This is a genomic window from Streptomyces monomycini, from assembly GCF_022271435.1.
Classification (GTDB): domain Bacteria; phylum Actinomycetota; class Actinomycetes; order Streptomycetales; family Streptomycetaceae; genus Streptomyces; species Streptomyces monomycini.
Genome location: NZ_JAFIQY010000019.1, coordinates 1 through 57,671, shown reverse-complemented (window position 1 = coordinate 57,671; position 57,671 = coordinate 1). Strand labels below are relative to the sequence as shown.

Sequence of the window (57,671 nt, the reverse complement as noted above, 5' to 3'; positions counted from 1 at the left end):
GGCCGTACTCGCGGAATTTGGCACTGAAGCGGATCAGCGCGTCCGGGCAGGCGAAAGGATCGTCGTGCCGGTCGCAGATGGCATCCGCCTGGTCCCGCATGGTCTCGCAGCAGTGGTCGGTCATGGCCTCGGTGTTTCGTCGGATCTGTCGTGCGCCCGACAGTAGATCACACACGGTGATGATCAGCGATGCCCGGTAAGGCCCGGGGGTCAGGTACGTCCCTCGCGTTCCTGCGCGTCCTTCAGGTCCGTGGAGGGGACGGCCCAGCAGGCCCGTACGACCGGGTAGCCGGCCTGCTCGCAGGCGTCGCAGACCAGCTCGTCGTCGTCCACGACATGGCGTACCTCGCGCCCGCCCGCCAGGCGGCGCAGGAGTTCCAGTTTGGTGTACCGGGCGGGCCGCCGGTCCTCGTTCGGACGCATGTACAGCCGCCCCTCGGGCAGGCCGTGCTGTCCGAGCCAGGCCAGGGTGTCCCGGCGGCAGCGCTCGGGGCGGCCGGTCAGATAGACGACTTCGCACTCCCCGGCGCTCCGCCGGGCCAGTTCCACGCCCTCCGCGAGCGGCGGGTCGTCCGGGGCCGCGGCGAAGAAGCCCTGCCAGTCGCGCGGTCGGCGCTCCAGGAAGTGCTGGCGGTGCCCGGTGTCGGCGAGCGTGCCGTCCAGGTCGAAGACCGCCAGGGGCCGCGCGGCCTTGCCGCGGGCGCCGCTCCTCGTGCTCGTCATCGCGTCCCCTCGTCCCGTGTGGCGCCCGGCCACCGCCCGCGCGTACGGCGATGCCCGCGAGACCGCCGGAAGCAGCGCTGCCGGCGGCCGGAAGCAGCGTACGTGAGCCGCGGGCGGGGCGCCTGTGCCGCACGCGGGCGGGCGGGCCGACCGGCCCGCCCGGTCACAGCACGCTCACCGGATCGACGTCAGCCGGCCCCGTGCAGCGCCCCCTCGACGAGGTCACGCAGCTGGGAGCGGGCGGTGATGCCCAGTTTGGGGAAGCTGCGGTAGAGGTGCGAGCCGACCGTGCGCGGGGAGAGGAACAGTTTCTCGCCGATCTCGCGGTTGGTCAGTCCGCGGGCCGCCAGCCCGACGATCTGTTGCTGCTGCGGGGACAGTTCGGCGAGCGCGTCGGGAGCCGGTGCCGTGACGTCGAGACCGGCGGCACGCGATTCGGCCCGGGCGCGCTCGGCCCACGGGCGGGCCCCCAGGCGCCGGAACGTCTCCAGTGCCTCGGCGAGCAGCGGCCGTGCCTCGGCGATACGCCGTCGGCGCCGCAGCCATTCGGCGAGGTCCAGCAGGGCCTGGGCGCGCTCGAAAGGCCAGTGGGCGAGGACCGGTTCCGCCAGCGCCGCCCGGAAGTGCGGCTCGGCGTCCTCGGGCGCCGCCAGCAGGGCACGGGCTCGGCTGAGCAGTGCGCGCAGCCGGGGCGAGGCGTGCTCCCCGAGCGTGTCCGCACTGCGCTCGACGATCACGGTGGCCTCCGCGCGCCGGCCGCTGCGCACCGCGGCGGCGGCCAGGTCCGCGAGGGCCGGCCAGGAGGCGTGGTAGTGCAGCGGCGCGCCGTCCGCCGTGAAGGCCGCGCGGAGTTGGTCGTACGCGGTGTCGTACGCGCCTTCCGCGGCTGCCGCGGCGCCGAGCGCGCGACGGGCGTGGACGAGGACCGATCGGCTCTCCAGCGGATCGACCAGCGCCAGCGCCTCGTCGGCGCGGGCGCGGGCCGCCGCCGCGTCGCCCTGGTGGGCCAGTACGACGGCGTCCACCGCCGCCGCGCACGCCACCGCGTGGTCGAGGCCGGCCGTGGCGCCGACCGCCGCCATCCGTGCGCAGACCTCGCGGGCCTGCCCCCACCTGCCCAGTTCCACATACGTCCAGGCGGCAGCACCGCCCAGGCCGTCCGGCAGCGCCCCGTGCGCACCCCCGCGGTCGAAGGCCGCGTCGAAGGCGCGCGCTGCCTGCGGCGTCTCGTCCAGGAGCCATGCCATGACCGCGAGCGCGGTGAGCCGGCCGGGCCGGTGTTCCGCCTCGGCCATCGAAGCGGTGAGGGCACGGAGGAGCTGCGGCCGCCCGTCGTCGGGGGCCGACACGGCCTGCACCCAGGAGCGCAGCCAGTCCTCCGAGGCGTTCTCGGGAATGCGCCGCAGGATGTCTTGGACGCGGCGGCGCGCGCGTTCCTCTCCTGAGTAGAAGCAGGCGACGGCGGCTCCGGCCAGCAGGTCCAGTGCGACGGCGGGCTGGGCGGCCGCCCGTTCCTCGGCGGCACCGGCCAGGCGGGAGAAGACCACGCTGTGGCGTACGGTCAGCGTCGCCAGCCGCCCCACGTGGGCCGCGGCGGAGGCCAGCAGCGCCGGGTCGTCGGTACGGGCACGTGCCGCGGCGGCCAGTTCCTCGACCCAGGCGAGGTCCCCGGTGAACACGGCCGCACCGGCGGCTTCGACCAGCAGCCGGGCACTGTCCGCGCGCAGCGGGGCCAGCTCCGCGGCACGTTGCAGCGCTTTGGCGGCTGCCGCGTGGCCGCCGCGGCGGCGGGCCCGGTCGGCGGTCCGCTCCAGCTCGGCCGACACGTCCGCGTCCGGGCGTTCGGACGCGGCGGCGAGGTGCCAGGCGCGCCGGTCCGGTGCGTCCGGCAGCATTCCGGCGAGCGTGCGGTGGGCGGCGCGCCGGGCGTCGAAGGGTGCGGCGTGGTAGACGGCGGACCGGATCAGCGGGTGGCGGAAGCGGGTGTCCCGGCCGGTACGGCGGATGAGCCCGGCCTGCTCGGCGGGCGGCCAGGCGTCGTCCTCGGTGTGCGGCAGCCCGGCCGGTACGGCGGCGTGATCGGCGGTGTCCATGGCGGCCAGGAGCAGCAACGCCCGCGTCGTACGGGCCGGGAGGCCGTGCAGGCGGGCGGCGAACAGCCGTTCCAGGCGGTCGGTGAGCGGGAGCGGACCGGCGGCCGGCGGCTCCCCTGCGGCGCCGGTCTCCAGGTCGGCGGCGGCCCGCGCCAGTTCGGCCAGCGCCAAGGGGTTGCCGTCTGCCTGGTCGAGGATGCGGGTCCTGGTCCGGCCGGTGGGGCGGTGCGGCTGGAGGTCCAGCAGGCGGTGCGCCGCCGCGTCGTCGAGCGGGCCGAGGGTGAGCGCCGGAACGCGGCGGTCGAAGCCCGGCAGGCGGTCGCCGGTACGGGCGCCGACCAGCACCGTGACCGGTTCTTCCGCCAGCCGTCGGGCGGCGAACGCCAGGGCGTCCAGGGAGGCGCGGTCGCACCACTGGGCGTCGTCCAGTACGGCCAGTACGGGGCCCTGCTCGCCCAGCGCCGACAGCAGGCTCAGGACGGCGAGCCCGGTCAGCAGGGGGTCGGGGGACGCTGCGGCCTGTCCGGTACCGAGGGCGTCGCGCAGCGCAGCGCGCTGCCTCGGCGGCAGCGCGTCCGCCTCGGCCCGTACCGGCCGCAGCAGTTGGTGCAACGCGGAGAAGGCGAGGTCCGACTCGGACTCGGACCCGCAGGCGCGCAGGACGCGGGTGCCCCGCGCCGCCGCCCGGCGCGCCGCGGAGTCCAGCAGCGCGCTCTTGCCCGTGCCCGCGTCGCCGGTGAGGACGAGCACCGGACCGGCCTCGCCCTCCGGGCCCGCCGTACGGGAATCCGCTCCCCGGAAGCCCACCGCCCGGGAGTCCGCCGTACGGAAGAGACGGGCGAGTTCCGCGTCCCGGCCGACGATGCGGTCCTCCGGGGCCGGGGCCGGTTCCGTGACCGTGCCGGGGGCCGCTCGGTGCTCGTCCACGCGGTCTCCAGGAGTGCGGGCTCCCGGGCCGGAGCCGTCGTGCTTCGTCGCATCCAGGCTACAAGCGGCGGAACCGGTGCCCGTGGGCGTCCGCGGAGGTGCAGTCACCTGACGGATACCCCGCGCTCCGGGCCCGCCCGTACGGTTCCGGAAAACCCACGGATTCGCGAAGGCACCCCATGGAAAAGCGCACGGAACCACGCACGGAGACCATCGAACTCGGAAACGTCACCGTCACCCGCGTCCGGGAGTATTTCGGCCCGGTCGACATGACGCCGGACACCTTCTTCCCCGACGTCCCGGAGGAGGTGTGGGAACGGAATTCCTCCTGGGTTTCCCCCGATTTCCTGGACCCCGGCACCCGCATCGTGAACTCCGCGATCCAGACCTGGCTGCTGCGCAGTGAGGGCAGGACGATCCTGGTCGACACCGGCGTGGGCAATCACAAGGAGCGCCCGTACTCCCCGGTCTGGAGCCGCCTGGACACCGGCTTCCTGGGCGCTCTGGCCCGGGCCGGTGTCGCGCCCGAGGACGTCGATGTCGTCATCAACACGCATCTGCACGTCGACCACGTCGGCTGGAACACGTATCTGGACGGCAGGAACTGGATTCCCACCTTTCCGAACGCCACGTATGTGATGCCGAAGGACGACTTCGACTTCTGGAATCCCGCCAACGGCCACCAGCCGAGACTCGGCCGCGGAAATCAGAACGTGTTCGAGGACAGTGTGGCTCCGGTGCACGCGGCCGGGCTGACGCACTTGTGGGAGGACAGCCACCGTGTCGACGCGAATCTGCGTCTGGACGCGGCCCCCGGGCACACCCCCGGCTCGTCCGTACTGACCCTCACGTCCGGCACCGACCGCGCGGTGTTCGTCGGCGACCTGCTGCACAGTCCCGCGCAGATCCTCGCGCCGGACGCCAACAGCTGCTTCTGCGAGGACCCCGCGGGCGCCCGCGCCACCCGGCGCGAGGTGCTGGGCCGGGCCGCCGACACCAACGCCCTCGTCATCCCCGCACATCTGGGCGGCCACGGCGCCGCGGAGGTGGTGCGCGAGGGGAGCGCGTTCGCCATCAAGGGGTGGGCCCCGTTCACGCCGTACACCGAGCGGGACTGAACGCCCGGAGAGACCAGAGGAACCACAGAGGCCGGAGAGGCCAAAAAAATCGCAGGGGCCGAAGAGGCCCGAGCGAACAGCGACCGAAGAAACCCGAGAGCCATGTCTGTGCACCACAACCACCACCCGGACCCCGTCGTGACCACCGCCCAGGGAGCGGTCCGCGGCCTCCGCCAGGACGGCAGTGCCGTCTTCCTGAACATCCCCTACGCCGCCCCGCCGGTGGGCGCCGGCCGGTTCGCGCCGCCGCGGCCGCACGCACCCTGGGACGGCGTACGGGACGCCACCACGCCGGGGCCCACCGCGCCGCAGTCCCCGCGCGACCTGGGCAGCCTGGACATGACGCCCTACTTCGGCGCCGGCTGGAGCCGCGGGGAGGACTACCTGACCGTCACCGTCCGGACCCCGGCGGACGCGGGCGGCGGCCTGCCCGTCATGGTGTTCGTGCACGGCGGCGGGTTCGTCGCCGGATCGACCCGGTCCGCCCTGTACGACGGCGCCGGCTTCGCCCGTGACGGCGTCGTCCTCGTCACCCTGAACTACCGGCTCGGCATCGCGGGCTTCCTGGACCTCCCCGGGGCGCCCGCCAACCGCGGCCTCCTCGACGTGGTCGCCGCGCTGCGCTGGGTACGGGAGAACATCGCCGCCTTCGGCGGTGACCCCGACCGGGTCACCCTCTTCGGCCAGTCGGCCGGGGCCACCATCGTCGGGGGCGTGCTCGCCGCCCCGGAAGCCGCGGGCCTCGTCCGCCGGGCGATCGTCCAGAGCGGCAGCGGACTGGGGGCCTTCACCACCGAGCAGGCCGCCCGCGTCACCCGGGCGGCCGCCGCCGACCTGGGCGTCGAGCCGCACGCCCGCGCCTTCGCAGACCTCGACGATGTCCGACTGGTCGAGACCGCCGCCCGGCTCGCAGGCATCTGCCTGCGGACCGCCACCCACCACGACCCGCTGCTCGGCCTCAGCCCGTTCAGCCTGGTCCTGGACACCCAGCCCGCCGCGTCGGTCGCCGCCGGAGCCGCATCCGGCGTGGACCTGCTCATCGGGACCAACACCGAGGAGGGGAACCTCTATCTGGCCCCGGTGGGCCGGTACGCCACCTCGACCGACGCGGACATCGACGCGACGGCGGCCGACGCGCACCCGGACCCGGCGAGGCTCGTCGAGACGTACCGGACGACGCGTCCGGGAGCGTCCGCCGGGGCGCTGCGGTCCGCCGTCATGGGCGACGCGCTGTTCGGCGCGGGCAGCTGGGCCCTGGCGTCCGCACATGCCGCGCACCCGGGGTCCGCCACCTTCGGGTACGAGTTCGCGTGGCGCTCCGGTGCCTTGGACGGAACGCTGGGCGCCGCTCACGCCGTGGAACTCCCCTTCGTCTTCGACCGCACGGATCTGCCCGGCCTGCGCGGGCCCCACGGCCTGCTCGGCCCCGACGCGCCGCCCGTCGAGCTCGCCGGCCTCGCCGCCCGGATGCACGGCAGCTGGGTCCGGTTCGCCGCGACCGGCAGCCCCGGCTGGAGTCCGTACGAGACCGGGCGCCGGACGACGATGCGCATCGGCGCCGAGTGGACGCCGACCGACGACCCGCGCGGCCCGGAACGGCGGGCCTGGGCAGCCTGACCCGGCGTCCGGCCTGCCTCCGGGCAGACCTCGGCGACCCGCGCGGCCCACCTCCCGCCTTCCCCCAAATTCGCACAAAGAAACGAACCCTCCGTATCGCGCGTCACCGCCGGGAAACCGCAGGCAGGCGCGGGTGCACCGGCCCCGGGCCCCGGCCGCCCCGGGCCGGTGCCCTCGCGCGCCGGCACCGCGGCGACGAGAATGTGCCCTTGAGTGCACCGCCCGCACCCGCTTAGGTGGAGGGCGGCAATTCCGCCGTCGGACGGCAGCCGTCGTCCCGATCCGAGGGAGTTGGAGCCCATGCCCGCACGGCCGGCGGTCACGGAGGCGGAGCTGGAGGCCCACCTGCGTGGCATCTGCTTCAAGACCGGACCACCCCGCCGCATCGGCGTCGAGATCGAGTGGCTCGTCCACGACGCCCGCAACCCCCGATGTCCCGTCGACCCCGTACGACACCGCGAAGCGGCCACCGCACTGCGCGCCCTCCCCCTGCGGTCGGCCCTCACCTTCGAACCCGGCGGACAGCTGGAGCTCAGCTCGCTGCCCGCCACCTCCCTCACCGCGTGCGTCGAAGCCGTCTCGGCCGACCTGGCCCTGGTCCGCCCCGCGATGCGGGAGCTGGGCCTCGGAATGGCGGGGCACGGCCACAACCCCTGGCACCCCCCGCGGCGGGTGCTCACCGAACCCCGCTACGACGCCATGGAGGCGTACTTCGACCGCTGGGGCCACGCGGGCCGGTCCATGATGTGCGGCACCGCGTCCGTACAGGTCTGCCTGGACGCGGGCCAGGAGGAGCCGGGCCCCCTCGGACTCGGCCGCCGCTGGCGGCTGGCCCACCTGCTGGGCGCGGTCCTGCTCGCCGCCTTCGCCAACTCGCCCGTCAGCGAGGGCTGCCCGACCGGCTACCGCTCCACCCGCCAGGTGGTGTGGTCCCAGATGGACCCGGCCCGCACCCTCGCCCCGCCCGAGGACCCCGACCCGCGTACCGCCTGGGCCGGTTACGTCCTGGACGCGCCCGTGATGTGCGTCCGCGGCGACGACGGCCCGTGGGACGCTCCCGAGGGGCTGACGTTCCGCGACTGGGTCCGTACGGGTGCGCCGCGTCCGCCGACCGAGGAGGACCTCGACTACCACGTCACCACGCTCTTCCCGCCCGTACGGCCGCGCGGGCACCTGGAACTGCGCATGATCGACGCGCAGCCGGGGGACGGCGGCTGGATCGTGCCGCTGGCCGTCACGGCCGCGCTGTTCGACGACCCGGAGGCCGCCGAGAGCGCCTACCGCGTGGTCAAGCCCCTCGCCGAGACGGCCGGCACCCGCCCGGCGCCGCGCAACCCGCTGTGGCGGCACGCCGCCCGGAGCGCGCTGACCGACCCCGAGCTGCGGGCCGCCGCGCTGGCCTGCTTCACCATCGCGCAGGAGGCGCTGCCCCGGCTGGGCGCCCCGGCCGGGGTGAGCGAAGCGGTCGCCCGCTTCACCGCACGCTACGTGGCACAGGGCCGCTGCCCGGCGGACGACCTGCTGGACGGGGCGTACGCGGAGGAGCCCGCGCCGGTGGCGAAACCTCCCTGGCCGGTCGCCACCGCGCCGCCGCCGGAGCCTGCCATCGCGTACGAGGACGAGCTCACCCCCGGGAAGGACAGTCTGTGACCAACGATCCCGAGTCGCTCCGGGAACGCGCGGCGCGCGCCCTGCTCGCCGCGCGTGACCGCACCCGCGCACTGACCACCTGCGTCGACGACCACGACCTCACCGCCCAGCACTCCCCGCTGATGTCGCCGCTGGTCTGGGACCTGGCGCACATCGGCAACCAGGAGGAGCAGTGGCTGCTGCGCGCCGTCGGCAAGCGGGACGCGCTGCGCCCGGACATCGATTCCGTGTACGACGCCTTCGAGCACCCACGGGCCGAACGCCCGTCCCTGCCCCTGCTGCCGCCCGCCGAGGCACACGGCTACGTGGCGGACGTCCGCAGCCGGGTCCTGGACGTACTGGAGAGCAGCCCGCTGCACGGCGCACCGCTGCTCGACTCCGGCTTCGCCTTCGGCATGATCGCGCAGCACGAGCAGCAGCACGACGAGACCATGCTCATCACCCACCAGCTGCGGCGCGGCCCGGCTGCGCTGACGGCCCCCGAACCCCCGCGGACCGCCGACGGCCCCCTGCCCGCCGAAGTGCTGGTGCCCGCCGGCCCGTTCACGATGGGCACCTCCACCGAACCGTGGGCCCTGGACAACGAACGCCCCGCACACCGCCGCCTCCTGCCGGCCTTCCTCATCGACACCACTCCGGTGAGCAACGGCGCGTACCTCGACTTCATCGGGGACGGCGGCTACGACGAACCGCGCTGGTGGTCCCCCGAAGGCTGGGACCACATACGCGAACACCGCCTGCAGGCCCCGCTGTTCTGGTGCCACGAAGGCGGCCAGTGGCTGCGGCGGCGCTTCGGTGTCACCGAGCCGGTGCCGCCGGACGAACCGGTTCTGCACGTGAGCTGGTACGAGGCCGACGCGTACGCGCGGTGGGCGGGCCGGCGGCTGCCCACCGAGGAGGAGTGGGAGAAGGCCGCCCGGCACGACCCGGTCAGCGGCCGCTCCCGCCGTTACCCGTGGGGCGACGAGGACCCCGGCCCCGCCCACGCCAACCTGGGCCAGCGGCACCTGCGCCCCGCCCCCGTCGGCAGCTACCCGGACGGTGCGTCCGCCCTCGGCATACGCCAGCTGATCGGCGACGTGTGGGAGTGGACGGCGAGCGACTTCCTCCCCTACCCCGGCTTCGCCGCCTTCCCCTACCGCGAGTACTCGGAGGTGTTCTTCGGCGGCCCGTACAAGGTGCTGCGCGGCGGGTCCTTCGCCGTCGACCCGGTGGCCTGCCGGGGCACCTTCCGCAACTGGGACCTGCCGGTACGGCGCCAGATCTTCGCCGGCTTCCGCACCGCCCGCGACGCGGACACGGCGGGCGCATGAGGGCCCCGAATCCGCCGGACCCCCGAAAGACGCAGCTCACCCCCTGGAGGCGACCCTGATGTGCCGCCACCTCGCCTACCTCGGCCCGGAACTCCCCCTCGGCTCCCTGATCACCGCCCCCGCCCACGGCCTGTACCGCCAGTCCTGGCAGCCACGCCACCAGATCCACGGCACCGTCAACGCCGACGGCTTCGGCATCGGCTGGTACGCACCCGGCGACCCGGCACCCGCCCGCTACCGCAAAGGCGGACCCATCTGGGCCGACCCCGGCATCCTCGACCTGCTGCGGGTGGTGCGCACCACCGCACTGCTCGCCGCCGTCCGGGACGCCACCTTCGCCGGCGCGGACCCCGAGGCGGCCGCCGCGCCGTTCGCCGACGGACCGTGGCTTTTCAGCCACAACGGCGCCGTACCCGGCTGGCCCGGCTCCCTGGCGCACCTGGCCGCCGACCTCCCCCCGGACCGGCTCCTCTCCCTCCAGGCCCGCTGCGACTCGGCCTTCGTCTGGGCGCTGGTGCACCACCGGCTCAGCGCCGGCATGGACCCCGCCGAGGCGCTGGCCGACACCGTCACGGCGGTGTCCGCCGCCGCGCCCGGCGCCCGGCTGAACCTGCTCCTCACCGACGGCGCCACCATCGCCGCGACCGCCTGGGGCGACTCCCTCTTCTACCTCGCCGAGCCCGGACGCAGCACCACCGTCGCCTCCGAGCCGTACGACACCTCCCCCCACTGGACCGAAGTCCCCGCGTACACCCTGCTCGCGGCCACGCCCACCGACGTCCTCCTCACCCCGCTCAAGGAGCCCGCCGCGTGAGTTCTCTCACCGTCACCCGCACCCTGCCCGCCGACGCCACCACCGCCGCGCTCCGCGCCGACGTCGCCCACGGCCTGACCCGCACCCCCAAACAGCTCCCGCCCAAATGGTTCTACGACGCCCGAGGCAGCGAACTCTTCGACGAGATCACCACGCTGCCGGACTACTACCCCACCCGCGCCGAACGCGAAATCCTCATCAACCGTTCCCCCGAGATCGCCGCCGCCACCGGCGCCCGCACCCTCATCGAATTGGGCTCCGGCTCCTCCGACAAAACCCGCCACCTCATCGCGGCCCTACCCGACCTCCACACCTACGTCCCCGTAGACGTAAGCGAATCCGCCCTGACCGCCGCCGCCGAAACCCTCCTCACCCTCCACCCCTCCCTCACCGTCCACGCCCTCGTAGCCGACTTCCAACAGGGCTTCGCCCTCCCCGGCACCCCCGGCCCCCGCCTCCTCGCCTTCCTGGGCGGCACCATCGGCAACCTCCTCCCAGAAGAACGCACCACCTTCCTCCGCGCCACCCACGACCTCCTCTCCCCCGGCGACGCCCTCCTCCTGGGCACGGACCTGGTCAAGTCCGAACCCACCCTCGTAGCCGCCTACGACGACTCCCGAGGCGTCACCGCCGAGTTCAACAAGAACGTCCTCCACGTCATCAACCGAGAGTTGGAGGCCGACTTCGACCCGGCCGACTTCCAGCACGTGGCGCTGTGGGACGCGAAGCGGGAATGGATCGAAATGCGGCTGCGGGCGACGAAGGAACTGACCGTGAAGGTTCCGGCGCTGGACTTGGCCGTGCCGTTCGCGGAGGGCGAGGAGATCAGGACGGAGGTCTCGGCGAAGTTCCGGGAGGAGGGGGTCCGTGACGAGCTGAAGGCCACCGGGTTCGAGATGAGCCGGTGGTGGACGGACGAGGCGAGCAGGTTCGGAGTTTCCCTTTCCGTAAGGACCTGACCTCCGTTCGCCCCCGGTTGCCCCGCCGAGCAAATCGGCGGGGCAACTGGCGCACCAAGGCCCTAATTACTCCCCGAGCGGTCTGCCACTTCGCCCAGTAGATCATTCTCCCATAAGAACCGAGCATTCTGGAATCCGGTTCTCCCACGTTGATCCTGGATTCGATAGGAGGATGCCGGATGTCAAGTTTTCCATGCTCGCTCCCATCTACCTCCAGCTCCCCCACACCAGACGCGCTACGGAAGCTTCAGCGCGCTTGCGCTCCCGACTCAGGGCCTATATAGATTTCCGTTCCGTCCGAGCGCCAGGCTCTGGTGTGACCACCACTCGGTGCGGCCACTACGAAATCCCCTGCCTCCATGGACACCAATCCGTCGCCTTTGCCTCCATACCACTCCACGACAACGGTATGCCCAGGCTCCAGGACAAACTCCGCCGCAGTCGGCTCGAAAGCCACGACCACCGATCTTGAGCAGAGCAGACCACACGAGCGCTTGATCGTCGGTCAACTCGATATGCACGGACACCTCCTTTTGTCGCGGCTCTGACAATTCGCCCTACAACGCACGACTTCTTCACGTTTCATGGACTTCAGCCCATAGGCCGGTTCGAGAAGTCTTCAAGCAGATCAAGCATGACCTCGGTCAGCCCGCCCTCCAACTCGCGAGGGATTCGATCGATGGACATCTGACCATCAACCATTTCGGGCACTTGAGTCGATGCAAGTACATGAGCCCAATGACGAGAGGAGCGCCCACCGATAATCCGCGTGCACACCCATTCCTGGAATCCACTCAACGGATATCCGTCATGGGCTGCACTGAAGCCTTCGACAAATGCGACCGCAGTCGAGAATCGATCGTCCAGCAGATACATTCGGCGTCGATTTCTCAGATGAAAGCAGAGTTCCTGCAATTCCATTGCCCACCCCAAATCCGATCGCTTTTCGATCTTAACACATTCCCAACACACATTCCTATTGACGGCGATAGGCATCCGGCTGCTTTTAACTCGTCGGGCTGTACGCCGTCGGCCTTGAGCCCTCCCTCTTCGGCCGGGGGCGAGCTGTTCAGCGGAGTCGGCCAGCTTGTTCGCGGCGACTACGTTGCCGTCAGCGCTGCCGTCCACGATGTTTACCGAGCGACGGAGCTCCTTACCGATCGGTAATTCTCATTGCGTCCAGGAAGTCGAGCACCAGCCGGCTTGCCGCCCCGCGGAACTCCTCGAAGTAGGCGTGCCGGGCGCCGGGCAGCAAGGTCATGCGGGCGTTCGGGATGCGGCGAGCGAGTAAGGGGGCGTTGGCGGTGGGGTTGAGGAGGTCGTCGGTGCCGTGGAGGATCAGGGTGCGGGCGCGGATGCCGGGGAGTTCCTGCCACGCGTCGTGAGTGCGGCTGGCGGTCAGGTGGCGGCGTCGGGCGTGGGTAGGCATGGTGGGGTCACCCATGGTCTGGTGAGGACCCGGGTGGGTGGCCAGCCAGGAGGGCGTGTACATCAGGGCGGCCAGGGCGCGTTGGGCGGCGGCCGGGTCCGTGGTGGCCAGGGAGCGGCGTACGTCGTCACTCCGCTCGACGCCGTGCCGGCCACCGGGGGACGTGCAGCCCAGGATCAGGGAACGGACCCGCTCGGGGTGGTGGGCGGCGAGTTTTTGGGCCACCCGTCCGCCCATGGAGGTGCCGTAGACGTCGGCGCGGTCGATCTCCAGGGCGTCGAGGACGGTGATGACGTCCTGGGCGAACAGGTCGGTGCTGTACGGCACATCGGGCGCGTCGCTGTCGCCGGTGCCCCGGTAGTCGAGGGTCAGGGTGCTCCGGGCGGCGTGGAAGTCCTCTCGAACGCCGTCCCACCAGTGGTGACTGTTGGCCTGGCCGGCGAGGAGGACGAGTACGGGGCCCGTACCGCGGAGCTGACAGGAGATACGGGTCCCGTCTGGGGCCGTGACGAGCGGCACGGCGGGCCTCCCTTACGGTTCGGAGCAGGTCACAGTACAGGTCAGGAGAAAGACGCGGCTCAGCGGTCGGCTACCAGCAGTGTCTGCAGGATGCGACCGCAGTCCCCTGCCCCGTCGAAGAGTTGGCCGGCCGCCAGTCCGGAGCCGGCGGGGCTGGCGGCTGTCGACGCGCGGAGGCAGAGCCATTCGCCGACCGGCTCGCGGTGCAGCGCCAGGGTGATGTCGGTGTTGATGACGAACTGGCGGACGTGGTCGAGTTGGAAGGCGACCGCCCAGTTGCTGTCGGCCAGGGTGAGCGCGCGAGTCAGCGGGGTGTCCGGTTCCCCGGCCACCAGGGGGATGCGCTGGCGCGCCCAGGCCGTACCCGGGCCGGTGGTGTCGAAGCCCTTTCCGGGCTCGAAGCGCCATTCCATGGCGGCGATGTAGCCGTACGGCCGTGCTCCGGCCATGGTGTGCGGTGTCTGCGGGCCGGGGAGGGGTGGTGGTTCGGCTTCGGGGCGCAGGGGTGGGGTGTCGGGCGGGGCGGCGGCGATGCGCCATGCGCGGGCCAGCATCACCGTCTCGCCGTCCGCGGCCAGTTCGCCCTCGACCAGTTCCGTACGTCCGCCGGAACGGACGGTGCGCACCTGGACGTGCAGTTCCGCGACGGGTACTGGGCGGGGCAGTTCGACAGTGACGCGCGCGACACGGAATCCCTCGCGGGCCCCGTGTTCCTCCATCGCCCGGCCCAGCAGGGCCGAGGGCGGGCCCGCGTGCTGGGACTTGGCGCTCCACGGCCCCGCGGTGGCGGAACTGCTTTCGTAGCGGCCGTCACCGAGGCTCCGGTAGAACGCCTGGTCCCCCGCTTCCGGGCCGGTCGGCCAAAGATCAGTCATGGAGACTGCCTACTGCACGCCTGCCGCTCCGGGCAATGTCCGTTCAGGAGTTGTGCACGCACGTCGCCGTGGCATGCGGCCACCGGCTACCGGGTTCCGCCCACCGGCTCCCGGCATCAGCCGACGTATGCCACCTTCACCACCGCGGTGTTGTTCCCCTGATCGGGGTCGACCGCCGGGTCCGAGTCGGCGGAGATGCTGCCCTGTGCGCCCGGGACACGCTTGTCGATGCGGGCCCGCAGGTAGGTGTTGCGGTCGAGGGTTCCGAAGCAGTGCACCAGGCCGTTCCCTTGCGCGGCGTACCCGCAGTAGGAGTCCTCGCTCGGGTGGCCCCCCGGCTCGATCGGCACCAGGCTGACGCCGGCGGGCAGCTTTACCCGCATCAGCCCGCCCTTGAAGTTCCGCGGGAAGGGCACCTGTGTGTCGACCACCTGGCCGATCTTGCCCTTGATGGTGAATCCGACGGCCTGAAGGTCGTTGATCTGGTTCGTGCTGAAGTCCAGGGTGCCGCCGGCCATCTCGGCCTTCCAGTACGCGGTCGGGGTGAAGTCGTCCCCGCTGCCGTCGACGGGACGCAGGCCCAGCGGTCCTCCGGTGCCGCGCGGTGACGAGGCGGGCAGGAGGGTGTTGTCGAGGGGCTCGTGCGCCCGGAGCACGGTGTAGTGGACCTTGCCGTACATCGTCGTCTTGTCGACCACGGCCGTCAACGGCCCGTCGGTCTCGTAGGCCGTCCCGGCGGGCAGCGGGCCGGGCAGTTCGCACAGGGCCTTGGTGGGGGCCACGGCCTTGTCGTAGCGGCAGTTGCCGTACTGCTTGCGCAGCGTCGCTTCCTCCGCCGTCAGGAGGACGAGGAAACTGTCGTCGATCGCGGTGTCACCCTTGTTGCCGAAGGCGGGCGTCATCCGCAGCTCGGAACCGGGCCGCACCTCGGTCAGCGGCTCGCTCTGCCGGGCGGTCAGGACCGGCGCCCCCATGACGACGTGCGTGGTGTGCCGGACGGTGGGGGCGTTGGCACTGGTCACGGTGATGTTCATGTTCCCGGCAGGGCCCAGCGCCGCACCCGGCTCCGGCAGCAGGCGGAACGGGGTGAACAGCGCGCCCTCGATGTCCCCCAGCGCGCAGGTCATGAGGGAGCCCGAGAGCTTGCAGTGGGAGCCGGTGTTCTCCCAGGCGACGCGCACCTTGCCCTTGAGGGCGGTCAGGTCGATGTTCACCTTGACGTTCTTGACCGTCAGCGGCTGCCCGTTGGCGGCACGTCCGGTCGCCTTCAGACTGATCCGGTACTCGGTCGGTCCCTCGTCGGGGGCCGACGCCCGGTACTTCGGTATGTAGTACGTGTTCATGAGGTGCTCGGCCGTCAGCTGCGCCCCCGTGGCCTGCCGGCCGCCGGCCGCGGCCACCGGTGCCGCGCCGCCGAACGTCACCACCGTGCCGAGTGCCGTCAGCAGGGCTGCCGCCCCCGACCTGGCCAGGCGCTGCCCCCGTGTACGTGCCATAGATCTTTCCATACGCGGTCAGACGTGCCGGGAGGTCGGATGGTTGTAGAAGTCGCGGGCCGCCCCCGGTGTCGTGGTACGGCGACGAGGACGACGTACGACCGCGGTGCGAACACCTCGGCTGTTCTCCCGCAGGCGACCGGGCAGTATTCCATCGTTCGGGGGAATCACAGCCATTCGGCGGCTTACGGCGGCCGACGTTGCGCAACATCACGGGCGTGAAGGGATCGCAACGTTTCCGCAGTGCCCAACCTGCGCTTTTGATACCTCTGTTGGTGGCTCTCGCCGTGCTTCTCGCGCCGCGCGCCGCGCAGGCCCGGCCGCCCGCTGCCGTGGCGCGGCCCGCCGACGCGTGCGCGACCGCCGGGGGGCACGCGCCGGTGCACGGGCCGACCGGCTGGCCGATGCCGCCGGACTGGCACTGGCCCTGCACCACGCCCACTCCGACTGCCCCCCCGGGGCCCCCCCCCCCCCCGCCCCCCCCGGGCCCCCCCCCCCCCCCCGCGGCGCCCCCCCCGTCGCCCACCCCCACGTACACCCCTCCCCCGAAGCCCCGGCCCACGCCCACCCCCACGCCGTCACGCCCGCGGCCCCGGCCGCCCGCTCCCGCCGTGCCCGGGCCGACGCAGGCCGCGCCCCGCCCCACGCCCAGCGCGTCCGCGGCCGTGGTGCCACCGCCGCCGTCCAGCCGCCCCGCGTCGCCGCGTCCCACCCCGACGCCGAGCCCGTCGGATGTCCTGCCGCGGTCGTACGTCCCATCGGCCGGCAAGCAGCACAGCGGCCATTCGGTGGTCACCACGATGCTGCTGATCACCGCGCCCGCCGTGCTGGCGGCCGCCGCGCTGCGTCCCCGTTCGTCCAGCTCGTCCGGTGCGTCCGGGCGCCGTTCCTCGTAGGAGGCCACCTTGTCGGAATGGCTGGTACTGACCATCGCGATGGCCGCCGTCTGCGCCGTCGTCCTGACCATCACGGTCCTCAAACAGCGCCGCATCGGCGAGGACGACGACCCCTCCGAGACGCCCGACGTCATCGAGTACATGACGATGATGGTGGGGGTGGTGTACGCGATCGTCCTGGGCCTCGCGATCGCCGGGGTCTGGGAGGCCCGCGGCGCCGCCGAGGACACCGTACGGACCGAGGCGCAGGCCCTGCACGAGGTCAGCGAGCGGGTACGGGCCTACCCGGAAGCCACCCGGGACCGTATCCGCGCGGACGTCGACGCCTATGTCTCCCACCTCGTCCACCAGGAGTGGCCGGCCATGGCCGAGCGCGGGCAGGTCACCGACCGGGGCGCCGAACTGCTGGCCAAGGTGCGGGCCGACGTGACCGACTACCGGCCGCGCGACGATTACGAGGGGCAGAACTACCAGCCCCTGCTCGACCAGGTCTCGGCGGCGGACGACGCCCGCAACGCGCGGGCGGACAGCATCGAGCCGACGCTGCCGCCGGTGGTCTGGTTCGGGCTGATCACCGGTGCCGTGATCACCATCGGACTGATCTTCACCTTGCAGATCCGCAGGTCGGGGCGGGAGTTGCTGATGGCCGCCGTCTTCAGCGCGCTGATCGCCTTCCTGCTCTTCCTGGTGTGGGACTTCGACGCCCCGTTCAGCCGGGGCATCACGACGTCCGCCGAGCCGTTCACGGATCTCTTCCCACGGCTGTGAGGAGGGGGGCCGGGGACGCGGCCCGCGTGCGCGGCGTAAATCCGGCGACGGCGGTGATCACCCCGTGCGACCATGCGCGCATGGCCACAGAACTGCCGTTCACGGACGTCCTGCGGGACCGGCTCGGCCCGGCCCGCCACGCGGTACGGCTGGGCAGCAGCCCGCGTTCCCGGGTGTGGCGGGTCGAACTGGGCGGCGCGCCCGCGGTGGTCAAACAGGCCGTGGAGAGCGCGGACGCCGATGAGCGGTACGCCCGTGAGGTGGCCGCGCTGCGGCTGGCCTCGCGGGTGACGCCCCCGGTGGTGCCGCGGCTGCTCGGCACGGACCCCGGCGCGCGCGTCCTGGTGCTGGAGCACGTGGAACACCGGCGGCCGTCGCCGGACTGGGTGGTCGAGTACGCGTCGGCCCTGGCCCGCCTGCACGCGGCCACCGCATCCGACCCCGCGGACCAGGACCAAGGGGCCCTGCCCGCCTGGCAAGGACCGGTCCGCGCGGACGCCGAGGCCTTCCTCGCCCTCGCCGGCCGGCTCGCGGTGCCGGTGCCGGACGGGACGGGCGCCGAACTGACGGCCCTGCTACGGCGGCTCGGCACCGTGCCCGGTGGGGCCCTGCTGCACGGTGACCCGTGCCCCGGCAACGACCTGCACACCCCGGACGGCATCCGGTTCATCGACTTCGAGCAGTCCGCCTTGGGCAACGGCCTCACCGAACTCGTCTACCTGCGCATGGGGTTCCCGACGTGCTGGTGCGTCACGGACACGCCCGAGCCGCTGCTGCGCGAGGCGGAAGCCGCGTACGGGGCGGCCTGGGAGGCGGCGACCGGCGGCGCGCCGCCCGGTGATCTCGTCGACGCGTGCGCGGGCTGGCTGATCCGTGGGGACGCGCTGGTGCAGCGCGCCCACCGCGGGGCCGTCGACCACCTCGCGCGGCTCCCCGAGGAGGACTGGGCGTGGGGCACGGTCACCGCGCGGCAGCGGCTGGCGTACCGGCTGGGGGTCGTCGCCCGGCTCACCGCCGACCGCGACGACCTGCACGGCCTCGGCCGCCTCGCCGGTGCGCTGCGCGAGCGGATGCTCGGCCGCTGGCCCGGCCTGGCGTCGCCGCCCCGCGAACGCCCCGAGGACGGCTGACCGCCGTACGGGGACCGATCGACGGCCGTACGGGCGACGGCTGACAGCCGGACGGGGAAAAGGCGTCGCAGCCTTCTCCGCGCGTTCGTGCGGCCGCCTGTTCAGCGTTCCGTTCCTGTGCTTCGATGCTGCCGATCATCTGTTCGCGCAGGGGCGGCAGAGCGGCGGAGAGACCGGGGTGGACGGATGGACCGGCGGGGTTTCCTGAAGGGGACGGCAGCGATGTCGGCCGCAGGCGTACTGGTGGGGGCCGGGAGCGGGCTGTCCGCCGCGGCACCGGCCGTCGGACGTACGGCCGGGCGGTCGCGGCGCGCCGCCTCCGTACAGGACTGGATGTCGGCCCTCCCGGACAGTACGGCGATGCAGCGGCTCTCCATCCCGGGCACGCACGACTCCGGAGCGCGGTACGGCGGTCCGTGGGTCGCCTGCCAGAACACCACCATCGCGCAGCAGTTGGACAGCGGCATCCGCTTCCTGGACGTACGCTGCCGGGCCATCGACTCGGCCTTCGCGATCCACCACGGCGCGTTCTTCCAGAAGCTGATGTTCGGCGATGTGCTGGTGGCGTGCCGGGCGTTCCTCCAGGCGCATCCGTCGGAGACCGTGCTGATGCGCGTCAAGCAGGAGTACTCCGAGGAGAGTGCGGCGGAGTTCCGGCGGATCTTCGACATCTATCTGGACGGCAAGGGCTGGCGGTCGCTGTTCCGGCTGGACGGCACGCTGCCCTCCCTCGGGCAGGCCCGCGGCAAGGTCGTGCTGCTGGGCGACTCCGGCGGGCTGCCGGGAGTGCGGTACGCCGATCCGCGCGTCTTCGACATCCAGGACGACTACATGGCCGAGCCGCTGCGCAAGTACCCGCTGATCGAGGGGCAGTTCCGGAAGGCCGCCAGGGAACCCGGCAAGCTGTTCATGAATTACGTGAGCACCGCCGCGTTGCTGCCCCCGCGTTCCAACGCCGACCGCCTCAATCCGCAGGTGAAGAACTTCCTGAACAGCGCGGAGGCGCGCGGGTGGACGGGGCTGGGCATCGTCCCGATGGACTTCCCCAACGAAGTGGGCCTGGCCGAGACGCTGATCCGGCACAACACGGGGGTGTGACCATGCGGCCGCGGCGACTCCCCCGCGTTCGCCGGCCGTGGGGCGTGGGCTCCGCGGGCCTGGTGCTGGCTCTGCTGCTGCCGTTCCTCTCGGTCTCGGCGACGGGGCAGCCCGCGTACGCAGCGGACGGCCCCGCGAGCGACCCGGCGCGCGACCAGACCCGCAACCCGGCCCGCGTCGTCGCCGAGGTACCGGTCGGCGACCGTATGCTCGACCTCGGGATCTCGTCCCCCACGACCGACGCACCGGTCAAGTGGGTCCGGCTGCTGCTGCCGAAGGGCTGGTCGAAGAACGCCTCCCGTACGTGGCCGGTGCTGTGGCTGCTGCACGGCGGTGGCGGCAACCACCAGGACTGGACCGCCAACACCCACGTCGAGCAGCTGGCCGCCGACCGCGACGTCCTGGTCGTCATGCCGGAGACCAGCGGATGCAGCAGTTACAGCAACTGGTACAACGGCGGGAAGTGGGGCTCCCCGGCCTGGGAGACCTACCTCCTCGACGAGCTGCGCCCGCTGCTGGAACGTGACTACCGGGCCGGGACGACGCGGGCCGTCGCCGGTCTGTCGATGGGCGGGCTCGGAGCGCTGAAGTTCACCGCGGCGCGCCCCGGCATGTTCCGTGCCGCCGCCTCGTACAGCGGTGCCGTCCATCCGCTGTACCGGTCGCCCGACGGCGGCTTCTCCGGGCCCGACGCCGTCAAGCTGGGCGCGCTGACCTGCCTCGTCGACTGGAAGCGCGTCTGGGGCGAGCCGGGATACCCGTTCGATACGAACGACCCGGCCGACCTGCGCCAGCAGTGGCTGTGGAAGCGCAACAGCCCGCTGGAACAGGCGGCCTCGCTGCGCGGCACCCCGCTGTACCTCTCGTACGGGGACGGGACGACCGACGGCGGTCCGGGCTGGTCGTGGGGCGACGGCGACCGCCCACCCACGCCGTCGCCCGCACGCTGCACCGACCCGCCCGTGCACGGCACTCAGGACCCGGTCGAGCGGACCGTGTACGGGATGAACCAGGAGCTGCGCGGGAAGCTGGCCCAGCTGGGCATTCCGGCGACCGTGTGCGCATCCGAGGGCGGGCACAGCTGGCCGTACTGGGAGCGTGAGCTGGTGGCGTCGTTCCCGATGCTGATGCGCGCGCTCGGCGCCTGAGTGGCCGGAGGGTTCCAGCGCCCTGCGCAGTGCGGGAAGATCGCCCCGGAACCGCATGACCCGCGTGAACCGTATGATCTGCTGGTGAATACCACCGAGCGCGGCCCGTCCGCACGGCCCCCGGCCCCGGAGGGGCCGTACCGGCGCCGCCGGACCGCCGCCGCTCTCGGCCTCTGCGCCGCGCTCACCCTGGCCTGCGCCGGAACGGCCCTGGCCGTACGGTCCTACACGCACGGCGGGTATCTGGCGTCCGGCGACCCGGCCACGGGCTCGTACGCCGAGGAATCGGCCGACGGGGACGCGGCCGCCGACACGCTGCTCTCCGGCCCGTACACCGAACGCCCCGCTCCGCCCCGCGTCACCACCCGCGCGGCGGCGGGCGGGGCGGCGGAGTCCGTCGGGGCCGCGGCACCGGCGACGCCACGGAAGCAGAAGACAGCCGACCTGCCGGTCTCCCGGCCCCTCGAAGCCGCCCCGGCCGCCGTCTCCCCCGCCGTCGGCCCGCTGTTCTCGCCAGGCGGCGACGGCGACGCCGACCACCACTGCACCGCGAGCGTGGTGCACTCCCCGGCGGGCGACCTGCTCGTCACCGCGGCGCACTGCGTCTACGACCGCGGCTTCCGTACGAACCTCGTCTTCGCGCCCGGTTACCACGACGGCGTCCTGCCGTACGGCGTGTGGGTGCCGTCCCGTATCGACGTCGATCCGCGCTGGGCGGACGACCGCGACGACGCGCACGACGTGGCGTTCGTGCGGGTGCGCCGACCGCACGGCGGCGGGCCCGGCGCGCAGCGCGTCGAGGAGCTGACCGGCGCCGAGCGGATCCGCTTCGACCCGCCCGCCGGCCTGCCGACCCGGACCGTCGGCTATCCCGACGACCGCGAGACGCCCGTCGGCTGCCAGAACACCACCACCGCGGTCCCCGGCCAGCTGCGTTTCGACTGCGCGGGTTTCCCCAACGGGACCAGCGGCGGGCCGATGCTCACCGGCATCGACCCGGACACCGGCCTCGGTACGGTGACCGGGGTCGTCGGCGGCCTGGACGAGGGCGGCGACGACGCGACCTCGTACAGCAGCCGGTTCGGCCCGGACACCGCCGCCCTGTACCGGCGCGCCACCACGGAGCGTGTCTGAGGCCGCGCGCCCGTACGCGCTACTTCCCGCGCGGCACCACGGTCTTGAGGACCTTCGGCAGCGGGTACCAGTCGGCGGTCACGATGCTGCCGTGGGCGGCGGCGAGCTGGTTCAGCCGGGCCTGTGCCTGGGCCTCGGTGGGCTTGGTGCCGTCGATGACCGGGGGCACCTGGTGCGCGTCCGTCATGATCAGGAGGTAGTGGCGGCTGTCGTACCAGGCGGTGTCGACGCCGTCCTTCAGGTACGTCGCGGCGTCGCCGTCGAAGACCACGAACCAGGGGCGCAGCGCCGCGTCGGCGTACCGGGTGCGCGGGTCGCCCTTGGCCGCGCCGTGCACCGCGGGGAAGGCGGTGGACTGCGCGAGCTTGCCCTGGGCGGCGAGGTTCTTCAGGTGGGTGGCGTACTCGCGGTCGGTCCACAGCTTGTCGAGCGGGTTGCTCTCCTCGACCGTGCCGGGTATCAGCTCGAAGAGGAACTTGCCGTTCAGCGCGGAGCGGGTGGGCCAGCCGTCCGCCCGTACGGCCTCGTCGAGGTCGCGGTGGCCGGCGGCCAGGTCGCCGGGCCCGTACACCGCGTCACCCAGCTTGGCGCGGACCAGCGCGTCGAAGGCGGCCGGGCCACGGCCGCCCCTGTCGTTGAAGCCGTCCTTCATCTCGACCTTGACCATGACCGGCCGGTGGCCGGGGTGGGCGTCGTGCCACGCCTTCATGTCGGCGAGGCAGCCGCCGAGGTCCTGGTCGCGCTTCTTGGTGCGCAGCTCGCCCGCGGTGGCGGCGTTGACGCAGTTGCTGTTGTTGCCGAACGGGTTGCTGTGCGAGACCCGCCAGGACTTGCCGAGCGCGTTGGTCCACACGTCCAGTTCGACGAGGCCCGCGCCGGAGTCCAACGCGTCGGCGAAGTACGGGTACTTGGACTTCTCGTAGGCGTTGTGGACGCCGACGGACGTGGTGGCGCCGTACGATCCGGCGGGCTGTGCCGCACCGGCCGGGGCCCCCACCGCCAGCACCACCGCGGCCGCTACCGCCGCCGTACCCACGCTCCGTGTTCTGTTCATGGTCCCCCGCATTTCACTCCACTGGTCCCCCGGCAGCCCCTGCGGCTCCGGAATCACCAGCCCCTCCGGTCGAAGGAGCAGCGTACGGGAGTTGACGGATGGTCCGGCCACCGGGTGGGTACGCGGGCCGGGAAACGCCGTGCCAGTCGAGCAAACCAGGACGTGAGGAAGATGTACGGCATCGTGGACACCGTGGACACACCCCTGCACGACACGACGTCCGGGAGGCGGTCATGAGCAGCGAGCGCGCCAGGGTCCGGGCCCTTCTGGACACCTACGGCCGGACCTACGCCGACGAGGCCGGTATCCGCCTGAAGGACACGCCGCAGCCGCTGTACCAGCTGCTGGTGCTCTCCTGCCTGCTCAGCGCCCGTATCCAGGCGAACATCGCGGTGGCGGCGAGCCGCGCGCTGTCCAAGGCGGGACTGCGGTCCGCGCGGCGGATGAAGGACGCTGCCTGGCAGCAGCGGGTGGACGCCCTCGGCGAGGGCGGGTACCGGCGCTACGACGAGCGCACCGCGACCCAACTGGGCGACGGCGCCGAGCTGTTGCTCGACACGTACGGCGGCGACCTGCGCCGGATACGGGACGCGGCGGACGGCGACACGGACCGGCTGCGCAAGCTGTTGCGCGAGGTCCCCGGCCTCGGGCCGGCCGGCGTCGACATCTTCCTGCGGGAGGCCCAGGCCGTGTGGCCCGAGCTGGCGCCGCGCCTGGACGTCAAGGCGTGGCAGGGAGCGGAGCGCGTCGGGCTGCCGACCACGCCCGACGCGTTGCTCAAGGCCGCCGGGAAGACGACGGAGCCCGCCGTGCTGGCGGCGGCGCTGGTGCGCGCGGCCCTCGACAAGAAGGGCGCGGAGGAGATCCGTAAGGCGAAGTGAGCGACCGGGAGCGGACGGCGTACGGCGGCCCCGGCCCCCGAGGGGGACAGGGCCGCCGGCCGCGGGCGCTCACGGTGTCTCACGGTGTCGAGGTGAGCAGCCCCCTGGCCGTCGCCGCGATCGCCTGGGCGTCGATGCCCGCCGCGCGCAGCTGCTCCTCCGGGGACGCCGACCCGGGCATGGTGCGGACCGCGAGCCGGGCCAGGCGCGGCACCGGTCGGCCGTCGGTGAAGGCGTCCAGCACCGCGTCGCCGAGGCCGCCCTCGGGGTGGTGGTCCTCCACGGTGATGATCCGCCCGGTGACGTCGGCGGCCTCCCGCAGCGTCGCCAGGTCCACCGGCTTGAGGGAGTACAGGTCGATGACGCGGGCGGCCACGCCCTCCTCGGCCAGGGTGTCGGCGGCGGCCAGCGCCTCGTGGACGGTCACCCCGGCGGCCACGAGGGTGACCCGGTCCTCGGGCGTGGCGCGCAGCGTCTTGCTGCCGCCGATCGGGAAGTCCTCCCCGGGCCCGTAGATGACCGGGCTCTCGCCGCGGGAGGTCCGCAGGTAGCGAATGCCGCTCGCGTCGGCCATGGCGGCGGTCAGGCGGGCCGCCTGGTTGGCGTCGCACGGGTACAGCACGGTGCTGCCGTGCACGGCGCGGAACGCGGCCAGGTCCTCCAGGCCCATCTGCGAGGGGCCGTCCTCGCCGATGGCGACGCCCGCGTGCGACCCGACGAGGTTGAGGTCGGCCCGGCTGACGGCGGCCATCCGGACGAAGTCGTAGGCGCGGGCGAGGAAGGCGGCGAAGGTGGTGGCGTACGGGACCCAGCCGCGCACCTGCATGCCGACCGCCGCGGCCACCATCTGCTGCTCGGCGATGTAGCACTGGAAGTACCGGTCGGGGTGGGCGTCGCCGAACATCTGGGCGCGGGTGGAATCGCCGACCTCGCCGTCCAGCGCCACCACGTCCTCCCGGACGGCGCCCAGCGCGGCGAGCGCCTCGCCGAACGCGTTGCGGGTGGCGACGGAGTCACCGACCTTGTAGTCCGGCAGCTCCGGCGCGCCGCCGCCGGCCCGCGGGCGTGGCGCGGCGTCGCGCGGCCGGTGCACCTCCACATGCAGGTCACGGGCGCCGCCCAGCTCCTCGATGGCCTCCCCCGCGTCCTTCAGCGGCTTGCCGTGCTTGCCTTCCTGGTCGGCGACCTCGCGCACGCCCTGGCCCTTGCGGGTCTTCGCGATGATCGCGGTGGGCCGGTCCGTGGTGGCGGCCGCCTCGGCATACGCGCGGTCCACGGCCGCCACGTCGTGGCCGTCCACCTCGACCGTGTGCCAGTCGAAGGACCGGATGCGGCGCGCGTAGGCGTCCAGGTCCCAGCCGTGCCGGGTGGCGCCGCGCTGGCCGAGCCGGTTCACGTCGATGATCGCGGTGAGGTTGGCCAGCTTCTCGTACCCGGCGTGCTCGAACGCCTCCCACATCGAGCCCTCGGCCATCTCGCTGTCGCCGCACACCACCCACACGCGGTACGGGACGCGGTCCAGGTCGCGGCCTGCCAGCGCGAGGCCGACTCCGAAGGGCAGCCCCTGGCCGAGCGAACCGGTGGCCACGTCCACCCACGGGATGCGCGGAGTGGGGTGCCCTTCCAGCAGGCTGCCGTTCTTGCGGAAGGTCAGCAGCTGCTCGTCGGTGAGGGCCCCGGCCGCCTTGCCCATGGCGTACACCAGGGGCGAGGCGTGTCCCTTGGAGAAGATCAGGTGGTCGTTGCCGGGGTTCTCGGGGGCGTCGAAGTCGTAGCGCAGATGCGCGTCGAGCAGGACCGCGGCCAGGTCGGCCGCGGACATCGAGGAGGTCGGGTGGCCGGAGCCGGCGGCGTCGGCGGCACGTACGGAGTCGACGCGCAGCTGCTGTCCCAGCTCGCGCAGCCGGTCGTAGCGGGCGTCCTCGTCCGGGGTGTTCTCCGTGGTCATCAGGTTCCTTCCGCTTTTCGGGGCCCGTCGGACTGCTTTCCGGCCGCCTCGGGCCGGTCCTTCGGGCCGGTCCTTCGGGCCGGTGGTCTCCCCCGGTACGTCCGCTCCCCCCGATGCCCCCGAGCCCTCCGGTTCCCCGGATTTTCCGGATTTACCCGGTGCCGGCCGCCGGTCCGGCGCGTCGTCCTCAGCTGCCTTCGCCGCAGGCCCGTCCGCCTTCGCCGCGTCCCCGTCCCGCTTCCCCGTGTGTCCGTCCGCCGGTATCCGGGCCAGCTCCGGCGCCGCCGTGTCCAGCGGCACCGACCAGGAGCGCACCAGGCCCAGCTGGACGCCCTGGCGCGGCAGGGCCGCGTCCAGCAGCCAGTCGGCGGCGACCCTGACCCGGTTGCCGGGCATCGCCATCAGGTGGTAACCGCGGGTCACGGCGTTGGCGACGGGGCCGGACAGCGGGACGTGCAGCGGGTTGGCGGCGGCCTGCACCCCGCCGAGGTCGACCATGAAGCCCAGGTCGTGGTGCTTGTAGGCGCGCGGCTCGCCCTGCCCGTAGGAGGCGGCCACGTTGTGGGCCGCGACCTTGCCCTGGCGCTGCGCGTGCTGGGCGGTCATCGGCGTCGTCTCGCCCGGCCGGGTCAGGTCCGGTACGGCGGCGGCGTCACCGCAGGCGAGCACCTCGGGGTGACCGGGCACGGCGAGGAACTCGTCCACGCACAGCCGGCCGCGTTCGGTGGGCAGCCCCAGCGACTCGACCAGCGGGTCCGGGCGGACGCCGACGCACCAGATCAGCGACCGGGTGTCGACGGACGTGCCGTCGTCCAGGAGGACCCCCTCGGAGGTGGCCTCCTTGACGGAGGTCTTGGTGCGGATCTCGACGCCGCGTTTGCTGAGCACCCGGTGCGCGGTGCGCGACAGCCGGTGGTCCAGTTCGGGCAGTACCCGGTCGGCGAGGTCCAGCAGGATCCAGCGGGGCTGCGGTGCGCCGCGCAGCCCGGCGTTGTGGCGGGCCAGCGACCGGGTGAAGGTCACACCGTGCGCGGCGACTTCGGTCCCGGTGTAGCCCGCGCCGACCACCACGAAGGTCATCCGGGCGGCCCGCTCGGCCGGGTCCTCGGCGGCGCCCGCCAGCTCGATCTGGCGGGTCATGTGGTCCCGCAGGTACAGCGCCTCGGGCATGCCGCGGAAGCCGTGCGCGTGCTCGGCGACGCCCGGGATGGGCAGCAGCTTGTTGACGCTGCCGACGGTCAGCACGAGCCGGTCGTAGCCGAGCGAGCCGGTGCGGCCTTCCGGGTCGGTGTACTCCACCCGGCGGCGGTCCAGGTCGACGCCGCCGACCTGGCCGAGCACCAGCCGGACGCCCGGCAGGGTGCCGGTCAGCGACACCGACACCCGGCGCGGCTCCAGGATCCCGGCGGACACCTCGGGCAGCAACGGCAGGTAGAGGAAGTAGTCGTTGGGGTTGATCAGCACGATCTCCGCGGCGCCGCGGGACTTCTTGGCGAGCGTGCGGGCGCATTCGTACCCGGCGAAGCCCGCCCCCACGATCACCACGCGCGGCCGCCTCCCGTTACGGGCCTCCGCCACCATCTGCGTCTCCTCTCACCTCGGGGTCCTGCCCTGATCGGCCCGGGTGCCCGCATTCCGCGCGGGTATGTACGCCGTACGGCCCAGTCCGGCCGTACCGGGCGGCGTTCGGCCACCTGCCCCGGCGCGGAGGCCGCCCTGAGCCGTCCCGGCCCTCCGGCCCCTCAGTCCGGCAGCGCGAGCAGTACCCGCCCCGGCGTCCCCGGATGTTCGACCGCTTCGTGCGCGGCGGCGATGTCGTCGAGCGGGTGCACGGCCGCGACCGGATAGCGCAGCGCGGACGCGGCGGCCGCCGCGGTGATGTCGGGCAGGGCCAGGCGTACCGCTTCCCGGGGGAAGTCGTCGTAACCGAGCAGCCGCACGGTCGCGTTCTTGAAGGCCAGTGGCCAGAAGGGCAGCGCGGGGGCGGGTTCGTGGGTGGCGTAGGCGGCGACGGTGCCGCCCGGGGCGAGCAGGCGCGCGTCGAGCGCGGCGTTGGCGTCGAAGGCGACCTCGACGACCCGGTCGGCGCCGCGTCCGCCGGTCAGGGCCAGCACCGCGTCCACCACGTCGTCCCCGGCGCACACCGCGCGGTCCACGCCCAGCTCCCGTAGCGCGGCGATCTGGCCGGGACGGCTGACCGTGCCGATGACCTGCGCGCCCGCCCGCCGCGCCAGGACGGCCGCCGCGCGGCCGACACTGCCCAGCGCGCCCGCCACGACCACCGTCCGCCCGGCCACCGGGCCGTCCGCGAAGACCGCGCGGTGGGCGGTGATGCCGGGGATGCCCAGGCAGGCGCCCTGTTGGGCGGAGACGGTGTCGGGCAGGGCGCCGACGCAGCCCTCGGGGACGACGGTGTACTGGGCGGCGGTCCCGTAGGGGCGGTAGCTCTGGGCGTACGAGCACCAGGCGCGGCGGCCGGTCCAGGCGGCCGACACCCCGTCACCGACCGCGTCCACCACCCCCGCGCCGTCGCTGTGCGGCACGGTACGCGGAAAGGCGGGGCCGGCGGATCCCAGCCACACCTGCCGCTTCTTCACGTCCCCGGGATTGATCCCGGAGTATGCCAGCCGGATGCGCAGTTCTCCGGGGCCGGGCTCGGGAGTGGGCAGCTCCCCCACCTGGAACACCTTTCGGGCCGGGCCCCTGTTCTCGTACCAAGCGGCGCGCATACCGGCACGATACGGCGTCCGCCGACGGCGTGGACAACCCCCGCCGCGCGCAATACTTTCGATGGCACCTCAAGCCGTCCCGGAGGTGCGCGGTGAAGATCGAGGTCATCGAGAAGGACGATCAGTACATTCTCAATCACTGCACCAAATACCTCGCCAGGGAAAGCCGGGACGCGCGCCATGATTTCGGGCAGTACGCGCCGGGCGACGAACGGGCGGCGATCTGCGAGGCGTGGCGCTTCCCGGTCGTGGACGCGCACTGGGACGGGTCGTCGGCGGCCGGTTCGTATCCGTACAACGACGTGACGTTCGTCTACGACGGCCGCCGCACCGCGCCTGCCTCGGTGGCCGTACTGGGCACCTTCGGGCCGCTGCACTCGCCGGTGCCGCTGCGTCCGCTGGTGTTCGCGGGCGAGCCGACCGGCTTCTTCGCCACCACCGTGCGCGTCCCGAAAGGGCAGGTCCACACGTACAAGTTCGCGGTGGACGGGGACTACACGCTCGACCCGGTCAACCCGCAGCGCACCGTGCTGGACAACGGCGAGCCGTGGTCCCGCTTCTTCACCGACGCCTGCACCGTGCCGCTGTCGCTCAGCCGTACCGAGCGCGACCTGCTGGGCCGGCTGGTGTGCCATCTGCTGCCCTTCCGGCTCGACGAGAACCGGCGGCTGATCCGCGGGGTGTACGAGTCGCTGGACCGCGCGAGCCGGGACGAGGAATTCCCGCTGGCCTATCTGCTGGACGACGAGGTGGGCACGGTCAACTACATCGACAAACTGATCGCCCGCCAGGAACAGCACCACGCCGATGATTACCACACCTGCCTCAAAATCATCGGGGAAATCATCCGCTCCCGGTTCGGCGGACTCGATCCGGCGGCCGCGCCCGCGGAGCTGTACGCGGATCTCTACCGGCAGATGGAGACCGAAAAGGTCGACGGCTGGGACTACTCCCGTTACGGAAGTCCGCGGTTCTTCCTGCTGCTCCTGCGCCGGCACGCGATGACCGGTGCCTTCGTCCATCCCAAGCACGGCGGGAATTCCGGCGCGGCGGGCTGGATGTACCTGGAGAGCCGGTTCCGGGACGCGCGGGACGGCACGCTCTTCGACTGGCGGCGGGCGCTGGAGTCGCCGCTGGGCCACAACACCGACTACCGCGGCTGACTGGAGGACGGCATGGACGGGGAGAGCGCCGAAGTCGTCGTCATCGGCAGCGGCGCGGGCGGCGCACCGCTCACCCATACGCTCGTACGGGCCGGCCACCGGGTGGTCGTGCTGGAGAAAGGGCCGCTGCTGCGCACCCAGGCGCAGAGCCCCACCGGCCTGTCGGACTTCAAGCGCGACGAGTGCTTCGCCACCGGGTCGGAGAAGCGGATCACCGTGCAGGGCGTGGCCAACACCGGCGAGTCGTACTTCTCCAGCCATGTGGAGCCGGACCTGAACGACGAGCCGCACGTCTACCGCGACAGCGACGGCCGGGACCGGGTCACCATCGAGGGCTACACCGCCCAGGTGGTCGGGGGCGGCACCCAGTTGTACGGCGGTGTCTCTCCCCGCTTCACCCCGGAGGACCTGCGGCTGGCCACCCTCAACGCGTCGCGCGGCGACCTGCGCGACGACCCGGGCGGCGAGGTGCGCCGGGAGGCCCGCGACTGGCCGCTGGACTACGCCGCGCTGGAGCCGTACTACACCAAGGCCGAGGAGCTCGTCGGCATCAACGGTACCTGGGACGGGCAGGCCAAGGTACCGTCCCGGGACCGCTACCAGCCGCCGCTGGAGCCCAATCCCATCAGCGCGTACGCGGCCGCCGGCATGGACGCGCTCGGCATGCGCCGCTACCGCACCCCACTCGCGGTCATCACCCGCGACCACGCGCCCAGCGGCCGTACGGTGCCCGCCGACACCGACACCGTCAAGACGGCGTTCGTCAACCGCTACGGCGATCCGCTGGGCCTGAAGTCCAACGCCTGGGTGTCGCTGCTGGCGCCGCTGCGCGACGTCAACGGCAGCGGCGGCCTGGACCTGCGGGCCAACTGCACCGTCACCCACCTGGAGGCGGACGGCCCGCGCGTGACCAAGGTGCACTACCGCGACCCCGGCGGCCGCCCGCGCACCCTCGCCGCCGGCACCGTCGTCGTGGCCTGCTCGGCCATCGAGTCCGTCCGGCTGCTCCAGCTCTCCGGGCTGCTCGACCCGGCCTTCGACAAGCGCGTCAACGCCAACGGCCTGCTGGGGCGCTACTTCCTGACGCACTGCTTCGGCGGCGCGCAGTGCATCGTGCCGGAGCGCTCGGACAAGTCCAAGACGCTGGACTCGGACTGGGCCACCGACCACTGCGCGCGCCCCGAGTGGTTCCGCGCCCAGGGTCTGTGGGCGGGCGGCGTGATCTACAACAACACCTCCGACGGCGCCCTGCCCCTCTCCCTCGCCCGCACCTGGCACGCGATGGACATGGACACCATGTGGAAGGGTTACCTCTACGACACGAGCCTGGTCGGCAACGGCTTCGAGGACTACCTGGAGGAGAGCTTCGGGCGGCGCCTGTCCGTGGCGTTCATGGCCAACCAGGTACCGCAGCGGGAGAACCGCATCGAGCTGCACCCCAGCGTCAAGGACAAGTGGGGCCGCCCGGTCGCGTACATCATCAAGACCTGGCACCCGCACGACCGGGCGCTGATGGACGCCCTCGCCGAGCAGTGCCGGCAGATCCTGGTGCGCGGCGGTGACGTCCGCGACGTCAGCTCGGGGTCGGTGGGCGGCTCGGTGGTACGGATCGCCAACCACGTACTGGGCGGCGCCCGGTTCGGCACGAACGCCGGGGACTCCGTCCTGGACCCGGACTGCCGGGCCTGGAACTTCGACAACCTCTACGTCACCGACGGGGCGTTCATGCCGACCTCGGGCAGCGCCAACCCGACGCTGACCATCGAGGCCAACTCCTTCCGCGTCGGCGACGTGCTGCTGGACAGGGTCGGGAGGCCGTGAGATGGACAGCCGCTTCGACGAGGTCTACACCCACCCCGAGAACGAGATCTTCCGCGTCGTCTTCTACCCGGACCGGATCTACCACGCCCGCTACCTCAACGCGACCCGCTCCTCCCGCTACCGCTACTACGTCGCCGAGGTGCGCGGCTCGGCGGACGGCACCGCCATCAAGGGTGACGTCTTCCTCGGCGGCACCAAGCTGTGCCCGATGCTGCGCATCGAGTACTCCGGTATCCGGCTCGTGGAGCAGGCCAGGGAGTTCAACCGGCGGCTCGGACCCCGTACGAAGGCCTGGCTGAAGGTCACCGGCGAGGACCCGGCGGACTCCGCCGAGGCCATCGTCACGCTGCACTGGGACCCGGTGATCGGCGCGTACGCGACGGAGATCTGGGAGACGCTGGAGCCGCCGGACGGCACCGCGCACGACCACCGCGTCCTGCCGCTGATGGGCTGCAACGCGCCGATCACGCGGGTGCCGCAGCTGTCCCCGCTGCTCGGCTCGGTCTCCGAGGTGGCGATGGCCTTCCGCGAGGACGGTGTGCTGTACCCGACCGGCCAGCGGCTCGGCAACCCGCAGTGGGACAACGCCTACCTCCGCTCCCACCAGGAACCGCGCACCCAGGAGCCCAGCGACCCCCTCAACACCGTCGCCGACAGCAACTACCTCCTCGACTTCCAGCGCGGCTTCTTCATCCCGGACGCCGCGCAGATCCCGCCGGTCAACTACCGCAACGCCATGACCGACGAGGGCAACCCGGAGCGCCGGGCTGACAACATCGTGCAGATGCGCTGGCTGTTCCAGCGCGAACTCGGCAGCGACCTGGTGTTCTTCCACGAGGTGACGGTGCCGCCGGGCGCGGTGGAGGGCACCCACCGGCACATCGGCTCGGAGGAGCTGTACTACGTCGTCTCCGGCACCGGCACCGCGTACCTGAGCGACGGCGACGACCCGACGACCGCGAACTATCCGCTGGTGGAGCGGCCCGTCTTCGGCATCGGCCCGGTCAAGTGCCGTGAGCTGCCGGTCAAACCGGGCAGCGTGCTCTACACCAAGAGCGGCGGTGTGCACGGCATCCGCAACCCGGGCACCGAGCCGCTGAAGTTCGTCGCGTTCCTCTACCACACCACCTGAGGCGGTCCCGCGATGCCCAAGATCGTGCACACCGACTCGGTCTTCCGCGTCGACCCGGTCAAGCCCCCGGACTACGCGGAGGCCAACCCGCTGCTGAAGCTGCTGGGCCTGGTCGAGCGCACCCGGTTCGCCGCCGAACGCGAGCTGTACGAACCCGCCTCGCTCCAGCACCTGTTCCCGCTGCGCACACTCCAGTTGTACGGGCCCGCCTCCCCCGACCAGGACCAGCTCGACCCTGAGCAGCAGGACGACAAGACCGACTTCCAGAAGCAGAACGTCCGCGACTTCACCCTCGCCGACACCCGGGCGGTACGGGGCTGGGCCGAGATCGGCGACTGGCGCGGCCCGTTCCTCCAGCTCTCCTACCGGGGCGGCCCGGACTCCGCGCTGTGGCGCGAGGCCGGTCAGCTCGGCGACGCCATCGGCTGTGTACTGTCCGTCCAGGGCAGCCGTCCGGTGCCGGTCCGCGTGCCGTACGACGAGGAGACCGACTTCTACACGATCGAACTGTGGGGCCGGGTCGGCGACGGCCTCCGCGACCTCCTCGGCCCGCGCGGCCGTACGGCGCTCGACTCCGGACTCCTGCAACCGCGCCCGGACCTCGTCACCGGCCTCGGCCAGGACTTCCACCGCGACCAGATGACCAACCAGGACCTGCGGCTCGTCGCCCCGCGGCACGCCATGCACCCCGTGCTCCCCTGCTACATCGACGTGCGCTGGACCGCGAGCCCGGACGGCGCGGGCTCGGCCGACCCACCCGCCGGATCGGTACGCCTGGGCTTCGAGATGAAGATCCGCGGCTGGGACAACTACCTCGGCGTCGGCACCAGTCCCACCCCGCACGGCGGCGTCGGCTTCCTCGAATACCGCACCCTGTTCAGCGAGTACGGCCGCTGGGCGGGCACCGACGACCTGCGGCGCACCCTGGAGCCGTACAACCTCGACGCGTTCGGCGACAAGGGGCACGCGAGCGGCGACGTCGAACCCTTCCTCGCCGTCACCTACATGGACCTGCACGTCCTCGACCCGGCCTGCGGCATCGGCCTGCACCGGCACCGCGACAACCAGGAGGTCTTCCTGATGCTGGAGGGCGACGGGCTGATGGTGATCGGCGACTGGGCCGACTCCGGCAGCCGGGTGCGCTCCTTCGAGGTGCGCCGGCTGCCCGCCGGGCACCTCGCCCTCCTCAAGGGCGGCAATCTGCACGGGCTGATGAACCCGGCGGACCAGCGGGCGTCCCTCTTCATGTTCGGCGGATACGACTGATGACCACCTCCCTCCTGCCCGGCGATCCGTACCGGCTCGGCGCCCACTGGGACGGCTGCGGCACCTCCTTCGCCGTGTACTCCTCGGCGGGCGCGTACGGCGGCTCCGTCGAGCTGTGCCTGCTGGGCGAGGGCGGTGAGCGGCGGCTTCCGATGGCGGTGGACTGCGACATCTGGCACGCCTACGTCCCGGACGCGGGCCCAGGCCAGGGCTACGGCTACCGCGCGCACGGCCCGTTCGCGCCGGAGCGGGGGCTGCGCTTCGACCCGTCCCGGCTGCTGCTCGACCCGTACGCGAAGGTCCTGAAGCCGACGGGGACGCGCACGCTGCTGCCGCTGGTCGCCGACACGGCGTTCGACTGGGGCGACGACCGGGCGCCGCGCCACCCGTGGTCGCGGACGTTCCTGTACGAGACGCACGTCAAGGGCCTGACCGCGCAGCACCCCGAGGTGCCCGCGCCCCTGCGTGGCACGTACGCCGGGCTGGCGCACCCGGCCGTCACCGGGCACCTGAACCGCCTCGGCGTGACAGCCGTGGAACTGATGCCGGTGCACCAGTTCCTCCCCGAGCCGTTCCTCCTCGACCGCGGCCTGACCAACTACTGGGGCTACTCCACCATCGGCTTCTTCGCGCCGCACGCCGCCTACAGCTCGACGGGCCACGAAGGCGGCCAGATCACCGAGTTCAAGGCGATGGTCAAGGCCCTGCACGCCGCCGGCCTCGAAGTGATCCTCGACGTCGTCTACAACCACACCGCCGAAGGCCCGCCCGACGACCCCACCCTGAGCTTCCGCGGCCTGGCCAACGAGATCTACTACCGCCTGGACCCGGCCGACCCGTCCCGCTACGTCGACACGACCGGCACCCGCAACACCCTGAACGCGGGCCGCCCCGAAGTCCTGCGCCTGATCATGGACTCGCTGCGCTACTGGATCACCGAGACGCACATCGACGGCTTCCGGTTCGACCTGGCCGCGACCCTGGCCCGGCAGTACGGCTACGTCGACCGGCTGGCCGCCTTCTTCGGCCTGCTCTACCAGGACCCGGTCGTCGGCCGCGTCAAACTCATCGCCGAGCCCTGGGACGTCGGCGCGCCCGACAGCTACCAGGTGGGCCGTTTCCCGCCCGGCTGGAACGAGTGGAACGACCGTTACCGCAACACCGTGCGCGACTTCTGGCGGGGCCGCCCGGCCGTCGGCGACCTGGCGAGCCGGATCGCCGGCTCCTCCGACCTGTACGCCCCGGAACGGCGCGGCCCGGACGCCTCCATCAACTTCGTCACCTGCCACGACGGCATGCCCCTGACCGACCTGGTCACCTACGCGCAGAAACACAACGAGGCCAACGGCGAGAACAACCGCGACGGCACCGACGACAACCGCTCCGCCAACTACGGCGTCGAAGGCCCGACCAGGGACCCGGCCATCGTCTCCGTACGCGAACGCCAGCGCCGCAACATGCTCGCCACCCTGCTCCTCTCCCAGGGCTGCACGATGCTCCACGGCGGCGACGAACTCGGCCGTACGCAAGGCGGCAACAACAACGCGTACTGCCAGGACAATCCCACGAGTTGGTACGACTGGTCGGCACCCACCCCCCTCACCGACTTCGTGCACCGGGTGGTCTCCCTGCAACGCGACCACCCGGTACTCCGACGCACCAGCTTCCTGACGGGTTCCGGCAGCCCCCCGGACATCGCCTGGTACGACCGCGAAGGCCGCCCGATGACCCCGGCCCGCTGGGACGACCCGGCCACCCGCTTCCTCGCCTTCCTCCTCGCCGGAGACCGCGCGGCGGCACCGGACACCGACCTCCTGGCACTCCTCAACTCCGGTGCGGACGCGGTCGGCTTCGCCGTACCCGGACGGACCGGCGCGGTGTACGAAGTGGTGCTGGACACCACCACGCCGGACGGCGCCCCGGCGGCCTCGGCCACACTCAGGACGGGCGACGTGTGCACCGTCCCGGCCCGCACGGTGCTGGTGGCGACAGCTCAGCTGCCGACCGGACGACAGCACCCGTAAGGTGCCCGGGACAGCACGCCCCCTCACCGCACGCCAGGGAGAACCGCGATGCCGATACGCGCCACCAGACCGTTCCAGGCCCTGCCCCTCGCCGCGACCGTGCTCACCGGCACGGTCGCGCTCTACATGGCGCTCGTCGCGTTCGGCAACATCACCGACTTCGGCACCAACCAGGCGTTCGTCCAACACGTCCTGGCCATGGACACCACCTTCAAGGACCCGGACCTGATGTGGCGGGCCGTGGAGTCCACCACGCTCCAGAACATCGCGTACGTCCTGATCATCGCCTGGGAGACGGTCGCGGCACTGGTCCTCGTCGCGGCGACCGCCCTGTGGGCCCGCGAACTGCGCCGGGGCTCGGGCTACGCCGGGGCGCGCCGTACCGCCACCGCCGGCCTGCTGATGGTGCTGCTGCTCTTCGGCGCGGGCTTCATCGCGATCGGCGGCGAATGGTTCTCCATGTGGCAGTCCAAGACCTGGAACGGCCTGGAGGCCGCCACGCGCAACTTCGTGGTGGCGGGGGTGGCGCTGGTGGTCGTTCATCTGCGGGCGGCCGACGAGCGGTAGCCGGGCCGGGGCTCTCGCTCCGCGGCGCTTCCTCACGGGCGCGTACCGGCTCGATCCTGTCGGCCACCGGCGCTCACCAGTCGATACGGTAGCCGGTCAGCCAGGCGTCGGCCCCGTCGCCACCGCGCGCGACGCTGCGCGGCAGCATCACGTCGCGGACCAGCCGCCGCGCCAGTCCCGGCGCCGAGCGGCGGGCCATCAGCGCGCTGTGCGCGACCACCCGTTCCACCCGCTCGCGGCGCAGTTCCTCGTACGCGGCGAAGGCCCGCCGGGGCTCGTGCCGGTCGCGCAGGCATGTGGCGAGTACGACGCTGTCCTCGATCGCCATCGAGGCGCCCTGGGCGGCGTTCGGCGCGGCGGCGTGCGCCGCGTCACCGATGATCACCATGGTGTCGGAGAACCACCGCGGCACGGAGGCGAGGTCGTAGGCGTGCGAGCCGACGACGCGGTCGCCGGTGGCCCGGACGACGGCCGCGGCCGGGGTGCGGTCGCCGTCGAGCAGCGCCGTGACCCGCTGCCGCCACTGGCCGGCCGTGACAGCGGCCAGGTCCTGCCGGGACCGTTCCGGCCCCGGCACGTTGGAGAACCACCACACCTCCCCGTCCGGCGCCGCCGTGCACCCGAAGAAGGCCCGCCTGCCGTAAATCATGGTGTACGTGTCGGGCGCGGACGCCGGTTCGACGTCACGGGTGTAGCCGCAGACGGTGTGCTGGCCGGTGTAGCGGGGCCGGGGCGCCGCCGGGTCGATCATCTTGCGGACCACCGAATGGATGCCGTCCGCGCCGATCAGCAGGTCCCCCTCGGCCCGGCTGCCGTCCGCGAAGGAGGCCACCACCCGGCGGTCGCTGACGGTCTCGGCGGTGACCAGCCGCTTGCCGTGCCGGACGGCGATGCCGCGGCGGCGCGCCTCGTCGTGCAGGACGCGGTAGAGGGTGGCGCGGGTGAGCGTACGGGGCCCCATGCCGGTCTCGCCGGTGGAGCCGGCGATGGCGCGCTCGCCGAGCCGCTTGCCCGTACCGCTGAGGAACTCCACCCGCTCGGCGGGAAAGGAGTTCGCCACGACCGGCCCATGAGCCCCGATGACGCGCAGCGCCTCCAGCCCGTTGGCGAACACGACGAGGAACGCGCCGACGTCGTCCGCGCCGGTCGGGTACGCCTCGAAGACCTCCGCGTCGATGTCCGCCTTCTGCAGCGCCATCGCGGTCACCGCGCCCGCGATGCCACCACCGATGATCAGAGCCTTGGTCATGGCGCGCCCCCAGGTGAATCGGCCGCTGTGCGGAGGTCGGCTCCGCCATCGTCCACCTTGCCGTGGGTCGGCGGCGGGAGCCAGACCCCGTGCGTGGGGCGGGGCGGCGCTGACGCCGGTGGAGCCGAGTAAGGTCGGGGGCCGGCGGCTGAGGGGCGCGGGCCGGGAGCTGTGGTCCCCGCGTGGGCAGGGGCCCCAGCGCTGCCGCGAGGCCGAGGCGATCCATGACGTGGTCCCCGCGCGGGCGGGGTGGCCCCGGCAAATCCGGCGTACTGATCGTAATCCTCGGGCGGCCCCTGCCCGCCCGGGGCCGCCAGAAGACGGATGCCCCGCCTCTGCTCCGGCAGAGGCGGGGCGCACCATCAGCGGCCGAGCGCGGTCCAGGGGCAGTCCGCATCCGGATCACCCCGCCGCGTACACATCCTCCACATACCGCCCGGCGTCCGTCAGTTCGCGCAGCCAGGTCTCGGACTGTTCGTCCGTGGCGCCCGTGCGGGCCGCGTGCAGGGCGCGGAAGGCGGCCCGTACGCCGGGGGCCATCCGGCTGCCGTCGCCGCAGACGTACACCCGTGCTCCGGCGTCGAGCAGGGCTCCGACCTCGTCGGCCTCGGCGGCGATGCGGTGCTGGACGTAGCGGCAGTCGTTTTCGGGGCGGGTGCTGAAGGCCGGACGGAGGGAAACCGCGCCGGCTGCTTCGGCCTTCCGGAGTTCGCCGGCGTGCAGGTAGTCGGCGTCGGGGGCGTCGCAGCCGAAGTAGAGGAGGGCCGGGGGGAGTTGGCCACCGGAGGCGGCGGCCACGCGGTCGGCGACGGCGCCTCGGAAGGGGGCCAGGCCCGTTCCGGCGGCGACCAGGATGACGGGCGCCGGGTCGGCCGGGTCGAGGCGGAACGCCTCCCGGCAGGGCTGGACCCGGGCCAGGACGGTGTCGCCGGGCCGGAGTGTGTGCAGGTGCGCGGAGCCGGTGCCGCCGGGGAGCAGCGAGACCATCAGGTCGGCGTGGCGCGGGTCGGCGGCGGGCGAGGAGGAGAGGGAGTAGTGGCGGATGCGCATCGCGGGCAGCAGGTCGAGGAGGGCCGGCCAGGACAGCTCGCCGCGCAGTGCCGGGTACGCCTCGACCAGATCGAGGACGGTCCGCGGGTCGTCGTCGGTCAGTGCTTCGAGGGCGGCGCGCTCGGGCGGGCAGGGGTTGTGGGCGGCGAGTGCGGCGCGTTGGTCCGGTGTGGGGCGGGCGCCCAGTTCCAGGTGGTGGGTGAGGAGGCTCCGTACGGTGAGGGGGCGGTCGACCGGGAGGGCGTCCCGGCTCGTACGGCCCGCGCCCGCGCGGATGTCGAGGATGGTGTCGAGGTCCACGCCCAGCACGCGTGCCGCGCGCTCCACGGCCGCCGTTCCGTTCGCCGGGAGTACGGCGAGGTGGTCGGCGGTGCGGTAGGTGACGCCTTCGGGCAGGGCGAGGCGCAGGAAACGCTTGACGCGGGGGTGGCCGGGGGCGGTGAGGTCGCGGGCCTCGGTGACGGTCATCGGCTGGAGGCCGTGGCGGTCGGCGAGTGCGTCCAGAGGGCCGCCGGTGACCTCGCGGACGGTGTAGGACGTGTCCGCGGCGTCGGCCGCGGCGTGCGCGCCGATCGTCGCCGGGTCGCCGTAGCGTACGAGCAGTTCGGTGCGGAGCGCGGCCGTGAACGCCGTGACGGAGCCGTTCAGGTCGCCGGACGCGTCGGCCTCGCCGCGCGGCAGCAGCCGCTCGGCGCCCAGGGCGGCCAGCCGTTCGTCGAGCAGGGTCGGTACGCGCTGGTAGGTGGCGGCCCAGTTGCGGTCGCCGACGCCCAGGACGGCGTACGGCACGCCTTCGGCCCGCGCCCGGTCGCTGTCCAGCCACTCCGTGAACCGCGCCGCGTCGTCGGTCGGCCGGCCGTTGTAGGAGGCGGTGACGATGACGACCGGCCGGTCGGCGGGGAGGGCGCCGGCCGCGGCGTCCAGCGGCGCGACCTCGGTGGTGAAGCCGAGGCCGGTGGCCTGGTCGGCGATGCGTTCGGCGAAGTCGCGGCAGGTGCCGTAGTTGGTGCCGTGGAGCAGGAGCAGGGCGGTGTCCTGATGAACCCGGGTGGGCAGCCCGTCGTCCGCGCCCGTCTGCGAGTCGTCCGGCTCCGTCGCCCCGCCGGGCAGGATCGCGAGGGCGGCGCGCAGGGCCGCGCGGTCGGCGGGGGTGCGCCGCCCGAGGGTGATCGTGAAGCCGTCCGGCTTGAGGGTCAGGGTCTCCTTGATGCGCAGCTCGTAGTCCGCGTGGTCGATGAGACGGTAGCGGTGCACCAGCATGGCGAGCAGCATCGTCGCCTCGTGCAGCGCGAACTGCCGCCCGATACAGGCGCGTTCACCCGTACCGAAGGGCTTGTACGCGTGCGGGGAGCGGGCCGCCTCGGCCTCCGGCGCGAACCGGGTGGGGTCGAACAGCTCCGGGTTGTCGCCCCACACCGGGTCGCGGTGCAGCATCGGCGTGAGGACGGTGACCAGCTGGCCCGCCTTCAGCGGGTAGCGGCCGCCGAGCAGCGTGTCCGCACGGGCCTGGCGGCTGAAGGCGGCGGCGGTGGGCCACAGCCGCAGTGCCTCGTTGAGGACCTGCCGGGTGAAGGGCAGCCGGCCGATGTCCTCGAAGGACGGGTCGGGGTCGCTCGCGTCGCCCCACAGTTCGTCCGCCTCGCGCTGGGCCAGGCGCAGCGCGGCCGGGTCCTTGAGCAGGTGGTGGAGGGCGAAGGAGAGCGCGCCGGAGGTCGTCTCGTGGCCGGCGATGAGGAAGGTGATGACCTGGTTGCGGATGTTGGCCAGGTCGAGGGTGGTGCCGTCGGCGGGGTGGGTGGCGCCGAGCATCAGTCCGAGGAGGTCGTCGGCGGCGTCGGGGGTCCCGTCCGCGTCGCCACCCTCGCCCGTACGGGTGGCGATGACCTCGTCCACGACCGAGGCGAGGTAGTCGGCGTCGGCCCGGAAGGCGGCGTCCTGCTCGGTGTAGTCGCCGCCCGGCTTCCGCCCGAGGCGGGTCATGCTCCACTCCAGGCAGCGGACCATCGCCTCGACGAAGGGGTGCGGGGTTTCGCGGGAGAACGACTCGAAGTCGAAGCCGAAGCCGGCGAGGCCGATGGTGTCCAGGGTCATCCGGGTCATGTCGTCGGGGACGTCCACGGGCGTCCCGTCGGCCGCGTGCCGGTCCCAGCTGCCGAGGACCCGGCGGGCCACCTTCAGCATCGCCGGGTGGTAGGTGCGCATCGAGCCGAGCGCGAAGGCCGGCATCAGGATGTCGTGGGCCTTGGCCCAGTTCGGTTCGTCGTTGTACGCGGTGAACAGGCCGTCCCCGGCGAACTCACGGACGTTCTCCAGGGCGACCGCGATGCCCTTGGAGAAACGCTCCTCGTCGGCCAGCTCGGTGACCAGTTCGAGTGAGGAGACGAACGTCGCCTCGTGACCGTGCAGCCGTCGCCGGTAGATCGGGCCGTGCTCGCGGACCAGGTCCATGGCCTGCTGGAGCGGGGTGGAGGTGAGGCCGGTGGCCGACAGGTCGACGACCGGCACCTCCTCCTCGTACGGGCGCACCGCGCCGTCGGCTGCTTCGAACGGGATCGTCTCGGTCATGTCTCCAGCGTGACCCGCCCGGTGTACCGTGCGACGCCGGGTAACTGCATGATTGTGCAGTGGTTTTTCGCTGTCCGCTCTTGCGGCCGGACCGGAGAAGGGGCAATGGAAGAGGCGATGGCGGACAGCGCGGCGGGCCCGTGGCGCAACTACTTCCTGATCCTGCTGGACCGCATCCCGGTGCCGATCGCCGTGTGCAAGGCGCGCGGCGAGGTGCTGATCGCCAATCCGGCGATGGCCGCCGAGTGGGGCGCGGCACCCGGCCAGCTGCGCGGCCGCAACCTGCTGGACCTCTTCCAGCCCCGGTCGCAGGCGCAGATAGACCGGCTGGTCGACGCGCTGCGCATGGGCCGCAGGTCCCGGTACCCGGTCGGGGTGCGCTGGCGGACCGGCGCGGACGGCACCGAGCGGGAGGGCGAGTTGACGGTCGACCCGGTCGGCGACCCGTCGGAGGACCTGCCCGCCCTGCTGGCCCTGCTCCGGGTCCACGAGGACGCACCTCCCGCCCCGGGGCGGGAGGTGGCCAGCCCCGTCGAGACCCGCATCCTCGCCCTGGCCGCCGCCGGCGCGACCACGGCCAGCATCGGCGGCCACCTCGGCCTCACCGTCGACGGCGTCAACTACCACCTCACCCGCCTCTCCCGCCGCTGGCGTGTGCAGGGCCGTACCGCCCTGGTCGCCAAGGCGTACGTGCTGGGCGTGCTGGCCCAGGGGGTGTGGCCGCCGGCCCCGGCGGAGACCTTCGAGTGAGCACTCATCAGAAGTCGGCCCGGGACCGGCACGGCCATCGTGTCAGCCATGGCGACCGACAGCCGGCAGCAAGGGGCACACGGACATCCGTCCGTGTGCCCCGTCGTGGTCCCGGCCTCGCCCCTCGGGCGTGACTCCCGCTGCCTCGCTCCGCCTCCGGCCGTCAGCTGTCCGAGCGGAGTGCGCCGTGGACGCGCAGGTCACCCTGGATCGACACCTGGCCGTCGTTGGCATGCACGATCCAGTCGTTCTCGTCCCGGACCGACAGGAGCGCGTTGGCGTTGACCTTCCCCTTGAACACCGACTCCCCGTGGACGCGCAGGTCACCCTGGATTCTCACCAGGCCGTCCGTGACGTGCATGACCCAGCCGTTGGCGTCACTGACCGACAGGTGCCCGTCGGCGTTCACCAGCCCCGCGAACTGCGACGCGCCGTGGACGACCAGGTTGAACTTCGCGTCGTCGGTCGTCAGCTTGCCCCTGGCCGTCAGGTCGCTCGCGGTGACCGATCCCCCGACGTCCAGGTTCCGCATCGGCCGCAGATCACCGTTGACGGTGAGGTCGCCACCGGCGACGGTGTTCCCGCCGACGTGCAGGTCGCCCTCGGCGTCCAGCCGGCCCTTCACCAAGGCCTGGCCGGTGACCACGTTGTCGAGGTCCGCCTTGTCGGCCGCGACGGTTCCCCACTGCCGGTTCCCGGCGCCCTGGAACACGTTCAGCCCGGCGGACGGGAACTCGATCCACCCGGCGCTGTCGCCTCGGCCCTGCACCCACTTTGTGATCACGCCGTTCAGGTCCACCCGGTCGGCGTCGACGGTTCCCCACTCCCGCTTGCCGTCCTGGTAGACGTGTACGCCGGACTGCGGGAACGAGATCCATCCGTCACCGGTGTTGCGGCCCTGCACCCACTCGGTGTTGACGCCGGTCGCGCTGACCTTGCCGGCCGTGACGGTGCCCGGGCCGCCACTCTCGTCGGCGATGTCGACGCCTTGCCGGGTGAAGGTGACACGCCCCTTGGCCGGAGTCCCTTCGGCCCATGGGGTGCGCACCCCTTTTTCGAATTCCGGGATGCGCGCGTGGACCGTGGTGGTGAAGATGTGGCCCTGCCCGTTCGGCTGCCCGGGGCCGGTCCCGGCCAGGAGCGTGTAGGTCGTGCCGCGCTTCGGGGCAGGCTGCACCTCGAAGCGGTAAGGCTTTTGGGCCACCGGGGTTCCTGGGGCTGCCGCGGGAATCCTCACCGGCTGCGCGTCCGGAGACATGACCCAGTAGTCGATGTTGTCGGGCCCGTCCCACAGAAGGGTGAGCTTTTCGTTCGCGTCCACGTCCACCATGGTCTTGTCCGGGCGGAAGTTGCGCGGGGCCTTCGGGGTGTCCTTGAGCAGCCCGAGCGTGACTCTGCGGGACTCGAAGGTGGCGCCCTTCCCCTGCCCGTGGGAACGCTCGATCACCTTCAGGAGGGCCAGCCCTCCCGCGGCGGCAACGGTCATGTCTTCCAGCTTCAGGACCACACTGTCGCCGGGATCCAGGTTGAGCGACATCTTCGGCGAGGAGAACGCCAGCCGGAAGACACGGTTCGCCCCGTCCCATGCGAAGGTCACCGGAATGGTGGCGGAGGGATGGAACGTGAAGTCCCTGCTGACGTTCTCGGGGTGGGGAGTCAGGTGACCGGCGCCGTCGCCGACAGGGATCTCCACTTCGATGGACTTCACGTGCACCAGTTCCGTGCCGGCGTTGGAGGCGATCACGTACACGGCCGCCACGGACGGCGCCCCGGGCCGGGACGCCTGCAGCGATGTCGCATCGGTGACGACGTCGTAGTGCAGCAACGACATGAGGAGACTCCCTGTCTCGGCATTTCACACCATTCGGACGGATGGCGTGCGCGCGGACCCGGCACCGGCGGGCGCCGGGCCGGTGCGGGGCTCGCGGGGAACGCCGCGCCCCCGGGAACAGCCCGCGGCCACGACAGGCCCATGCGCGCCCGGGCCACCCCGTACGGTTCGCGGGATGCAAACGGGCGGCCGTGCCGGCGACTTGACGGGCGCCTCCGCTCCAGCAGCCCTCCCCCCGGCACCATGGCTCACAGAACTGCCGCAAACACTCCCCCGGCCGGCAGCCCGGGAATCACGATGCGCTCAGCCGGCCCGAAATGAGCGCCTGGACGGCCGGAACCACGGACCGGACCGCCCGGACGGCCGCTCATCGGCCCGGCCGGTGAACGTCGTCCGGCGAGGCTCGCCCCGCCTCTCCGCAAAGATCCACGAATCAGCCCGAAACGAACCCTGTCGGGCCGCGGAGGAGGCGAGTAGCGTCGGGCGCCCTTCTTCCGTACGGAGGGTGTCCTGCCATGGCCGACACCGTGAGTCACACGCAGTACGAGAGGTACGAGGGCGGCAGCCCGGAGGCGGAGCGGGTGGTCTTCGAGGAGCTGGCGCGGCAGCTGATGCGGGTGCAGCTCGCGAACCGGAAGAGCAGCGGGGCGGAGGGTGTCGAGCGGGCCTTCCACGCCAAGGCGGTGCTGGGGGTGGAGAACGCCCGGCTGCGGTTCGACGAGGGGATGCCCGCCGCGCTGGCGTCCGGTTTCGTGCAGCCGGGGGCGCAGTACCCGGCCGTGGTGCGGCTGTCGAACGCGAGCGGTACGGCGCAGGCGGACATCTCGCCCGATCTGCGCGGCATCGCCGTACGGGTGGAGGTGTCGGCGGAGGAGACGCACGATCTGCTCGCGACCAACTTCCCGGTGTCGCACGCGCGCGACGCGCGGGAGTTCGTGGCGTTCGCCCGGGCGATGGCGGGGGCCGACAGCACCCTGCAGAAGGCGTTCGGGCTGCTGGTGAAGCTGCCGCTGGCGGTCGGCTGGGGTACGGCGGCGCGGATGCGCCGCAACGTGCAGGCCGCCACCCGGCACGTGGTCGGTTCGCTGGCGCGGGAGACGTACTGGAGCCGGGGCGCGGTCATGTGGGGCGACGCGGGGCCGGTCCGCTACCAGCTGCGGCCCGCGCCGGACGGCTCCCCCGCGCCGCGGCCGGACCGGCACGACCCCGACCATCTGCGCCATGAGCTGGCGGGGCGGCTGGCGCTGGGCGACGTCGAGTTCGAGCTGTGCGTGCAGCGGTACGTGAGCGAGGAGCGCACGCCCATCGAGGACGGGGCGGCGCAGTGGCGGGAGACGGACGCGCCGGTCGTCCCGGTCGGGCGGCTGACGATTCCGCGGCAGGACGTGACCACCGCCGAGGCCCGGTCCACGGCCCGCCGGGTGGAGGTGCTGGCGTTCAACCCGTGGCACACCACGGACGCGTTCCGCCCGCTGGGCAACCTCAACCGGGCGCGCAAGGCCGCGTACCGGGCGAGCGCCGGGCACCGGCTCGGCACCCGGTTCCGTACGGAGGAGCCGCTGCGCAACACCGTCGTCGGTGTGCCGGTGCGGGCCGCCTTCCGGGCCGTCAACCGGTACATACCGTGGCACAAGCTGCCGTTGAACCTGAGTCTGCTCAACCTGGTGGCGCTGCGGCAGGCGCTGCGCCGCTCCAACCTGATCGACACCGAGGTCCCGGAGGCGCCGCCGCAGGCCGTGCCGGTGCCGGAGACGGTGGACGAGGGGGCGCGGACGGCCCGTACGTACGACGGCTCGTCCACCGACCTGTCGGAGCCCCGGATGGGCGCGATCGGCTCCGCCTTCGGGCGCAATCTCAAGCCGGTGTACCGGCCGGACCTGGACCTCGTGCCGAACCCGGTCGCGACGGCGCGCCAGTTGCTGCACCGTACGGCGTTCCGGCCGGCGCCCTCGCTGAACATCCTGGCCGCGGCGTGGATCCAGTTCCAGGTGCACGACTGGGTCAACCACAAGCGGTACAAGCCGGGCGAGCGGTCGGTGGAGATCCCGATGCCGCCCGGCAGCGCCTGGACGAACACGCCCGGCGGGGCGCCCGAGGACGTGATGCGGTTCGCCGAGAACATCGGGGTGGAGCGGCCCGGTCAGCCGCCGCTGCTGTTCACCAACACCACGTCGCCGTGGTGGGACGGCTCGGAGGTGTACGGCGGCGACGAGGCCACCGCGCGGTCGCTGCGCGAGCCGGACGGCGCCAGGCTGCGCCTGGAGGACGGGCATCTGCCGGTCGGCGCGGGCGGCATCCCGCTCACCGGCTTCAGCGAGAACTGGTGGCTGGGCCTGAGCGTGATGCACACGCTCTTCGCCCGGGAGCACAACGCGGTGTGCGACGCGCTGCACGCCGAGTACCCCACCATGGGCCAGGACCGGATCTACCACACGGCCCGGCTGATCGTCTCGGCGCTGATCGCGAAGATCCACACCGTGGAGTGGACGCCGGCGATCCTGGCCACCGAGGCCATCGACGTCGGCCTGAAGACGAACTGGCAGGGCCCGCCGGACAAGTGGCTGAGCAAGCTGGGACTGTGGCTGGTCGAGTCGCACGCCCTGCGCGGCATCCCGGAAACCCTGCCGGACCACCACAAGGTGCCGTACTCCCTGACCGAGGACTTCGTCACGGTCTACCGGATGCATCCGCTGATCCCGGACGACTACGAGCTGCGCGAGCACCGCTTCGGGCAGCGCGTGGAGACCGTCACGTTCGACGACATCCAGGGCACGGCGGCCGAAGGGGTGGCCCGCAAGACCGGGCTGACCGACACGCTGTACTCCCTCGGCATCGCCCACCCGGGCGCGATCACCCTGCACAACTACCCGCAGGCGCTGACCCGCTTCGAGCGGGACGGGGAGATCATCGACCTGTCGGTGGTCGACCTCGTACGGACCCGGCGGCGCGGGGTGCCGCGTTACAACGACTTCCGCGCCGGGCTGCACAAGTCGCGGGTGCGCCGCTTCGAGGACATCAGCTCCGACCCGGAGACGGTCGCGCAGCTCCAGGAGGTCTACCGCGACGTCGACGAGGTCGACACCATGGTGGGGCTGTTCGCCGAGAACCCGCCGGAGGGCTTCGGCTTCAGCGACACCGCCTTCCGGGTCTTCATCCTGATGGCCACCCGCCGTATCCAGTCGGACCGGTTCCTGACCGTCGATTTCCGGCCGGAGCTGTACACGCCGCTCGGCATGGACTGGATCGCCCGCAGCGGGATGAACTCGGTCATCCTGCGGCACTGCCCGGAGCTGGCCGCGATGCTGCCGCGCGGTGCGACGGCCTTCGCGCCGTGGCGGCCGGTGCTCCCGGGGCGCGGTGGCGGCGCGGGTTCGTGAGGGGCGCGGCCGCGCCGCGTCTCCGGTGGGGCGCGGGGCCTGTGACGGGTCCCGCGCAGCCCTGCGTACGGGACCCGCGCGGGTCCCGTACAGCCCTGCGTAAAACGCGTACAAGGCGCCCGATAACCTCCTCACGTGGAGGAGAACACGCCCGCGCCCTTCGAGCGCGGTACGGACGGCCCGAAGGTGATCGTCGTCGGCGTCGACGGATCGGACTCGTCGTGGCGCGCCGCCGCCTACGCGGCGGGGCTGGCCCGGAGGCAGGGGTCCAAGCTGGCCCTGGTGTACGTCCAGCCGGTGCTGCCGGCCGGCGCGGCCATGGGGGCGCCGATCGTGGACGCGACGAACGAGGTCGCCGACGAGCTGATGGCGGAGATCCGGGCGGCGACGGAGCGCGCGCAGGGTACCTACGACCTGCGCTGGGAGTTCCACACGCTGCGGGGCGACCCGTACTCGGGCATGGTGCAGATGGCCGACGAGCTGACGGCGGACGCCGTGGTGGTGGGGGCGTCGGAGTCCGCGGGGCACCGGATCATGGGGTCGGTGGCGGTACGGCTGGTCAAGGCCGGGCGCTGGCCGGTGACGGTCGTGCCGTAATCGGCCGGGTGGGGAGCACGGGGCGCGAGGTACGGCGTACGGAGCACCGGGTAGGGCCCGGGGCGTACCCGTAGGCGATTTCCGGCCGCTGCGATGGCCGGAATGCAGGGGTCAACCAGATTGGTCTGGACCACGAAGGTGGGGGCGGTTAGGGTCCTTCCACGTACGGCGAACCGGCCGTACGGACCCGCACCGCCCTGCTCACCGCACCGCCCCCGCCGGCCCGGTCCGGCGCGCCCGACAGGACCTGGGCGCGCACCGCACGCTGCCGGCACCCCGCTCCGCCGCCCCCGCCAGCTCTGCCCCTGGGACCGGTCCGTGATCGAAATCGTGGTCGTACTCCGGGTCGAGGACGCCGTCCTCGACTTCCTCTCCGTCCTCACCGACCCCGACCCCGGCGCCGGCCCGGCCGCCGTGGTCCTCGCCGACCGGGGAGACGTCCTCCCCCTGCCCGCCGGCACGCCGCCGGCCGAACGGCTCGCCCTGCTCGCGCCGTACGTACGGTCCGCCGAGGAGGAGGCATCCTCCCCCGGCCCCGACGCCCTCGCCGGCCTGATACGCCGGGCCGCCGAGGGCCGGGCCGCCCGCGTGTGGACCCACTCCCCCGCCGACAACCGACGCAGCCGGGGCCGCGTGGGCCGGGACACCGCCCTGGCCTGCGCCGGCCTGACGGATGCCGGCGACACCGCCGGGAACGCCGCCGCGCCGGTACTGACCGTGCGGCACGCCGTCGGGTACTCCCCCTTCCTCCAGTTCGTCAGCGACCTCGACCGCCCGCTCGACCGCGCGCAGATCGCGGCCAAGCTGGATTTCGTCAACCGCGCGGCACCCGGACTGCTCGACACCCGATCGCCCGAGTTCATGGTGGGGACGCCCCGCATCCCGGCCGCCGAGCGGTTCTTCGGCGCCGACCCGACCGAACGCGAACGGCTCTTCGCCCTGCTCGCCAGCCTGGGCGACGAGGCCGCCGCCGTCGCCGACCCGTGGGAGTTCGCCACCTCCCCGTACGAGACCCGGCGCCTGGACGCGACCGCCGCCTGGATACGGCGCCACTGCCCGCCCGGCGCGAAACCGCTGGTGGAAGTCGGCGCCTGCGAAGGGGCCCTGACGACCCGGCTCGCGGCGGACGGCTTCTCCGTGTACGCCGCCGAACCCAACCCGCACTTCCGGGACCGCCTCGTCGCCGCGCAGCGGGAGACCGACGCCGTACAGGTCGGCGCCGAAGACCTCGCCGAGCTGGCCAAGAACGGGCCGGAAGGCGCCGCGTACCTGCTGGTCGAGATGCTCTACTACGGCCAGGACCTCGCGCTCCTCGACGACCTGCCGACCGGTCTGCTCTTCCTCGCCCTGGAACCCGAGGCGCTGGAGACACGGCTGCGGCCATGGCTCGCCGCCTCCGCGGTGTGGCGGACGGTGGAGGAGATCCGGCTCGTCGCGCCCCGGGTGGAGCCGGTCTGCGGCGGCCGCGCGTACCTGAGCAAGCGCGGCAGCGTCGGGCTCGTGCTGCGCCGGGTCGACGGCTGACTCCGCCGCGCCTTTCCGGCGGGCCTGCCGCCTGCCGTCCCGTCACCGGTGAGTGCTTCCGCCCGCCGTCCCGCTACCGGTGGACTTCCCTGCCCACCGTCCCGCTGCCGGTGAGCTTCCCCGCCCGCGGTGTCGCCACCGATGGGCCGCCCCGCCCACCGTCCCCTTTCCGCCGCGCCGTCACCGGCCGCGGCCCGGCCGTACGCCGGGCTGCCGCCGCCCCCGCCGCCCCGTACCGGAAGGTTCCCATGCGCGCCGACATCTCCCTGGTCAACGCCTGCCTGCTCCCCGCCTACGCGGGCCGCTCGCCCGCCGACTGGATCCTGCGGGCGGCGGACGAGGGCCTGGCGGGCGTCGGCCTGTTCGGGACCAACTTTCCCGCCGGTTCGGGCTCGTTGCGCGAGGAGATCACCGATCCGCTCCGCGCCGTACGCCCCGACCTGCTGATCGCGCTGGACGAGGAGGGCGGTGACGTGACCCGGCTCGACTACCGGCGCGGCAGCGTCTACCCGGGCAGTCACGCCCTCGGCGCCGTCGACGACACCGGGCTCACCCGGGAGGTGGGCGCGGCGATCGCCCGCGACCTGCGGGCCGAGGGCGTCAACCTGTGCCTGGCCCCGTGCGCGGACGTCAACTCCCGCCCGGACAACCCCATCATCGGCGTCCGGTCCTTCGGCGACCGGCCGGACCTGGTGGCCCGGCACACCGCGGCGTACGTACGGGGCGTCCAGGACGCCGGGGTCGCCGCCACCCTCAAGCACTTCCCCGGGCACGGTGACACCCGGACCGACTCGCACGCCGAGCTGCCGGACATCGACCGTGACGCGGCGTCCCTGGACGCGGTGGACCTGCCGCCGTTCCGCGCCGGGATCGCGGCCGGTGCCCGGGCCGTGATGACCGGTCACATCCGGCTCTCCCGGCTGGACGGCCTGCCCGCGACGCTGAGCCGGCGCATCGTCACCGGTCTGCTGCGCGAACAGCTGGGCTACCGGGGCGTGGTGATGACCGACGCGCTGGAGATGGCGCCGATCGTACGGCGCTGGGGGTACGGCGGTGCGGCGGTCGCCGCGCTGGCCGCCGGAGCGGACCTGGTGGTACTCGGCGCGACCGACGGGGAGAAGCTGCTGCTGGAGATCCACGACGCCGTGCGGGAGGCGCTGGACCGGGGCACGCTGACCTTGGAGCGGGTGGCGGAGGCGGCCTGCCGGGTCGCGTCGCTGCGCGCCTGGGCCGACCCGGCCCGGCGTACCGGCACACCGGACGCCGACGGGCCCGCGCCCGACAGGCACCGCGAGCCCGTCGGCCTGACGGCCGCCCGCCGGGCCCTGCTCGCGCACGGCGTGCCCCGGGCCACCGACGGCCGCCGCCTGCACACCGTACGGCTGGCCACCGCGGGCAACCTCGCGGTGGGTGACGCCCCGTGGGGGCTGGAAGCCCCGCTCCGGCGCCTCGGGGCGCTGGCCTCCGCCACCGAGGTGGACCCGGGCACCGACCCGGCCGCGGTCGTTCCGCCCCCGGACGACGGCGACCCGCTCGCCGTCGTCGTACGGGACGCGGAGCGCGACCCCTGGCAGCGCGCGGTCCTCCGGGAGCTGCGGGCCCGGCGCCCGGACCTGGTCACCGTGGAGATGGGGCTCGCCCCGGCCCGCCCGCTGCCCGCCGACGCTCCCGCGACCCTCTTCACCCGCGGCGCCGGGCTGGCCAACGCGACCGCGGCGGCGGAGTACCTGACCGGACGGGCCTGGCACGGCCCGCTGCGGCCGTGAGCGCCGGGCTGGCCCGCGTCCGGGCGGCGGCTCCGCTCCCGGCTGGGCTCCCGGCTGGGCTCCCGGCTGGGCTCCCGGGCGCAGGGATGACTGGCGCAGGGGCGGCTGGTACAGGTGTGGCGGCCGGGTACGGGCAGGGAGCGGCCGACGCGTACGACCACGAACCGGCCGATGCGTACGACCGCGGACGGGCCGAGGCGTACGAGCACGGACCGGCCAACGGGTACGACCACTGCGTCGGCCTCGGCTACCACTGCGAGTCGACGTACCAGATCCGGCGCGTCACGGGGGTCACCCGCGCCCACTTCTTCGACTGGCTGGACCTCGACTTCGAGTCGGTCGTCGAGGCCGTGATGGAGGACTTCCGCACCGTGCTGCGCCCCGGTCTGGTCGAGCCGTTCGACGAGGGCCGGTGCGCCCTGGACCGCGGCTCCGACATCCGCTTCTACCACGAGTTCCACCCCGCGGCCGGCGCCGGTACGCCTCTGACCCAGGCGGACATCGATGCTCAACTCCCGCACGTGCGCGCCAAGTTCGCCGCCCTGGCCGGGCGCTGGCGGGCCCTCGCCGGCTCCGGCGCCCGGGTGCTCTACGTCCACCACGACGCCTGGGACGAGCTGACCGCCGCCGACCTGCGCCGACTGCGCGCGGTGATCGCCACCCAGCATCCGGGCCACCGCTTCGGCCTGCTCTGGCTGCGCCGCACCGCCCCGCCCGACGGCGACGCGGTGGGCCCCGGGATCACCTGGGGCACCGTCGCCGCCGCTCCCGGCCGCTGGGAGGGCGACGACGACGCCTGGGACGCCGCGCTCACTCCCGTACTCGCCCCTCCCCACGACTCTTCACCGCCCCAGCACTAAGGAACCGCATGACGCCTCCCCCGCCGCGCACCGTCATCCTCTCCCCGCACTTCGACGACGCCGTCCTCTCCCTGGCGGGTCTGATCCCCCGGCTCCCGGCCCCGGTGACCGTGGTCACCGTGTTCGGCGGCGCCCCCGCCGCACACCACGCCGTCTCCTGGTGGGACAGCACCTGCGGTTTCTCCACCGCCGCCGAGGCGCACCGCGCCCGGCTCGCCGAGGACGCGCGGGCCACCGCCCTGCTCGGCGTGGACCGGGTCGTACTGAGCCACCCCGACGGCCCGTACGGCGAAGGCGACGAACTGACGGACATCGACGCCTACTTGAGCTCCCTGCCGACGCCGCTCCCCCTCGTCCTCCTGCCCATCGGCACCAACCAGGCCGACCACCGGCGGGTGCGCGACCGCGCCCTGCACGTCCTCGACAAGCTGGACGCTCCGCTGCCGCTCCTGTACGCCGACCTCCCGTACACCGGCCACCTGCCCCAGTGGGGCACCCCGGACACCGACCGCGCCCTCGGCGGCGACGAGACGTTCGGGCTCTCCTACCAGGATCTGGCGACCCGCTACCGCATGGACCTCGCGCACGACCTCGTCCTGACCGACGAGGAGTGGGCCCGCAAGCGGGAAGCGGTGCACTGTTACGGCTCGCAGCTCGCCCCGCTCGCCGCCGACCACGGCAGGCTGCTGGCCCGGAGCGGGCCGCTGCGCGCCGAGCGCGTCTGGTCGCCGGTCCGCCGTCCGCAGCCGGCCGGGGCGGACGCGTGACCGCGCGCGGCGCCGCGCCGCCGCCTGTCCTGGAGGCGCACGACCTGGTGAAGGAGTACCGCCGCGGCCGGGTCGTGGACGGCGTACGGCTGACCGTGCGCGAGGGCGAGCGGGTCGGACTGCTCGGCCCCAACGGCGCGGGCAAGACGACCACCCTGCTGATGTGCCTGGGCGCGGTCGCGCCGGACGCCGGCAGTGTGCACGTGCTCGGCCATCGCCTGCCCGCCGGACGCCCGGCCGCCATGCGCGGCGTCGGCTTCGCGGCCGGCTACCTGCCGCTCCCCGACCGGCTGCGGGTGCGCGAGTACCTGCGGCTGTACGCGGACCTGTACGGGCTGCGCGCGCCGCGCGCGGCGGTGGAGACTGCCCTGGAGCACTTCGGCATCGGCCACCTCGCCACCGCGATCGGTACCGAGCTGTCCAGCGGCCAGCGGACCCTGGTCGGCATCGCCAAGGCGTCCCTGCACACGCCCCGGCTGCTGGTCCTGGACGAGCCCACGGCGGCGCTGGACCCGGACATCGCCCTGCGCGTGCGCACCGGGCTGCTGGATCTGTGCGCGCGGCACGGCACCGCACTCCTGGTGACGAGCCACGACATGGTCGAGGTGGAGCGGCTGTGCGAGCGGGTGGTCTTCCTGGCCGCCGGGCGGGTGACCGCGGACGGTACGCCGCAGGAGGTGGCGCGGCAGTTCGAGCAGCGCGACCTGGAGGGAGTCTTCCTGCACCTCGCGGAGGCCCGGGACCGCGAACGGGCACGGGACGGCGCCGGAGCGGGTACCGAAACAGGCGCCGGAGCGGGTACCGACGTCCGTACCGGTGCCGCCGAGCGGGAAGGGGCCGGTGCCGCATGAGCGCCGTGGAGGCCTCGGACCTGCGCAGTCCTGCCGCGGCCAGCGCGTACCGGGTACGGGCCGTCGCCCGCCGGCACTGGCTGGTGCTGCGCCGCAGCCCGCACCGGATCTTCGACGTCCTCGTGTGGCCGGTCGTCGACACGCTGCTGTACGGCTCCATCGGCCTGTTCGCCGCGAAGGCGACGGGCGGCGGAACGCAGACGGGCACCGGGACCGGCACGGAGCTGGGCACCGGGACCGCGTTCGCGGTCTTCCTGCTCAGCGGCACCGTCCTGTGGCACCTGGTCCACCAGACACAGATCTCGCTGGCCACCGGCTTCCTGGAGGAGACCTGGTCACGCAATGTGATCGGACTGCTCACCACGCCGCTGCGCGGCTGGGAGTACCTGGCCGGGGTGGGCCTCTTCGCCCTGGTCCGTACGGCGCTGAGTACGCTCGCGGTGGCCACGCTGGCCTTCAGCGCGTACGCCTTCGACGTGACGTCCCTGGGCCTGGGGCTGATCCCGGTCGCCGCGCTGCTCCTGCTGTGCGGCTGGGCGGTGGCTCTGGCAGTGGTGGGCCTGGTGCTGCGCTACGGCAGCGGGGCGGAGGCCCTCGTCTGGGGCGGGCTGTCGGTGGTGATGCCGCTGTCCGGCGTCTTCTACCCCGTATCGACGCTGCCGGGGGCGCTCCAGCCGGTCGCCCAGGCGCTGCCCACGACGCACGTCTTCGCGGCCGGGCGGGCTCTGGCCGGGGGCGGTCCCACACCGTGGCGCGAACTGGCGGTGGCCACGCTGGGCACCGTCACGCTGCTCCTCCTGGCCCTGTTCTTCCTGGGCCGCATGGTGGCGTCCTTCCGGCGCCGCGGGCTGGTGACCCGGTACTCGTGAGGGCAGGGGCGCGCCGGGCCCCGGCGCGCCCCCTCCGGACCGTTCCCGGCCCCGTCAGCCCTCCTCGGAGTCCTCCAGCCGGAATCCAACCTTCAGCCCGACCTGGTAGTGCTCGATGTCCCCGTCGACGATGTGGCCGCGCACCTGTGTGACCTCGAACCAGTCGAGGCCACGCAGCGTCCGCGCCGCGCGCTTGACGCCGTTGCGGATCGCGGCGTCCACGCCCTCCGGGGACGTCCCCACGATCTCCGTCACCCGGTACGTGTGATTCGACATGTCCGCTCCTTCGTCCTGCCGGTGTCCGTGCCGGCCGTCCGTACGCGGCCTCGTACGGACCGCCGCACGCCCCGGGTGCCCGGATTCCCTGGTTCCACTCCGCCCCGCCAGGGAGTCGCCTTCCCCTGCCGCCCCCGAAGGGCCATGATGACCGGCCGTCGGCCGACGACGAGAGGAAGGGGTGCGGCGATGCGCGCGGGACAGGGAGTGTGGCGGCGTAAACCGATCGAACACATCCAGGAGACGGCAGGCGGCTCGGGCGAACAGCTCCACCGGGTGCTGGGGCTGTGGCAGCTGACCGCCATCGGGGTCGGCGGCATCATCGGCGCGGGCATCTTCACGCTCGCCGGGACCGTCGCGAACGGCAAGGCGGGGCCGGCGGTCCTGCTGTCGTTCCTCGTCGCGGGCGTGGCCAGCGCGGCGGCCGCGTTCTCCTACGCCGAGTTCGCGGGGCTCATCCCGAAGGCGGGCTCGGCGTACACGTACGGTTACGCGGTGCTGGGCGAGCTGGCGGGCTGGTTCATCGGCTGGGACCTGCTGCTGGAGTACACGGCGATCGTGGCGGTGGTCGCGATCGGCATCTCCGGCTACTTCAGCTTCCTGCTCGGCGAGATGGGGGTGGGGCTGCCCGCCTGGATGCTGGGGGCGCCCGGGACCGGCGAGGGGCACCGGGTGGACCTTTTCGCGGCGGTGCTGTGCCTGCTCATCGCGTATCTGCTGACCCTCGGCATCAAGAACGCGGCCCGTTTCGAGACCATCGTCGTGGGCCTGAAGGTCCTGGTCGTGCTGCTGGTCATCGGTGTCGGTCTCTTCCACATCAGAACCGGCAATTACACACCGTTCTTCCCCTTCGGTGTCAGCGGTGCCTTCACGGGCGCGGCCACGGTGTTCTTCGCCGTGTTCGGTTACGACGCCATGAGCACCGCGGCGGAGGAGTCCAAGGACGCCCAGCGGCACATGCCGAAAGCGATCCTGTATTCACTGCTGATCTCGATGGTGCTGTACGTACTGGCCTGCCTGGTGCTCACTGGTATGCAGAACTACACGGACATCGATCCGGAGAGCGGATTCGCCTCGGCGTTCAAGTCGGTGGGGCTGAGCAGCCTGGCCGACGTGATCGCGGTGGGCGCGATCATCGGCATTCTCACGGTGATGTTCACGTTCATGCTGGGAGCCACCCGTGTGTGGTTCAGCATGAGCCGGGACGGGCTGCTGCCGAAATGGTTCGCCACAACCCATCCGCGGCGGCACGTGCCGACCCGGGTGACGTGGACCGTGGGTGTCGCCTCGGCCGCCATCGCGGGTTTCCTGCCCATCGGGGAGGCCGCCGAGCTGACCAACATCGGCATCCTGCTGGCCTTCGTGGTGGTGTGCGTCTCGGTGATCGTGCTGCGCTACAAGCGGCCCGACCTGCCGCGTACGTTCCGTACCCCCGGGATGCCGGTGGTGCCCGCGGTCGGGGTGGTCTTCTCGCTCTGGCTGATCACGTTCCTGGAATGGCAGACCTGGGTGCGCTTCGCGGTGTGGTTCCTGATCGGCCTGGTCGTCTACTTCGCGTACTCCTACCGGCGCTCCGAGCTGGCGAAGGCGGAACGGGAGATCACCGACCTGGAGGACCGCGACGGGCGGCTGTGACGGCCGCACCGGCCACGACGGTCCGGAACACGACGGAGCGCCCCTGGACCGTGGTCCTGGGGCGCTCTCGTGCCGGCGTGCGGCGGTGGCCTGCCCGGCCCGGGAGGGTCGTCCCGGGCGGTGCCGTCCGAGTGCCGCGGCTGCCTGCTCACCGGCTCAGTACGCCGAGTTGACGTTGTCCATGGAGCCGTAGCGATCGGCGGCGTAGTTGGCGGCGGCCGTGATGTTGGCGACCGGGTCGGTCAGGTCGTTGGCCGTGCCCTCGACGTGGTAGCGGTCGAACGTGGGCTGGATGACCTGGAGCAGACCCTTGGACGGGATGCCGTTCTTGGCGTTGATGTCCCAGTCGTTGACGACGTTCGGGTTGCCGCTGGACTCCCGCATGATGTTGCGGTGCAGGCCCTCGTAGCTGCCGGGGATGCCCTTCTTCTTCATGATGTCCAGCGACTCCTTGATCCAGCCGTCCAGGTTGTTCGCGTAGTGCGGCTTGGACTCGACCGGCTTGCGGTCGGCGGCGCGGCTGGCGGCCTCCTTGGCGGTGTGGCCCTGGCCGGCCACGGCGGTGACCTTCACCGAGTCGGCGAGGGTCTTGGTGTCCGCCGCGTCCTTGGCGTCACCGGCCTTGGGCGCGTCGGCGGCCTTGGTGTTCGCACCCGCGGGCTGGCCGTTCGCGGAGACCGGCTTGACGGCGGCCGGGGCGGCCGAGGTGGCGGCGTGCGCGTCACCGGTCGCGGCGGGGACCGTCAGGGCCGCGGTGGCACCGGCGGCGGCCAGCACGGCGACGGAGAGCTTGTGGGTCTTGGTCACGCGGACGGAGCGGAGCAGGGTGTGAGCGGTCATGCGGAGGATTCCTCTTCCCATCACTGAAATGAGCGGACGGCAGCCATTGGCGGGAGGTACGAACGGGAAGCCACTGGCGGCACCAGAACCGAGTTCTTGTCCGCGTCCGCCCCGAGGGCATTTACGCGACGCTTCAACCCGGCGCCTCAGCAATGATTAGCGACGGCGAAATTGGAAAGCAATAGCCGCTCACCGGGCCCCGGCTACGGCCCCTTTACGTAGCGCGGGCCTTTCGGCGCGTTCCAGTCCATGAGCGCGGGCCGCAACAAGTCCGCGACGGTTTACTAAGGAAGGCCGTACGGGACCGAAGTCCCGTGCTGCGCGTCACGTTCGGGGCCGGGCGCGGCGCCCGACGAAAACCGCGTGAAATGGCCTCGGAACCCGGTTTTCGAACTACCTGCGGAAATCCTTGTGGTCCGTGTCACCGTTTGGCACGGCGGCGTGCTGGTAAGTGGTGCCGGTCACCCGGAAAAGGGATTGATCGGGGGAATCTATGAGCGCAATAGGTGCCTCGGAAACAAAAACGCGGTCGGCTGGCGAGCCGGCCGCGGGGGTGCGGCGGGGGCGGGCGA

At 72.7% G+C, this 57,671-nt stretch carries 44 protein-coding genes and 1 pseudogene (1 of these 45 running past the window's edge); 29 read left to right on the top strand and 16 right to left on the bottom strand.

Annotated features, from left to right (window positions below):
- The 3 genes from JXZ78_RS21710 to JXZ78_RS21700 all read right to left on the bottom strand — a co-directional run.
- Window positions 1-124: the start of a DUF6980 family protein gene (locus tag JXZ78_RS21710; RefSeq protein ID WP_030022955.1), read on the bottom strand. It extends 191 nt beyond the left edge of the window; the window shows 124 of its 315 coding nt (coding positions 1-124); its start codon is at window positions 122-124; its stop codon lies off the left edge, out of view.
- Window positions 125-210: 86 nt separating this feature from the next.
- Entirely contained in the window at window positions 211-723 is a 513-nt protein-coding gene (locus JXZ78_RS21705) for a phosphatase domain-containing protein (RefSeq protein WP_030022956.1), read from the bottom strand.
- Between the two features lie 188 nt (window positions 724-911).
- Entirely contained in the window at window positions 912-3,743 is a 2,832-nt protein-coding gene (locus JXZ78_RS21700; RefSeq protein ID WP_030022957.1) for a helix-turn-helix transcriptional regulator, read from the bottom strand.
- A 179-nt stretch (window positions 3,744-3,922) separates the two neighbouring features.
- Between JXZ78_RS21700 and JXZ78_RS21695 the strand changes: the two genes are divergently transcribed.
- The 6 genes from JXZ78_RS21695 to egtD all read left to right on the top strand — a co-directional run bounded on the left by JXZ78_RS21695 (window position 3,923) and on the right by egtD (window position 11,214).
- Complete coding sequence (locus tag JXZ78_RS21695; RefSeq protein WP_030022958.1) at window positions 3,923-4,861, top strand: MBL fold metallo-hydrolase; 939 nt, start codon at window positions 3,923-3,925, stop codon at window positions 4,859-4,861.
- Window positions 4,862-4,963: 102 nt separating this feature from the next.
- Window positions 4,964-6,478, top strand: coding sequence for a carboxylesterase/lipase family protein (locus JXZ78_RS21690; protein ID WP_030022959.1), 1,515 nt, complete (start codon window positions 4,964-4,966; stop codon window positions 6,476-6,478).
- Window positions 6,479-6,778: 300 nt separating this feature from the next.
- Window positions 6,779-8,128 carry an ergothioneine biosynthesis glutamate--cysteine ligase EgtA gene (egtA, locus tag JXZ78_RS21685; RefSeq protein WP_078624553.1) on the top strand — a complete coding sequence of 450 codons (1,350 nt, stop codon included), beginning with the start codon at window positions 6,779-6,781 and terminating at the stop codon, window positions 8,126-8,128.
- Window positions 8,125-9,441 (top strand): ergothioneine biosynthesis protein EgtB, encoded by a 1,317-nt coding sequence (egtB, locus tag JXZ78_RS21680; protein ID WP_238783284.1) that lies wholly within the window; start codon window positions 8,125-8,127, stop codon window positions 9,439-9,441. The genes egtA and egtB overlap by 4 nt, the downstream gene beginning before the upstream one ends.
- Window positions 9,442-9,499: 58 nt before the next feature.
- Entirely contained in the window at window positions 9,500-10,255 is a 756-nt protein-coding gene (gene egtC / locus JXZ78_RS21675) for an ergothioneine biosynthesis protein EgtC (RefSeq protein ID WP_238783283.1), read from the top strand.
- Complete coding sequence (gene egtD, locus JXZ78_RS21670) at window positions 10,252-11,214, top strand: L-histidine N(alpha)-methyltransferase (RefSeq protein WP_030023199.1); 963 nt, start codon at window positions 10,252-10,254, stop codon at window positions 11,212-11,214. Before egtC ends, egtD begins: the two co-directional genes overlap by 4 nt.
- Before the next feature lie 591 nt (window positions 11,215-11,805).
- Here egtD and JXZ78_RS21665 read toward each other — a convergent pair.
- From JXZ78_RS21665 to JXZ78_RS21650, 4 genes are all read right to left on the bottom strand, one after another.
- Window positions 11,806-12,090, bottom strand: coding sequence for a hypothetical protein (locus tag JXZ78_RS21665; RefSeq protein ID WP_157851713.1), 285 nt, complete (start codon window positions 12,088-12,090; stop codon window positions 11,806-11,808).
- 277 nt (window positions 12,091-12,367) lie between these two features.
- Complete coding sequence (locus JXZ78_RS21660; RefSeq protein ID WP_030023200.1) at window positions 12,368-13,162, bottom strand: alpha/beta fold hydrolase; 795 nt, start codon at window positions 13,160-13,162, stop codon at window positions 12,368-12,370.
- Between the two features lie 59 nt (window positions 13,163-13,221).
- Entirely contained in the window at window positions 13,222-14,037 is an 816-nt protein-coding gene (locus JXZ78_RS21655) for a thioesterase family protein (RefSeq protein ID WP_030023201.1), read from the bottom strand.
- A gap of 116 nt (window positions 14,038-14,153) precedes the next feature.
- On the bottom strand, window positions 14,154-15,533 hold the full coding sequence (locus JXZ78_RS21650; RefSeq protein ID WP_030023202.1) for a hypothetical protein: 1,380 nt from the start codon (window positions 15,531-15,533) through the stop codon (window positions 14,154-14,156).
- Window positions 15,534-16,144: 611 nt separating this feature from the next.
- On the opposite strand from JXZ78_RS21650, the gene JXZ78_RS21645 reads away from it, so the two are divergent.
- The 6 genes from JXZ78_RS21645 (at window position 16,145) to JXZ78_RS21620 (ending at window position 21,707) form a co-directional block, all read left to right on the top strand.
- The gene (locus JXZ78_RS21645; RefSeq protein WP_238783282.1) at window positions 16,145-16,429 is read left to right on the top strand and encodes a hypothetical protein; all 285 of its coding nucleotides are present in this window, start codon (window positions 16,145-16,147) and stop codon (window positions 16,427-16,429) included.
- A gap of 9 nt (window positions 16,430-16,438) precedes the next feature.
- Window positions 16,439-17,197: a bestrophin-like domain gene (locus JXZ78_RS21640; RefSeq protein ID WP_030023360.1), complete on the top strand. Its 759-nt coding sequence runs from the start codon at window positions 16,439-16,441 to the stop codon at window positions 17,195-17,197.
- An 80-nt stretch (window positions 17,198-17,277) separates the two neighbouring features.
- Window positions 17,278-18,327 carry an aminoglycoside phosphotransferase family protein gene (locus JXZ78_RS21635; RefSeq protein WP_030023359.1) on the top strand — a complete coding sequence of 350 codons (1,050 nt, stop codon included), beginning with the start codon at window positions 17,278-17,280 and terminating at the stop codon, window positions 18,325-18,327.
- A gap of 186 nt (window positions 18,328-18,513) precedes the next feature.
- On the top strand, window positions 18,514-19,425 hold the full coding sequence (locus JXZ78_RS21630; RefSeq protein ID WP_030023358.1) for a phosphatidylinositol-specific phospholipase C: 912 nt from the start codon (window positions 18,514-18,516) through the stop codon (window positions 19,423-19,425).
- Between the two features lie 44 nt (window positions 19,426-19,469).
- Entirely contained in the window at window positions 19,470-20,573 is a 1,104-nt protein-coding gene (locus tag JXZ78_RS21625) for an alpha/beta hydrolase (RefSeq protein WP_030023357.1), read from the top strand.
- An 84-nt stretch (window positions 20,574-20,657) separates the two neighbouring features.
- Window positions 20,658-21,707, top strand: a complete 1,050-nt coding sequence (locus JXZ78_RS21620; protein ID WP_238783281.1) for a trypsin-like serine peptidase — start codon at window positions 20,658-20,660, stop codon at window positions 21,705-21,707.
- A gap of 19 nt (window positions 21,708-21,726) precedes the next feature.
- On the opposite strand, the gene JXZ78_RS21615 is transcribed toward JXZ78_RS21620, so the two are convergent.
- Window positions 21,727-22,761, bottom strand: coding sequence for a phosphatidylinositol-specific phospholipase C domain-containing protein (locus tag JXZ78_RS21615; RefSeq protein WP_030023355.1), 1,035 nt, complete (start codon window positions 22,759-22,761; stop codon window positions 21,727-21,729).
- 233 nt (window positions 22,762-22,994) lie between these two features.
- Here JXZ78_RS21615 and JXZ78_RS21610 point away from each other — a divergent pair, with 233 nt between their 5' ends.
- Complete coding sequence (locus tag JXZ78_RS21610) at window positions 22,995-23,642, top strand: HhH-GDP family DNA glycosylase (RefSeq protein WP_030023354.1); 648 nt, start codon at window positions 22,995-22,997, stop codon at window positions 23,640-23,642.
- 79 nt (window positions 23,643-23,721) lie between these two features.
- Here JXZ78_RS21610 and JXZ78_RS21605 read toward each other — a convergent pair whose 3' ends face one another.
- From JXZ78_RS21605 to JXZ78_RS21595, 3 genes and pseudogenes are all read right to left on the bottom strand, one after another.
- Window positions 23,722-25,590 carry a transketolase gene (locus JXZ78_RS21605; protein WP_050502892.1) on the bottom strand — a complete coding sequence of 623 codons (1,869 nt, stop codon included), beginning with the start codon at window positions 25,588-25,590 and terminating at the stop codon, window positions 23,722-23,724.
- A 588-nt stretch (window positions 25,591-26,178) separates the two neighbouring features.
- A pseudogene (locus JXZ78_RS21600) lies at window positions 26,179-27,171 on the bottom strand (NAD(P)/FAD-dependent oxidoreductase); the annotation flags it as partial.
- 161 nt (window positions 27,172-27,332) lie between these two features.
- Window positions 27,333-28,319 (bottom strand): NADPH:quinone reductase, encoded by a 987-nt coding sequence (locus JXZ78_RS21595; RefSeq protein ID WP_030023352.1) that lies wholly within the window; start codon window positions 28,317-28,319, stop codon window positions 27,333-27,335.
- A gap of 92 nt (window positions 28,320-28,411) precedes the next feature.
- Here JXZ78_RS21595 and JXZ78_RS21590 point away from each other — a divergent pair, with 92 nt between their 5' ends.
- The 6 genes from JXZ78_RS21590 to JXZ78_RS21565 are packed head-to-tail and all read left to right on the top strand — an operon-like array spanning window position 28,412 to window position 36,292.
- A complete protein-coding gene (locus JXZ78_RS21590; RefSeq protein ID WP_030023351.1) occupies window positions 28,412-29,482 on the top strand; it encodes a gluconate 2-dehydrogenase subunit 3 family protein in 1,071 nt (356 codons plus the stop codon).
- A gap of 12 nt (window positions 29,483-29,494) precedes the next feature.
- Window positions 29,495-31,303, top strand: coding sequence for a GMC oxidoreductase (locus JXZ78_RS21585; RefSeq protein WP_030023350.1), 1,809 nt, complete (start codon window positions 29,495-29,497; stop codon window positions 31,301-31,303).
- A gap of 1 nt (window position 31,304) precedes the next feature.
- Complete coding sequence (locus JXZ78_RS21580; protein WP_030023349.1) at window positions 31,305-32,435, top strand: cupin domain-containing protein; 1,131 nt, start codon at window positions 31,305-31,307, stop codon at window positions 32,433-32,435.
- Between the two features lie 12 nt (window positions 32,436-32,447).
- Complete coding sequence (locus JXZ78_RS21575; RefSeq protein WP_030023348.1) at window positions 32,448-33,701, top strand: cupin domain-containing protein; 1,254 nt, start codon at window positions 32,448-32,450, stop codon at window positions 33,699-33,701.
- On the top strand, window positions 33,701-35,725 hold the full coding sequence (glgX, locus tag JXZ78_RS21570) for a glycogen debranching protein GlgX (RefSeq protein WP_030023347.1): 2,025 nt from the start codon (window positions 33,701-33,703) through the stop codon (window positions 35,723-35,725). The genes JXZ78_RS21575 and glgX overlap by 1 nt, the downstream gene beginning before the upstream one ends.
- Before the next feature lie 48 nt (window positions 35,726-35,773).
- Window positions 35,774-36,292: a DUF2165 domain-containing protein gene (locus JXZ78_RS21565; protein ID WP_030023346.1), complete on the top strand. Its 519-nt coding sequence runs from the start codon at window positions 35,774-35,776 to the stop codon at window positions 36,290-36,292.
- 73 nt (window positions 36,293-36,365) lie between these two features.
- Here the strand turns inward: JXZ78_RS21565 and JXZ78_RS21560 are convergent, their stop codons facing one another.
- Together JXZ78_RS21560 and JXZ78_RS21555 are read right to left on the bottom strand one after the other, a co-directional pair.
- Window positions 36,366-37,541 (bottom strand): FAD-dependent monooxygenase, encoded by a 1,176-nt coding sequence (locus JXZ78_RS21560; RefSeq protein ID WP_030023345.1) that lies wholly within the window; start codon window positions 37,539-37,541, stop codon window positions 36,366-36,368.
- Between the two features lie 402 nt (window positions 37,542-37,943).
- A complete protein-coding gene (locus JXZ78_RS21555; RefSeq protein WP_030023343.1) occupies window positions 37,944-41,156 on the bottom strand; it encodes a bifunctional cytochrome P450/NADPH--P450 reductase in 3,213 nt (1,070 codons plus the stop codon).
- 105 nt (window positions 41,157-41,261) lie between these two features.
- Between JXZ78_RS21555 and JXZ78_RS21550 the strand changes: the two genes are divergently transcribed.
- Window positions 41,262-41,906, top strand: coding sequence for a PAS domain-containing protein (locus JXZ78_RS21550; protein WP_030023341.1), 645 nt, complete (start codon window positions 41,262-41,264; stop codon window positions 41,904-41,906).
- Window positions 41,907-42,069: 163 nt separating this feature from the next.
- Here the strand turns inward: JXZ78_RS21550 and JXZ78_RS21545 are convergent, their stop codons facing one another.
- The gene (locus tag JXZ78_RS21545; RefSeq protein WP_033039365.1) at window positions 42,070-43,737 is read right to left on the bottom strand and encodes an AsmA family protein; all 1,668 of its coding nucleotides are present in this window, start codon (window positions 43,735-43,737) and stop codon (window positions 42,070-42,072) included.
- A 515-nt stretch (window positions 43,738-44,252) separates the two neighbouring features.
- Between JXZ78_RS21545 and JXZ78_RS21540 the strand changes: the two genes are divergently transcribed.
- The 8 genes from JXZ78_RS21540 (at window position 44,253) to JXZ78_RS21505 (ending at window position 54,348) form a co-directional block, all read left to right on the top strand.
- Window positions 44,253-47,114: a peroxidase family protein gene (locus JXZ78_RS21540; RefSeq protein ID WP_030023339.1), complete on the top strand. Its 2,862-nt coding sequence runs from the start codon at window positions 44,253-44,255 to the stop codon at window positions 47,112-47,114.
- A 135-nt stretch (window positions 47,115-47,249) separates the two neighbouring features.
- A complete protein-coding gene (locus JXZ78_RS21535) occupies window positions 47,250-47,711 on the top strand; it encodes a universal stress protein (RefSeq protein WP_030023337.1) in 462 nt (153 codons plus the stop codon).
- Window positions 47,712-48,029: 318 nt separating this feature from the next.
- A complete protein-coding gene (locus tag JXZ78_RS21530; RefSeq protein ID WP_030023335.1) occupies window positions 48,030-49,235 on the top strand; it encodes a class I SAM-dependent methyltransferase in 1,206 nt (401 codons plus the stop codon).
- A 248-nt stretch (window positions 49,236-49,483) separates the two neighbouring features.
- Window positions 49,484-51,001: a glycoside hydrolase family 3 protein gene (locus JXZ78_RS21525; RefSeq protein ID WP_030023334.1), complete on the top strand. Its 1,518-nt coding sequence runs from the start codon at window positions 49,484-49,486 to the stop codon at window positions 50,999-51,001.
- A gap of 86 nt (window positions 51,002-51,087) precedes the next feature.
- Entirely contained in the window at window positions 51,088-51,861 is a 774-nt protein-coding gene (locus tag JXZ78_RS21520) for a papain-like cysteine peptidase (RefSeq protein ID WP_238783280.1), read from the top strand.
- A gap of 8 nt (window positions 51,862-51,869) precedes the next feature.
- Window positions 51,870-52,628, top strand: coding sequence for a PIG-L deacetylase family protein (locus tag JXZ78_RS21515; protein WP_030023331.1), 759 nt, complete (start codon window positions 51,870-51,872; stop codon window positions 52,626-52,628).
- Entirely contained in the window at window positions 52,625-53,479 is an 855-nt protein-coding gene (locus tag JXZ78_RS21510) for an ABC transporter ATP-binding protein (protein ID WP_050502890.1), read from the top strand. Before JXZ78_RS21515 ends, JXZ78_RS21510 begins: the two co-directional genes overlap by 4 nt.
- The gene (locus JXZ78_RS21505) at window positions 53,476-54,348 is read left to right on the top strand and encodes an ABC transporter permease (RefSeq protein ID WP_050502889.1); all 873 of its coding nucleotides are present in this window, start codon (window positions 53,476-53,478) and stop codon (window positions 54,346-54,348) included. The genes JXZ78_RS21510 and JXZ78_RS21505 overlap by 4 nt, the downstream gene beginning before the upstream one ends.
- A gap of 54 nt (window positions 54,349-54,402) precedes the next feature.
- Here the strand turns inward: JXZ78_RS21505 and JXZ78_RS21500 are convergent, their stop codons facing one another.
- Window positions 54,403-54,624 (bottom strand): dodecin, encoded by a 222-nt coding sequence (locus JXZ78_RS21500; protein ID WP_030023328.1) that lies wholly within the window; start codon window positions 54,622-54,624, stop codon window positions 54,403-54,405.
- Window positions 54,625-54,813: 189 nt separating this feature from the next.
- On the opposite strand from JXZ78_RS21500, the gene JXZ78_RS21495 reads away from it, so the two are divergent.
- Complete coding sequence (locus JXZ78_RS21495) at window positions 54,814-56,259, top strand: amino acid permease (RefSeq protein WP_030023327.1); 1,446 nt, start codon at window positions 54,814-54,816, stop codon at window positions 56,257-56,259.
- Between the two features lie 156 nt (window positions 56,260-56,415).
- On the opposite strand, the gene JXZ78_RS21490 is transcribed toward JXZ78_RS21495, so the two are convergent.
- The gene (locus JXZ78_RS21490; protein ID WP_030023326.1) at window positions 56,416-57,099 is read right to left on the bottom strand and encodes a transglycosylase SLT domain-containing protein; all 684 of its coding nucleotides are present in this window, start codon (window positions 57,097-57,099) and stop codon (window positions 56,416-56,418) included.
- Window positions 57,100-57,671 lie beyond the last annotated feature (572 nt).

Coding starts and splice junctions, on each gene's coding strand:
- JXZ78_RS21705 (WP_030022956.1), bottom strand. CDS start 723: ATGACGAGCACGAGGAGCGGCGCCCGCGGCAAGGCCGCGCGGCCCCTG.
- JXZ78_RS21695 (WP_030022958.1), top strand. CDS start 3,923: ATGGAAAAGCGCACGGAACCACGCACGGAGACCATCGAACTCGGAAAC.
- JXZ78_RS21690 (WP_030022959.1), top strand. CDS start 4,964: ATGTCTGTGCACCACAACCACCACCCGGACCCCGTCGTGACCACCGCC.
- egtA (WP_078624553.1), top strand. CDS start 6,779: ATGCCCGCACGGCCGGCGGTCACGGAGGCGGAGCTGGAGGCCCACCTG.
- egtC (WP_238783283.1), top strand. CDS start 9,500: ATGTGCCGCCACCTCGCCTACCTCGGCCCGGAACTCCCCCTCGGCTCC.
- JXZ78_RS21665 (WP_157851713.1), bottom strand. CDS start 12,090: ATGTATCTGCTGGACGATCGATTCTCGACTGCGGTCGCATTTGTCGAA.
- JXZ78_RS21655 (WP_030023201.1), bottom strand. CDS start 14,037: ATGACTGATCTTTGGCCGACCGGCCCGGAAGCGGGGGACCAGGCGTTC.
- JXZ78_RS21650 (WP_030023202.1), bottom strand. CDS start 15,533: ATGGCACGTACACGGGGGCAGCGCCTGGCCAGGTCGGGGGCGGCAGCC.
- JXZ78_RS21635 (WP_030023359.1), top strand. CDS start 17,278: ATGGCCACAGAACTGCCGTTCACGGACGTCCTGCGGGACCGGCTCGGC.
- JXZ78_RS21630 (WP_030023358.1), top strand. CDS start 18,514: ATGGACCGGCGGGGTTTCCTGAAGGGGACGGCAGCGATGTCGGCCGCA.
- JXZ78_RS21615 (WP_030023355.1), bottom strand. CDS start 22,761: ATGAACAGAACACGGAGCGTGGGTACGGCGGCGGTAGCGGCCGCGGTG.
- JXZ78_RS21610 (WP_030023354.1), top strand. CDS start 22,995: ATGAGCAGCGAGCGCGCCAGGGTCCGGGCCCTTCTGGACACCTACGGC.
- JXZ78_RS21605 (WP_050502892.1), bottom strand. CDS start 25,590: ATGACCACGGAGAACACCCCGGACGAGGACGCCCGCTACGACCGGCTG.
- JXZ78_RS21595 (WP_030023352.1), bottom strand. CDS start 28,319: ATGCGCGCCGCTTGGTACGAGAACAGGGGCCCGGCCCGAAAGGTGTTC.
- JXZ78_RS21585 (WP_030023350.1), top strand. CDS start 29,495: ATGGACGGGGAGAGCGCCGAAGTCGTCGTCATCGGCAGCGGCGCGGGC.
- JXZ78_RS21580 (WP_030023349.1), top strand. CDS start 31,305: ATGGACAGCCGCTTCGACGAGGTCTACACCCACCCCGAGAACGAGATC.
- JXZ78_RS21575 (WP_030023348.1), top strand. CDS start 32,448: ATGCCCAAGATCGTGCACACCGACTCGGTCTTCCGCGTCGACCCGGTC.
- glgX (WP_030023347.1), top strand. CDS start 33,701: ATGACCACCTCCCTCCTGCCCGGCGATCCGTACCGGCTCGGCGCCCAC.
- JXZ78_RS21565 (WP_030023346.1), top strand. CDS start 35,774: ATGCCGATACGCGCCACCAGACCGTTCCAGGCCCTGCCCCTCGCCGCG.
- JXZ78_RS21560 (WP_030023345.1), bottom strand. CDS start 37,541: ATGACCAAGGCTCTGATCATCGGTGGTGGCATCGCGGGCGCGGTGACC.
- JXZ78_RS21555 (WP_030023343.1), bottom strand. CDS start 41,156: ATGACCGAGACGATCCCGTTCGAAGCAGCCGACGGCGCGGTGCGCCCG.
- JXZ78_RS21550 (WP_030023341.1), top strand. CDS start 41,262: ATGGAAGAGGCGATGGCGGACAGCGCGGCGGGCCCGTGGCGCAACTAC.
- JXZ78_RS21545 (WP_033039365.1), bottom strand. CDS start 43,737: ATGTCGTTGCTGCACTACGACGTCGTCACCGATGCGACATCGCTGCAG.
- JXZ78_RS21540 (WP_030023339.1), top strand. CDS start 44,253: ATGGCCGACACCGTGAGTCACACGCAGTACGAGAGGTACGAGGGCGGC.
- JXZ78_RS21525 (WP_030023334.1), top strand. CDS start 49,484: ATGCGCGCCGACATCTCCCTGGTCAACGCCTGCCTGCTCCCCGCCTAC.
- JXZ78_RS21520 (WP_238783280.1), top strand. CDS start 51,088: ATGACTGGCGCAGGGGCGGCTGGTACAGGTGTGGCGGCCGGGTACGGG.
- JXZ78_RS21515 (WP_030023331.1), top strand. CDS start 51,870: ATGACGCCTCCCCCGCCGCGCACCGTCATCCTCTCCCCGCACTTCGAC.
- JXZ78_RS21505 (WP_050502889.1), top strand. CDS start 53,476: ATGAGCGCCGTGGAGGCCTCGGACCTGCGCAGTCCTGCCGCGGCCAGC.
- JXZ78_RS21500 (WP_030023328.1), bottom strand. CDS start 54,624: ATGTCGAATCACACGTACCGGGTGACGGAGATCGTGGGGACGTCCCCG.
- JXZ78_RS21495 (WP_030023327.1), top strand. CDS start 54,814: ATGCGCGCGGGACAGGGAGTGTGGCGGCGTAAACCGATCGAACACATC.
- JXZ78_RS21490 (WP_030023326.1), bottom strand. CDS start 57,099: ATGACCGCTCACACCCTGCTCCGCTCCGTCCGCGTGACCAAGACCCAC.